50 protein-coding genes (1 of these 50 only partly in view) are annotated in these 57,671 nt (G+C 65.7%); 35 read left to right on the forward strand and 15 right to left on the reverse strand.

From position 1 onward, the window contains the following. Together G5S35_RS34295 and G5S35_RS34300 are read left to right on the forward strand one after the other, a co-directional pair. Nucleotides 1-4, forward strand: the end of a protein-coding gene (locus tag G5S35_RS34295; RefSeq protein WP_183040076.1) for a glycerol dehydrogenase. Its footprint begins 1,142 nt before the window's first position; 4 of the gene's 1,146 nt are visible here — the last part of the coding sequence; the start codon falls outside the window, past its left edge; its stop codon occupies nt 2-4. A gap of 23 nt (nt 5-27) precedes the next feature. Next, nucleotides 28-990, forward strand: a complete 963-nt coding sequence (locus tag G5S35_RS34300; protein WP_176081377.1) for a cyclase family protein — start codon at nt 28-30, stop codon at nt 988-990. A gap of 63 nt (nt 991-1,053) precedes the next feature. Here G5S35_RS34300 and G5S35_RS34305 read toward each other — a convergent pair whose 3' ends face one another. Further along, the gene (locus tag G5S35_RS34305; protein ID WP_183040077.1) at nt 1,054-1,986 is read right to left on the reverse strand and encodes a LysR family transcriptional regulator; all 933 of its coding nucleotides are present in this window, start codon (nt 1,984-1,986) and stop codon (nt 1,054-1,056) included. A gap of 99 nt (nt 1,987-2,085) precedes the next feature. Here G5S35_RS34305 and G5S35_RS34310 point away from each other — a divergent pair, with 99 nt between their 5' ends. Next, nucleotides 2,086-2,913 carry an SDR family oxidoreductase gene (locus G5S35_RS34310; RefSeq protein ID WP_183040078.1) on the forward strand — a complete coding sequence of 276 codons (828 nt, stop codon included), beginning with the start codon at nt 2,086-2,088 and terminating at the stop codon, nt 2,911-2,913. 63 nt (nt 2,914-2,976) lie between these two features. Here G5S35_RS34310 and G5S35_RS34315 read toward each other — a convergent pair whose 3' ends face one another. Further along, a complete protein-coding gene (locus G5S35_RS34315; protein ID WP_202035032.1) occupies nt 2,977-3,645 on the reverse strand; it encodes a type 1 glutamine amidotransferase domain-containing protein in 669 nt (222 codons plus the stop codon). 34 nt (nt 3,646-3,679) lie between these two features. Then, nucleotides 3,680-4,849 (reverse strand): alkene reductase, encoded by a 1,170-nt coding sequence (locus G5S35_RS34320; RefSeq protein WP_183040080.1) that lies wholly within the window; start codon nt 4,847-4,849, stop codon nt 3,680-3,682. Nucleotides 4,850-4,979: 130 nt separating this feature from the next. On the opposite strand from G5S35_RS34320, the gene G5S35_RS34325 reads away from it, so the two are divergent. From G5S35_RS34325 to G5S35_RS34410, 18 genes are all read left to right on the forward strand, one after another. After that, nucleotides 4,980-5,882: a LysR family transcriptional regulator gene (locus G5S35_RS34325; protein WP_183040081.1), complete on the forward strand. Its 903-nt coding sequence runs from the start codon at nt 4,980-4,982 to the stop codon at nt 5,880-5,882. Nucleotides 5,883-5,950: 68 nt separating this feature from the next. After that, entirely contained in the window at nt 5,951-6,706 is a 756-nt protein-coding gene (locus tag G5S35_RS34330) for a DeoR/GlpR family DNA-binding transcription regulator (RefSeq protein ID WP_183040082.1), read from the forward strand. A 751-nt stretch (nt 6,707-7,457) separates the two neighbouring features. After that, nucleotides 7,458-8,165, forward strand: a complete 708-nt coding sequence (locus tag G5S35_RS34335) for an energy transducer TonB (protein WP_065063890.1) — start codon at nt 7,458-7,460, stop codon at nt 8,163-8,165. Nucleotides 8,166-8,239: 74 nt separating this feature from the next. Beyond that, nucleotides 8,240-9,160: a MotA/TolQ/ExbB proton channel family protein gene (locus tag G5S35_RS34340; protein ID WP_065063892.1), complete on the forward strand. Its 921-nt coding sequence runs from the start codon at nt 8,240-8,242 to the stop codon at nt 9,158-9,160. 21 nt (nt 9,161-9,181) lie between these two features. After that, complete coding sequence (locus G5S35_RS34345) at nt 9,182-9,607, forward strand: ExbD/TolR family protein (protein ID WP_065063895.1); 426 nt, start codon at nt 9,182-9,184, stop codon at nt 9,605-9,607. 63 nt (nt 9,608-9,670) lie between these two features. Beyond that, nucleotides 9,671-10,102: an ExbD/TolR family protein gene (locus tag G5S35_RS34350; RefSeq protein ID WP_065063897.1), complete on the forward strand. Its 432-nt coding sequence runs from the start codon at nt 9,671-9,673 to the stop codon at nt 10,100-10,102. An 8-nt stretch (nt 10,103-10,110) separates the two neighbouring features. Beyond that, entirely contained in the window at nt 10,111-11,322 is a 1,212-nt protein-coding gene (locus G5S35_RS34355) for a tetratricopeptide repeat protein (RefSeq protein ID WP_183040083.1), read from the forward strand. A 260-nt stretch (nt 11,323-11,582) separates the two neighbouring features. Beyond that, nucleotides 11,583-12,158 carry a helix-turn-helix domain-containing protein gene (locus G5S35_RS34360; RefSeq protein WP_065063901.1) on the forward strand — a complete coding sequence of 192 codons (576 nt, stop codon included), beginning with the start codon at nt 11,583-11,585 and terminating at the stop codon, nt 12,156-12,158. A 363-nt stretch (nt 12,159-12,521) separates the two neighbouring features. Further along, nucleotides 12,522-15,233, forward strand: a complete 2,712-nt coding sequence (locus G5S35_RS34365) for a TonB-dependent receptor (protein ID WP_065063902.1) — start codon at nt 12,522-12,524, stop codon at nt 15,231-15,233. Between the two features lie 132 nt (nt 15,234-15,365). Then, a complete protein-coding gene (locus tag G5S35_RS34370; RefSeq protein ID WP_183040084.1) occupies nt 15,366-17,264 on the forward strand; it encodes an extracellular solute-binding protein in 1,899 nt (632 codons plus the stop codon). Nucleotides 17,265-17,272: 8 nt separating this feature from the next. Continuing rightward, nucleotides 17,273-18,328, forward strand: coding sequence for a microcin C ABC transporter permease YejB (locus G5S35_RS34375; protein WP_065063906.1), 1,056 nt, complete (start codon nt 17,273-17,275; stop codon nt 18,326-18,328). After that, nucleotides 18,282-19,394, forward strand: a complete 1,113-nt coding sequence (locus tag G5S35_RS34380) for an ABC transporter permease (RefSeq protein WP_183040085.1) — start codon at nt 18,282-18,284, stop codon at nt 19,392-19,394. The genes G5S35_RS34375 and G5S35_RS34380 overlap by 47 nt, the downstream gene beginning before the upstream one ends. Then, a complete protein-coding gene (locus G5S35_RS34385) occupies nt 19,394-21,037 on the forward strand; it encodes an ABC transporter ATP-binding protein (RefSeq protein WP_074983382.1) in 1,644 nt (547 codons plus the stop codon). The genes G5S35_RS34380 and G5S35_RS34385 overlap by 1 nt, the downstream gene beginning before the upstream one ends. Then, nucleotides 21,034-22,470, forward strand: a complete 1,437-nt coding sequence (locus G5S35_RS34390; protein WP_110327091.1) for a TldD/PmbA family protein — start codon at nt 21,034-21,036, stop codon at nt 22,468-22,470. Before G5S35_RS34385 ends, G5S35_RS34390 begins: the two co-directional genes overlap by 4 nt. After that, the gene (locus G5S35_RS34395; RefSeq protein ID WP_110327090.1) at nt 22,470-23,861 is read left to right on the forward strand and encodes a TldD/PmbA family protein; all 1,392 of its coding nucleotides are present in this window, start codon (nt 22,470-22,472) and stop codon (nt 23,859-23,861) included. The genes G5S35_RS34390 and G5S35_RS34395 overlap by 1 nt, the downstream gene beginning before the upstream one ends. 114 nt (nt 23,862-23,975) lie before the next feature. After that, the gene (locus tag G5S35_RS34400; RefSeq protein ID WP_065063914.1) at nt 23,976-24,524 is read left to right on the forward strand and encodes a GNAT family N-acetyltransferase; all 549 of its coding nucleotides are present in this window, start codon (nt 23,976-23,978) and stop codon (nt 24,522-24,524) included. Next, a complete protein-coding gene (locus tag G5S35_RS34405) occupies nt 24,521-25,102 on the forward strand; it encodes a GNAT family N-acetyltransferase (RefSeq protein ID WP_065063916.1) in 582 nt (193 codons plus the stop codon). The genes G5S35_RS34400 and G5S35_RS34405 overlap by 4 nt, the downstream gene beginning before the upstream one ends. Nucleotides 25,103-25,163: 61 nt before the next feature. Beyond that, on the forward strand, nt 25,164-28,295 hold the full coding sequence (locus G5S35_RS34410; protein ID WP_183040086.1) for a multidrug efflux RND transporter permease subunit: 3,132 nt from the start codon (nt 25,164-25,166) through the stop codon (nt 28,293-28,295). Between the two features lie 76 nt (nt 28,296-28,371). Here G5S35_RS34410 and G5S35_RS34415 read toward each other — a convergent pair whose 3' ends face one another. After that, nucleotides 28,372-28,944, reverse strand: a complete 573-nt coding sequence (locus G5S35_RS34415) for a cupin domain-containing protein (protein WP_065063920.1) — start codon at nt 28,942-28,944, stop codon at nt 28,372-28,374. A 988-nt stretch (nt 28,945-29,932) separates the two neighbouring features. Here G5S35_RS34415 and G5S35_RS34420 point away from each other — a divergent pair. Beyond that, nucleotides 29,933-30,835 (forward strand): hypothetical protein, encoded by a 903-nt coding sequence (locus tag G5S35_RS34420; RefSeq protein WP_080180250.1) that lies wholly within the window; start codon nt 29,933-29,935, stop codon nt 30,833-30,835. A gap of 15 nt (nt 30,836-30,850) precedes the next feature. Here the strand turns inward: G5S35_RS34420 and G5S35_RS34425 are convergent, their stop codons facing one another. The 3 genes from G5S35_RS34425 to ilvD form a co-directional block, all read right to left on the reverse strand. Continuing rightward, entirely contained in the window at nt 30,851-31,735 is an 885-nt protein-coding gene (locus tag G5S35_RS34425; protein ID WP_183040087.1) for a helix-turn-helix domain-containing protein, read from the reverse strand. 37 nt (nt 31,736-31,772) lie between these two features. Further along, nucleotides 31,773-32,330, reverse strand: a complete 558-nt coding sequence (locus G5S35_RS34430; RefSeq protein ID WP_074983219.1) for a carboxymuconolactone decarboxylase family protein — start codon at nt 32,328-32,330, stop codon at nt 31,773-31,775. Nucleotides 32,331-32,642: 312 nt separating this feature from the next. Continuing rightward, a complete protein-coding gene (ilvD, locus tag G5S35_RS34435) occupies nt 32,643-34,502 on the reverse strand; it encodes a dihydroxy-acid dehydratase (RefSeq protein WP_065063926.1) in 1,860 nt (619 codons plus the stop codon). 371 nt (nt 34,503-34,873) lie between these two features. On the opposite strand from ilvD, the gene G5S35_RS34440 reads away from it, so the two are divergent. The 5 genes from G5S35_RS34440 to G5S35_RS34460 all read left to right on the forward strand — a co-directional run bounded on the left by G5S35_RS34440 (nt 34,874) and on the right by G5S35_RS34460 (nt 39,162). Then, complete coding sequence (locus G5S35_RS34440) at nt 34,874-36,091, forward strand: SfnB family sulfur acquisition oxidoreductase (RefSeq protein WP_074983218.1); 1,218 nt, start codon at nt 34,874-34,876, stop codon at nt 36,089-36,091. A 301-nt stretch (nt 36,092-36,392) separates the two neighbouring features. Beyond that, the gene (locus G5S35_RS34445) at nt 36,393-36,806 is read left to right on the forward strand and encodes a hypothetical protein (protein ID WP_183040088.1); all 414 of its coding nucleotides are present in this window, start codon (nt 36,393-36,395) and stop codon (nt 36,804-36,806) included. A gap of 446 nt (nt 36,807-37,252) precedes the next feature. Beyond that, the gene (locus G5S35_RS34450) at nt 37,253-37,939 is read left to right on the forward strand and encodes a PAAR domain-containing protein (RefSeq protein ID WP_221224679.1); all 687 of its coding nucleotides are present in this window, start codon (nt 37,253-37,255) and stop codon (nt 37,937-37,939) included. Between the two features lie 272 nt (nt 37,940-38,211). Further along, nucleotides 38,212-38,505, forward strand: coding sequence for a hypothetical protein (locus tag G5S35_RS34455; protein ID WP_183040089.1), 294 nt, complete (start codon nt 38,212-38,214; stop codon nt 38,503-38,505). 39 nt (nt 38,506-38,544) lie between these two features. Beyond that, entirely contained in the window at nt 38,545-39,162 is a 618-nt protein-coding gene (locus G5S35_RS34460; protein WP_183040090.1) for a type VI secretion system amidase effector protein Tae4, read from the forward strand. 618 nt (nt 39,163-39,780) lie between these two features. On the opposite strand, the gene G5S35_RS34465 is transcribed toward G5S35_RS34460, so the two are convergent. The 3 genes from G5S35_RS34465 to G5S35_RS34475 form a co-directional block, all read right to left on the reverse strand. Continuing rightward, complete coding sequence (locus tag G5S35_RS34465) at nt 39,781-41,256, reverse strand: APC family permease (protein ID WP_183040091.1); 1,476 nt, start codon at nt 41,254-41,256, stop codon at nt 39,781-39,783. An 89-nt stretch (nt 41,257-41,345) separates the two neighbouring features. Continuing rightward, nucleotides 41,346-42,779 carry an LLM class flavin-dependent oxidoreductase gene (locus G5S35_RS34470; RefSeq protein WP_183040092.1) on the reverse strand — a complete coding sequence of 478 codons (1,434 nt, stop codon included), beginning with the start codon at nt 42,777-42,779 and terminating at the stop codon, nt 41,346-41,348. A gap of 5 nt (nt 42,780-42,784) precedes the next feature. Continuing rightward, entirely contained in the window at nt 42,785-44,026 is a 1,242-nt protein-coding gene (locus G5S35_RS34475; protein WP_183040674.1) for an acyl-CoA dehydrogenase family protein, read from the reverse strand. Between the two features lie 317 nt (nt 44,027-44,343). On the opposite strand from G5S35_RS34475, the gene G5S35_RS34480 reads away from it, so the two are divergent. From G5S35_RS34480 to G5S35_RS34515, 8 genes are all read left to right on the forward strand, one after another. Then, nucleotides 44,344-45,903 (forward strand): sugar ABC transporter ATP-binding protein, encoded by a 1,560-nt coding sequence (locus tag G5S35_RS34480; RefSeq protein ID WP_183040093.1) that lies wholly within the window; start codon nt 44,344-44,346, stop codon nt 45,901-45,903. 13 nt (nt 45,904-45,916) lie between these two features. Beyond that, nucleotides 45,917-47,005, forward strand: coding sequence for an ABC transporter permease (locus G5S35_RS34485; RefSeq protein ID WP_065063934.1), 1,089 nt, complete (start codon nt 45,917-45,919; stop codon nt 47,003-47,005). 63 nt (nt 47,006-47,068) lie between these two features. Beyond that, nucleotides 47,069-48,130 (forward strand): substrate-binding domain-containing protein, encoded by a 1,062-nt coding sequence (locus G5S35_RS34490; protein WP_065063936.1) that lies wholly within the window; start codon nt 47,069-47,071, stop codon nt 48,128-48,130. A gap of 189 nt (nt 48,131-48,319) precedes the next feature. Then, complete coding sequence (locus G5S35_RS34495) at nt 48,320-49,411, forward strand: aliphatic sulfonate ABC transporter substrate-binding protein (protein WP_183040094.1); 1,092 nt, start codon at nt 48,320-48,322, stop codon at nt 49,409-49,411. A 15-nt stretch (nt 49,412-49,426) separates the two neighbouring features. Continuing rightward, nucleotides 49,427-50,350: an ABC transporter permease gene (locus G5S35_RS34500; protein WP_183040095.1), complete on the forward strand. Its 924-nt coding sequence runs from the start codon at nt 49,427-49,429 to the stop codon at nt 50,348-50,350. Continuing rightward, entirely contained in the window at nt 50,347-51,114 is a 768-nt protein-coding gene (locus tag G5S35_RS34505) for an ABC transporter ATP-binding protein (RefSeq protein ID WP_183040096.1), read from the forward strand. The genes G5S35_RS34500 and G5S35_RS34505 overlap by 4 nt, the downstream gene beginning before the upstream one ends. Nucleotides 51,115-51,262: 148 nt before the next feature. Next, entirely contained in the window at nt 51,263-52,081 is an 819-nt protein-coding gene (locus G5S35_RS34510; protein WP_183040097.1) for a YkgJ family cysteine cluster protein, read from the forward strand. Nucleotides 52,082-52,717: 636 nt separating this feature from the next. Further along, a complete protein-coding gene (locus G5S35_RS34515) occupies nt 52,718-53,881 on the forward strand; it encodes an aromatic ring-hydroxylating dioxygenase subunit alpha (RefSeq protein ID WP_183040098.1) in 1,164 nt (387 codons plus the stop codon). Nucleotides 53,882-53,974: 93 nt separating this feature from the next. On the opposite strand, the gene G5S35_RS34520 is transcribed toward G5S35_RS34515, so the two are convergent. The 5 genes from G5S35_RS34520 to G5S35_RS34540 form a co-directional block, all read right to left on the reverse strand. Then, nucleotides 53,975-54,460 carry a PRC-barrel domain-containing protein gene (locus G5S35_RS34520; RefSeq protein WP_237181802.1) on the reverse strand — a complete coding sequence of 162 codons (486 nt, stop codon included), beginning with the start codon at nt 54,458-54,460 and terminating at the stop codon, nt 53,975-53,977. 160 nt (nt 54,461-54,620) lie between these two features. Beyond that, nucleotides 54,621-54,797, reverse strand: coding sequence for a hypothetical protein (locus G5S35_RS34525; protein ID WP_181440967.1), 177 nt, complete (start codon nt 54,795-54,797; stop codon nt 54,621-54,623). A 91-nt stretch (nt 54,798-54,888) separates the two neighbouring features. Next, nucleotides 54,889-55,830, reverse strand: a complete 942-nt coding sequence (gene motB, locus G5S35_RS34530; protein WP_065063947.1) for a flagellar motor protein MotB — start codon at nt 55,828-55,830, stop codon at nt 54,889-54,891. 42 nt (nt 55,831-55,872) lie between these two features. Then, a complete protein-coding gene (gene motA / locus G5S35_RS34535; RefSeq protein ID WP_074983204.1) occupies nt 55,873-56,742 on the reverse strand; it encodes a flagellar motor stator protein MotA in 870 nt (289 codons plus the stop codon). A gap of 67 nt (nt 56,743-56,809) precedes the next feature. Further along, the gene (locus G5S35_RS34540; protein WP_183040099.1) at nt 56,810-57,613 is read right to left on the reverse strand and encodes a putative bifunctional diguanylate cyclase/phosphodiesterase; all 804 of its coding nucleotides are present in this window, start codon (nt 57,611-57,613) and stop codon (nt 56,810-56,812) included. Nucleotides 57,614-57,671 lie beyond the last annotated feature (58 nt).

A 57,671-nucleotide genomic window follows, 5' to 3' on the forward strand; every position in this document is an offset into this window, starting at 1 on the left:
ATGACACTCACACGGAAGGAGACATCGATGGAAGCCAGAAACGTACCGCATGTGAGCGAACTGCTCGCGAATTCGCCGAAAAACTGGGGCAAATGGGGTCCCGAGGACGAGGTCGGCTCGCTGAACTACCTGACCGCCGAGCAGATCCTGAAGGGCATCGCCACGGTGCGTCAGGGCAAGACCTTCACGCTGCAGGTGCGCATGGGCGACCCGGACGGCGATCCGGTCTGGCCGGGCCGCCAGGGCGCGAAGCGGATGAGCGTGATGGATCGCGGCCACTACAACTGCGGCAAGGGGCCGGTTTTCCCGGGCTCGTATCAATACGCCGACGACGTGATGTTCATGTATCTGCAAGGCTCCACGCAGTACGACGCGCTCGGGCACGTCTGGTACGACGATCAGATCTGGAACGGCTACGACGCGGATACGACGATCGGCGGCCTCGCCAAAGCCAGCGTCTGCCCGATTGGCGAGCGCGGGGTGGTGGGGCGCGGCGTGCTGATCGACATCGCGCGCCATCGCGGCAAGGACGTGCTCGATCCGGGTGAGACTTTCACGCATCGCGATCTGCTCGACGCGGCGCAAGCGCAGGGCGTGACGATCGAGAAGCGCGATATTCTCGTGATCCGCACCGGCTGGATCGGCTCGTTCTACAAGCGCGACCGCGCGGAGTTCTACGCGAATTTCAAGGAGCCGGGCTTGACTTATAGCCCGGAACTCGTGCAGTGGTTTCAGGACATGGAGATTCCGAACCTCGTGACCGACACGATCGCGAACGAAGTGACGACCGATCCGGTCTCGGGCGTCGATCTGCCGCTGCACAACGCGCTGATGCGCAATCTGGGCATCGCGCTGACCGAGATCGCGCAACTCGACGCGCTCGCCGACGATTGCGCGCAGGACGGCCAGTACGCGTTCCTGTACACGGCGGCGCCGCTGAAGGTCGTGGGCGGCACGGGCGCGCCGGTCAATCCGATCGTGATCAAGTAGGCGCGCGTTCTTGCGTTGCGTTGCGTGGTGTTCGTGCGGCCCGCGTGGGCCGCGCGACGCCGCTCATCGTGCGCCGCTTTCTTCCCGCTCCGCCCGCACCACCTCGATCAACGCCCGCAACCCCGCGGGAATATGCCGGTTGCCCGGAAAGTACAGAAACAACCCAGGTATCGCCGGACACCAGTCTTCGAGCACGGCCACGAGCCGCTTGCGCGCCAGCGCGTCGCGCGCGTAAGGCTCCGGCACGTAAGCGATGCCGAGCCCGTCGAGCGCGGCTTCCACCATCAGCGTGTTGCTGTCGAGCGTGAGCGCGCCGGGCGGATCGATCGCGACCGCCTCGCCATGTCGCGCGAATTCCCAGCGATAACGCCGCCCGCCCGGCAGCCGCTGGCGGATGCAGCGATGCGCCTGCAAATCGCCGGGCAGCGCCGGACGCCCATGCTTGCGCAGATAGCGCGGCGAGGCCACGGCGAGAAAGCGCAGATCGTCGCTGATGCGCACGGCGATCATGTCCTTGTGCACGGCCTCGCCGAGCCGCACGCCCGCATCGAAACCCTCCGCGACGATATCGACGAAACGTCCCTCGGACACCAGATCCAGCTCCATCTGCGGATACTGTGCGAGAAAGCGCGGCACGACGGTTTGCAGCAGATGGCGGATCGCGCCGTCGCTGCCGTTGATGCGCAGCGAGCCGCGCAGCGCCTCGTCGTCGCGCGCCACGTCGTCGAGCGCGTGATCGAGTTCGCTGAGCACGGGTCGCAGGCGGCCGAGCAGCCGCTCGCCCGCTTCGGTCAGCGAGACGCTGCGCGTGGTCCGGTGCAGCAATCGCACGGACAGCGTGTTTTCGAGCCCGCGCATCGCGTGGCTCAGCGCCGAGCGCGACACACCGAGTTCGCCCGCCGCCTGCACGAAACTGCGCCGCGCGGCGACCGTCATGAACGCCTGGAGATCGGCGAGCGTCGGCTTGCCAGGCGGTTTGCTGGTGGACTTGCGCATTGGTGAATTTTCCTCAACACGAGATGCCGATTGGCGGGGCTTCTGCGACGAATCATACCGCTCTAGCATGAAGCCAACATTCATCGACGGAGCGCAAACATGACGAAGAACTGGCTGATTACCGGCGCGTCGAGCGGCCTTGGGCGGGGCATGACGGAGCGTCTGCTGGCGCGCGGCGACGCCGTGGTCGCGACGCTGCGCAAGCCCGGCGCACTCGACGATCTGCGCGAGCGATATGGTGAGCGTCTGCACGTTGTCGAACTCGATCTGACGCGACTCGACACGCTGCGCACCGCGGTGGCGCACGCGTTCGCGGCGCTGCCGCGCATCGACGTGGTGGTGAGCAACGCGGGTTACGGCCTGTTCGGCGCGGCGGAGGAACTCGACGACGCACGCATCGAGCAGCAGATCGCGACCAATCTGACCGGCTCGATGCAGTTGATTCGCGCGGCCGTCCCGCGTCTGCGCGAGCAGGGCGGCGGGCGCATCGTGCAGGTGTCGTCGGAGGGCGGTCGCATCGCCTATCCGGCGTTCAGCGCGTATCACGCGACCAAGTGGGGCATCGAGGGTTTCGTCGAAGCGGTCGCGCAGGAAGTGGCGCCGTTCGGTATCGACTTCGTGATCGTGGAGCCGGGCGCGACGCGCACGAATTTCGGCGCGGGCCTCGATCGCACGCAGCCGATGCGCGTCTACGACGCCACGCCGGTGGGCGAGATTCGCCGCGCGCTCGACGCGGGCTATTTCGAATTCGCCGATGCGGCGAAGACCGTCGACGCCATGATCGCGTCGATCGACAGCGCGTCGCCGCCTTTGCGTCTCGCGCTCGGGCGCTCGGCGTACGAATCGATTCGCGCGTCGCTGATCCGGCAGCTCGAAGCGCTGGAAGCGCAGAAGGAGATCGCGCTATCGGTGATGGAGAAAGCGTGAACGGCGAGCGTTGGCGCTCGCCGTTCATTTCACGTTGATACGCTTGCGCGTGGATGCGCCCGCTTACTTGAGCAGATCGCGGATCGCTTCGCCCACGCCGGTCGCCGATTGCGGATTCTGGCCGGTCACGAGCTTGCCGTCGACGGCCACCGTGCGCGTCCATTCCGCGCCCGGCTGCATCTGCGCGCCGCGCTGCGCGAGCGTGCTGGAAAGCAGGAACGGCACGACCTGCGTGAGGCCGACGGCTTCTTCCTCGGCATCGGTGAACGCGGCGACCTTGCGGCCCGCGACGAGGTAGCGGCCGTCGCTGAGCGTCACGTTGACCATCGCGGCGGGACCGTGGCAGACCGCGCCCACCACGCCGCCCGCTTCCCACACGGCGCGCGTTTTATCGTTGACGGCCGCGCTGGTCGGGAAGTCCCACATCGCGCCGTGGCCGCCCGCGAAAAAGATCGCGGAAAGCGTGCTCGGGTCGACATCGGCGAGCGCTTTCGACTGCGCGATCGCGGCGCGAAAACGGGCGTCGTTCCAGTAGCGCGCGTTCACGGGATCGTCGAGATCGAGGCCGTCGACGGGCGGCTCGCCGCCCTGGATCGAGGCGAATTCGACCGGAATGCCGGCGGCTTCGAGGACGGCGAGCGGATGCGTGACTTCCGACAGATAGAAGCCCGTGGGATCTCCACCTTCGCCCTTGCTGCCGTGGCTGGTCATGACGATAAGAACCGGTTTCATGTCGATGCTCTCAAGAATGTGAGTGTGGGGAAAATCAGGCCGTGACGTCGTGCGCGGCTTCATTGGCGCTGTCGTGCGCGGCGTCGCCCGTGTAATGCGGATAGTCGGTGTAGCCGTGCGCGTCGCCGCCGTAGTAGGTGCTCGCATCGACCTTCGCGATCGCCCAGCCGTGGCGGAAGCGCTCGACCAGATCCGGATTCGCGATATACGGTGCGCCGAACGCGGCGAGGTCGATCGTGCCGCTGGCGAGCAGCGCACTGGCCTTCTGGAAATCGAGGCCGCCCGCGAGGATCAGCGTGGCGCCGGTTGTGCCGCGCGTTTCGCTGCGATACGCGGCGCGGAAGCGTTCGAGAAAACCGGCGGGCATGGCGGGCGCGCCGCGGCTGGCCTGATCCATGATGTGCACGTAGGCGATGCCGCGCGCGCCGAGTTCGCGGGCGAGATAGAGGAATGTGTCTGCTTCGCCGTCGAAGTCGCCGAGTTCGTGCAGTCGGCCAAACGGCGAGAGCCGGATGCCGACGCGCTCGCGCCCGATGCGCGCAATGCAGGCGTCCACCACGGCGAGCGCGAAGCGCGCGCGGTTTTCCACCGTGTCGCCGCCGTAGGCGTCCGTGCGGTCGTTGACCGCGCCGTTGATGAACTGCTCGACCAGATAGCCGTTCGCGCCGTGAATTTCGACGCCGTCGAAACCGGCGTCCACGGCATTCTGCGCGGCGTTCGCGAAGTCCTCGATCACGCGCGCGATTTCGTCGAGCGTGAGCGCGTGCGGCTTGCTCGCGGTTACGAAGGCGGGCTGGCCGTGCTCGTCGTAACCGAACGCGGAACTCTTCGCGGCCTGCGCGGTGGTCGAGCTGACCGGCGCCGCGCCGCCCGGTTGCAGCGAGACGTGGCTCATGCGGCCCACGTGCCAGATCTGCGTGAAGATCGTGCCGCCGAGGTCGTGCACCGCATCGGTCACGTCGCGCCACGCGGCCACCTGCGTGTCGTTCCAGATGCCGGGGCAATCGACGAAACCATTGCCTTCGGGGCTGATCGGCGTGCCTTCCGTGACGATCAGGCCCGCACTCGCGCGCTGCGCGTAGTAGCGCACGGTGGCGGCGTTGGGCACGTTGCGGGGCGCGCGGGCGCGCGTCATCGGCGCCATCACCACGCGGTTGCGGAGCGGGCGGCCTGCGAGATCGTAGGCATCGAAAAGTGTCGTCATGGTGCTGGCTGTCCTTGGCTGCGGCGTGCGCGCGTCTTCGAAACAACCATTGTGAGCGCCGTGGATTCCTTTTCCTAGCTGGTGCAATGGAATATCATTTGTGAACTAAATTCTGGAATCAAACGTTCACATGGACAGTCGAAGCGGCGAAATGCGGGTGTTCACGCGCGTGGTCGAAACCGGCAGTTTTTCGGCGGCGGGCAAGACGCTGGAGCTCACGCCTTCGGCGGTCAGCAAGGTGATCAGCCGCCTCGAAGAACGGCTCGGCGTGCTGCTGTTTCAGCGCTCCACGCGGCATCTCGCGGTGACCAACGAAGGGCGGCTGTTCTACGACAGCTGCGTGCGCATTCTCGACGACATCGACGAAGCCGAGCACGGCATCGCCGAGGGCATCACGGCGCCGCACGGCGCGCTGCGCATCAACGTGTCGATTCCGATGGGCACGCATTACATCGTGCCGCTGATGCCGCTGTTTACCGCGCGCTATCCCGGCATTCGCGTCGATCTCTCGTTGACGGACGCGGTGGTGGATCTACAGCGCGAACGCGTCGACGTGGCCGTGCGCACGGGGCCGTTGTCGGATGCGAATTTTCATGCGCGCAAGCTCGGGTCGACGGGACGCGCGGTGGTGGCCGCGCCGCGTTATCTCGAAGCGCACGGCGTGCCGCAAGCGCCCGAAGATCTCGCGGGCCATCGCTGTTTCAACTTCAACTTTCGCCGCGCGATGGACGAATGGCCGTTTCGCATCGACGGGCGCGTGTTTCACTTTCCCGTGCGCGGCGACATCCTCACGAACAACGGCGCGACGATGCGCCAGATGACGCTCGAAGGTCTCGGCATCAGCCGTCTGGGCCTCTTTCATATCAAGGACGATCTCGCGTCGGGACGCCTCGTCGAACTGCTGCTCGACTACAACCCGGGCGACATCGAGGACATCCACGTGATCTTCAGCAATCAGCGTCATATGACGGCGCGCGTGCGCGTGTTCATCGACTTCCTCGTGGAGACGCTGAGTCCCAGACTGGAAGCTTGAGTTGCAGACGTGAAGCACCGCGTGCTACCGTGCACGTTCGTGAAATTACAAGAAAATTCGTGCAAATCATGCTGACGAGTCAACGCAAGAAAGCGATTCTCGACGCACTCGAACGCGACGGCCAGGTGCTGGCGGGCGCGCTGAGCGTGGAGTTCGGCGTGTCCGAGGACACGGTGCGGCGCGACCTGCGCGAACTGGCCGCCGAAGGGCGCTTGCAGCGCGTGCATGGCGGCGCGTTGCCCGCTTCGCCGGCCGTTGCGCCGCTTGCGCAGCGTCAGGATATGGATGTGGCCGCGAAGCAGCGCGTCGCGCGCAAGGCCGCCGCGATGGTCGAGCCGGGGCAGGTCGTGATCGTCGATGGCGGGACCACGTCGGCGCTGCTGGTGCAGTGCCTCGCGCCCGATCTGCAGGCGACCGTGGTCACGCACAGTCCGAGCGTGGCCGTGGCGCTGGCGGCGCATCCGTCGATCGACGTCGTGCTGATCGGCGGCAAGCTCTACAAGCATTCGCTCGTGGCAGTGGGCGCGGCGGCCGTCGAGGCCATGTCGCACATACACGCCGATCTCTACTTCATGGGCGTGACGGGCGTGCATGCGAAGGCGGGGCTGAGCACCGGCGACTTCGAAGAGGCCTACGTCAAGCGCGCGCTGGCGCAGCGCGCGGCGGAAACGGTCGTGCTGGCGTGCGCGTCGAAGCTCAACACGGCGTCGCCGTATCGCATCGGCGAACTCGATCTGGCGCAGACGCTCATCGTCGACGCGGGCGCGGATGCGCGGCTCGTGAAGCCGATCGAAAAGGCGGGCTTGACGGTGGTGAAGGCGTAACGTGTGTTTCGAGCCTGAAAACGGGCTCGAAACGTTCTATCAGGATGCCGAAGTAAATTGGAGTGACGGCCGAACGTCGTAAAGTCATCCTGATTAATTGGCGCGAATTCAACGCCAGTCGAATAACCCTTCGTGTTGCGAAATAAGCGAGAAAATCACCGGTTTCACACCGGCAATGGGCATTTAATTACAAATGCGTTACATATTTCGCTTTTACACGCCGAAATCCTTTTAATGCACCAATATGTGGCGTTTTAAAGCCATCGCACCAGTTTGATTCATTTCGCTTAAATTGAAATACAAAAGAAATGTTCATTCTGCTATTTGTAAGATATCGCATTTCCTGCATTTAAATTTAAAGCGGGTCAATATCCAGGACGCGCTCCGGGCGGGATTTGTGGCGATTTAGAATGATTTTTCTAATTTCGGTAATCTCCCATCAAAAAAAGTTTACTGAGCTTTTTTTACTTGCTATCGTTCAGTCCGCCACACGCGTTACTGAACTTCGACACACGTTTGTCACCGCGCCATGCGTGAGGATGCTGTCGAAGCGCCGGAAATGACGCGATGCCGCAGACCGCTTCCGTGCCAGCGCATGAATCGGGTTTCCCACAACGGATCCCGATGCCATGCATGCCATTCGGACTGCGAAAGAAACACCTGACTTGATGCAACGCCCGCGCCGGATCGGCGCCGGCGTTGCTGCACAGCGGAAAGTGGGCGCAAGACGCCCGAGGGAGCGAAGGTGGTGATGAAAGGGGAAGTCGGTTTGCAATCGGCGGGCGCCGCGCTGCAACGGCCCGCGCGGCCTCGCGAGTTCGGCCGCAAGCAGCAGAACCCGGTGCGCCGTTTTGGCGGCATCGCGATCGTCCTGTTGCTGCACATCGTGCTGATCTACGCGTTGATCAACGGTCTCGCGACCAAGGTCGTGCAGGTCATTCAGCATCCCATCGAAACGAAGATCATCGAGCCGGTGAAGCCGCCGCCTCCGCCGCCGCTGCCGACCGTGCAGCTGCCGCCGCCGAAGTTCACGCCGCCGCCGCCGCCGTTCGTGCCGCCGCCCGAGGTGCCGGTGCAGGCGCCGCCGCAGGCCACCATCACGCACGCGGCCACGCCGGTGCAGAGCGCGCCCGTGACGGCGCCGCCCGCGCCGCCGGCTCCGGTAACGGCGCCGGCCAAGCCGGTGAGCCACGAGGTGGGCGTGGTGTGCCCGAACTCGGACCAGATCCGTTCGTCGATCAAGTATCCGCAGGAAGCGCAGGAAAACAACGTGACGGGCGATGTGCTGATCGAGTTCGTCGTCGACGCGCAAGGCCATATCACGAACGAGCGCGTGGCGAAGTCCGCCGACGACGACAGCCTCGATCGTGCGGCATTCAACGCGGTGAAGCAGTTCAATTGCATTTCGCAGGGGCAGCCGGTCCGCGTGCAGGTGCCGTTCTCGTTCAACCTCAACTGAGGCGCGGGCGGCAGCATTCGGGTGGCGATTCATTAGTCACGATTCACAAGTTCAACGATTGAACTGGAGCAGGCATGAAGAAGCGTTCTTTCGCCGCACTGGCGGCCAGCATGTTGTTCGCCGTAGCCACGGTCGACACCTTTGTTGCACCTACGCTCGCCAATGCGCAAGCAAGCGACACGAGCGCCACGGCTTCGGCCGGCGCAACCGCAAGCGCGCCGGCCACGGCCGCCACGGCGCCCGCGCCGGTCCCGGCAGCGGACCAGCCGCCGCCGCCGCCCGCCACGTCCGAGACCGTGAGCAACCCGTATGGCCTCGGCGCGCTGTGGAAGAACGGCGACTTCGTCGCGCGCTTCGTGCTGCTGCTGCTCGTGATCATGTCGATGGGCAGCTGGTACATCATGATCACCAAGTTCATCGAGCAGGCTCGTGCGAACCGCCGCGCGAAGGTCGCCGACGACCAGCTCTGGAACGCGCCCACGCTCGCCGACGGCGCGAAGCAGCTCGAAGAAACCTCGCCGTTCCGCTTCATCGCCGAAACGGCCATCGAAGCGGGCGAGCATCACGACGAAGCGCTGCTCGAAGCGGTCGACCGCAACACGTGGATCGACGTCTCGGTCGAGCGCGCCATCACCAACGTCTCGAACCGCCTGCAGGACGGCCTCGCCTTCCTCGGCACGGTCGGATCCACGGCGCCGTTCGTCGGCCTGTTCGGCACGGTCTGGGGCATCTATCACGCGCTGACCGCCATCGGCATCGCGGGCCAGGCGTCGATCGACAAGGTCGCGGGTCCGGTGGGCGAAGCGCTGATCATGACGGCCATCGGCCTCGCGGTCGCGGTGCCGGCAGTGCTCGGCTACAACTTCCTCGTGCGTCGTAACAAGGCCGTGATGGAGCGCGTGCGCGCCTTCGGCGCCCAGTTGCACGCAGTCCTGCTCGCCGGCGGCAAGCGTGGCGCGCGCGCCGCGTCGCGCGCCGTCGCGATGGCCGAATAATCCCGTCGAACGAGGTACGCCATGGCCATGAGCGTGGGGCAGGAGGACGGCGACGACGAAGTCATCTCCGCCATCAATACGACGCCGCTCGTCGACGTGATGCTGGTCTTGCTGATCATCTTCCTGATCACGATTCCGGTGGTGACGCATACCGTGCCTGTGCAGCTGCCCAAGCAAACGGTGCAGCCGCTGCAGACCACGCCGAAGAGCGTCGAGATCGCCATCAATCGCGACGGCAACTTCTTCTGGAACGAGTCGCTCGTCGACGCGCCCACGCTGCTCGAACGCCTGAAAACGGCCTCGCAGCAGACGCCGCAGCCGGAAGTGCACGTGCGCGGCGATCAGGGCACGCGTTACGAGTTCATCGGCCGGGTGCTCACGTCGTGCGAGCGCGCGGGTATCGCGAAGGTGTCGTTCATCACGGAGCCGCCCGCACGCGGCGGTTGAGCGCGATGAGCGGGTTCCATCCGCCGGTTTGAGGGCGGGGGTTTCATTGAGCAGGGGAAAGTCATGGGTATGAACGTGGGGTCGGGCGGTGGCGGCGGCGAGCCGGAAGTGATGGTGGACATCAACACCACGCCGCTCATCGACGTGATGCTGGTGCTGCTGATCATGCTGATCATCACCATTCCGATCCAGATGCATTCGATCAAGATGAATCTGCCGGTGGGCAATCCGCCGCCGCCCGCCACGCAGCCGCAGATCGTGCAGATCGACATCGACTTCGACGGCACCACGACGTGGAACGGCCAGCCCGTGCCCACCGAGGCGGACCTCGAATCGCGGCTCGCGCAGGCGGCCGCGCAGCCCGATCAGCCGGAGATTCATGTGCGGCCGAACCGGCTCGTGCCGTATCGCGACGTGGCGGCCGTGATGGCCGCGGCGCAGCGCGAAGGCGCGACGAAGATCGGCCTGATCGGCAACGAACAGTACATGCAGTGAGGAACGACGTGGCGCGTATTTCCCGACGATTCAGACAGGCCGTGCTGGCCGCCGCGCTGGGCGGCGCCGGCGTGTTCGGCGCGGCGCCGTTCGCGATGCAGGCCGCGCAGGCCGCGCCGACCTTGCGTCCCGAAGTGGCGAAGCCGCTCAACGACGCGCAGACGCTTTATCGCGCGCACCGCTACAGCGAGGCGCTCGCGAAGATCGCTCAGGCGGCCGCGGTGCCCAACCGCACCGACTACGAGACCTTGATGGTCGAAGAGATGCGCGGCGCGGCAGCGGCGGCGGCGGGCGACAACGCCACCGCCGAGCGTGCGTACGAAACGCTGCTCGCGGGCGGCCAGGTGAAGGGCGAGGACGAGCAGCGCACGGCGGCCGCGCTCGCCGGGCTGTATTTCCAGCAGAAGGATTACGCGAAGGCGATCCGCACCGCGCAGCGCTATCAGAAGGCGGGCGGCACCGATCCGCAGATGCAGACGCTGCTGATCGAGGCGTATTACCTCTCGGGCGACAACGCGGGCGCGCTCGCGTTGCTGCGTTCGAGCGTCGATGCGCAGGTGCGCGCCGGTCACGCGCCCGAAGAAGCGCAGTTGCAGCTGCTCGGCACCGTCGCGCAGAAGGCCAACGATCAGGCGGCTTATCGCGGCGCGCTCGAAAAGCTCGTGGCGTATCACCCGAAACCCGCTTACTGGGACGACCTGATTCACGCCATCCGCGCGAAGCCCGGTTATCTCTCCGCGCTCGATGTCGACGTGTACCGGCTGCGTCGCGCCGCCGGTTCGTTGTCGGACGCGAACGATTACATGGAGTTCACGCAGCTCGCGATCATGGCCGGGTCGACGGCGGAAGGCAAGCAGGTCGTCGATCAGGGCTTCACGAGCGGCGTGCTCGGCCACGACGCGCAGGCGGACCGCGAGCGTCGGCTGCAGGCGCTTGCCGCCAAACGTGCGAGCGCGCCCGCCGATCCGCAGAATCCGCTCTCGCCGTTCGATCTGGGCTTCAATCAGGTGTTCGCGGGTCAGCAGCAGGCCGGCTTCGCGGCGATGGACGCGGCGCTCGCCAAGGGCGTCGATCATCCGGATATGGCGCGTCTGCGGCTTGGCGAGGCGTACTACTTCGCGGGCCAGAAGGCGCGCGCGGTAACGGCCTTCAAGGCGGTCAAGGGCAATGACGGTTCAGCCGATCTCGCCCAGCTCTGGCTGCTGATTGCGGCGAAGTAATCGCGATAGCGGCGCGGTGAGGTAATCGCGCTGTTATCTCGTTGTTATATCGTCGTTATGGCGATGTAATTGCATCACCGTAATTGGGCGCGATCCGCACCAATTGCAGGCGCTTTACGCAGTACGTTTCTCTCGTTGTGCGTTCAAACCGTTCGAAATAAAAAGCGGCTCGTTTTTTGGGGCGAGCCGATGGAGGTGTCGCGCCATAAAAAGAGGTTCGATCTAATCAAACAAATTTTGACGCGTTATTTTGTCTTGCTATGGTTTCGCCACTTGACGAGAAGGCATACGTTGCAGCAACCACCGGCCGCCGCATTCGCGCCCTGCGTCAGCGCCTCAGGCGCACGTTGCAGGAGACCGCGGAGCTGGCGGGAATATCCAAGCCTTATCTCTCGCAGGTGGAACGCGGGCGCGCCACGCCGTCATTGCGCTCGTTGATCGGCATCGCGCGGGCGCTGGGCGTCACCTTGCAGTACTTCATCGAAACACCGGCGGAAGAGCAGGTCGTGCGCCGCGCCGAGCGCCTGAAGTTTTTTGGTTTCACCGGGTCGGCGAATCAGTATGGCCGGCTGACGTCGACGGGCGGCGACCGCAAGCTCGACGCGCAGCTCGTGAAGATGCCGGCCGGCGCACAACGTTTCGACGTCGTTGCGCAGGCAACGGAAGAGTTCCTGTATGTCATGAGCGGCGAAGTGTCGCTTACGCTGGAAGATACGACGTTCGTGCTGCGCGCGGGCGACACCGCACATTTCGAATCGGCGGTGCCGCACGCGTGGGCCAATCCCTCGGATACGGAAAGCGTATTCGTCTGGGTGGGGACGCCGAAGCTGATTTGAGAAACGCCGTTGCAACAGAAAAAATCGCTTCACGGCAATACAGAAATATTAGTAGTCCAAATGTAATGTGAAGACTTCACCCGCGCGGCGCGCAAGCATAAACAGGGGTTGCCGCGCGGGACAGAAGGCGTCCGCAACGAAAGACGTAGTGCTGTGATTGCGTGGCGCACATGCTTTGAAAGCCGTTAGCAGTCCGATTTCAAAAGGGGTTTGGGTGAATCGCCGCGCCGGATGCAACCGCGCCGTCGGGGCGATTCGCACAATGGGCGCGACGCGACAGCGTCGTCAATCGACGGCGGGGTTCACAAGACCTCGCCCCGCGTGACGCAAGTGGGCGTGACTGACGAGTGAGAAGGGGAAAAAGTGAAACAGAGGGTTTTGGCGCTAGCCATCAAAAGGATAATCTGGGCTGAAGTCGCACTATCGGCGGCCATCGCGGCGCCGGCATTCGCACAAAGCCAGCCTGCCGCCACGAGCGGCGCGACCGCCGCCGCGGCGGCCACGGGTGCGTCCGACGCTGCGGCGTCGACGGCGCCCTCGGCTTCGTCGTCGACGACGACCAAGGCGAACGGCGACAACGTCGCGCAGCTCAAGAAGTTCGAGGTGACCGGCTCGCTGATCCGCCAGTCCGACAAGACCGGCTATCAGGCGGTGCAGACGATCACGCCGCAGCAGATCCAGAATTCGGGCGCGACGAGCGTCTCGGACTACATGCGCACGATCTCGGCGAACTCCGCGAACAGCTGGGGCGAGTCGAACGACGACAGCTTCGCGGCCGGCGGCGCCGGTATCGCACTGCGCGGCCTGAGCGAGAAGTACACGCTCGTGCTCGTGGACGGTCAGCGTGTCGCGCCGTACGGCTTCGCCGTGAACGGCACCGACACCTTCTTCGACCTTAACGCCATTCCCCTGAACGCCGTCGACCGCATCGAAGTGGTCAAGACCGGCGCCGTGTCGCAATACGGTTCGGACGCTATCGCGGGCGTCGTGAACATCATCACGAAGCACGACTTCCAGGGCCTGCAGCTCGACGGCAGCTACGGCGGCGCCACGCAAGGCGGCGCGGGCACGACCAAGTTCGGCATTCTCGGCGGCTTCGGCAATCTCACGAGCGACCGCTTCAACGTGACTGCTACGGCGAGCTACTACAAGTCGAATGGCTTCACGCTCGCCGACCGCGACACCACCGAAAACCAGGACTTCAGCAACAAGGGCTTCGGCGGCTCGGTCCTCTCGCCGTCGTACTGGCTGAACCCGACCTCGGGCCTCGCGGAAGCCGTCGGTCCCTGCGGCGGCGTGGTCCAGCCGTACGGCAGCAACATCATCGCGTCGAACACGGGCGCGGCCTCGGGCGGCACGGTGTGCGGGCGCAACACGGCCGAATCGGGCTCGATCGATCCGTGGACCGAGCGCTGGAACGCCAAGGTTCACGCGGACTTCAAGGTCAACGACAACACCACGGCCTGGGCTGACCTCTGGGAAAGCAACATCAAGACGGTCACCAACGACTTCACGTCGTACCTTGGCAACAAGACGGTCTACGACCCGGCCACCGGCACGCTCTCCGCATGGCAGGCCGTGGTGCCGGCCAGCAACAAGTACAACCCGTACGGCACCGACGCAACGATCTTCACGTGGCTGCCGAACACGGTCTCCGATACCACCGAAGCGAACTTCTACCGCGCGGCGATGGGGATCAAGGGCAACTTCTCGGTCTCGAAGGAAGACTGGGATTGGGCGTTGTCGTACGGCCACTCGCAGAGCACGGTCACGAACACCACGACGGGCCAGTTGAGCGTGGCGGGCGTGGAGAACATGCTCGCGAACGGCACCTACGACTTCGCGAATCCGTCGGCGACGCCTAACGGCCTGAACGGCGTGTTCACCGACACCAACAACATCGCGGTGTCGAAGCTCGACGTGGTGGACGCCACGCTGTCCACGCCGAACCTGTTCCACATCCCGACCGGCGACGTGGGTCTCGGCCTCGGCAGCCAGTTCACGCACCAGAGCGAGCGTATCAACCAGGGCGCGAACACGATGGACGGCTCGGTGCTGAGCCCGGCGCTGCAGACCGTCGACGGCGAGCGCAACGTCGCGGCCGTGTACTACCAGGTCGACGTGCCGCTCTGGCAGCACATCCTGACCTTCAGCCAGTCGGGCCGCTACGACCATTACAGCGACTTCGGCGGCGCGTTCTCGCCGCGCTTCGCACTGCGCTTCCAGCCGATCCAGCAGTTCACGATGTACGGTTCGTACAACCGCGGCTTCCGTGCGCCGAGCTTCGTCGAGAACACCAACTCGACCAGCACGGGCATCTCGCCGGTCGGTCCGAATGGCGCGGATGAAACCGTCGTCACGACCGGCAACACGAAGCTGCAGCCGGAACGCACGAAGAACTACAACATCGGCTTCCAGCTCTCGCCGGCCCGCGGCACCGATGTGGGCTTCGACTTCTACAAGATTCACGTGGATAACGCGATCGGCGCGGTGGTCGACCCGAGCAAGACGGTCTACAACTCGGACGGCTCGATTGCCTACATGGTCGAGCCGTACCAGAACCTCGGTTCGTTCGACACGTCGGGCTTCGAAACCACCTTCAGCCAGTCGATCAACACGCAGATCGGGCGCTTCACGCTGTCGGCGGACTGGGCCTACGTCTGGCACTTCAAGATGGACGGCATCGGCGGCAGCACCGGTACGATCGACGGCGCGGGCAACGACTCGACGCTCGCACAGCCGTTCGGCGGCTCGTTCCCGCGCTGGAAGGGCACCACGGATCTGTCGTGGAACTGGCACAAGTGGAATGCGACGCTCGACTGGCAGTACGTCGGCCCGTATTCGGATGCGCTGGGCTACAACTACTCGACGGGCTCGTACAGCCAGTTCAACCTGAACGTCGCGTACTCGGGCTTCAAGCACTGGACCATCTACGGCGGCATCAACAACATCTTCAACAAGGCGCCGCCGTACGATCCGCTCTGGCTCGGTTCGATCGACCAGACCGGTTACGACCAGTCGCTGTACAACTACGTGGGCCGTTACCTGCAGATCGGCGCAACGTACAAGTTCTAAACGCAGTGGGCTAGCAGCAAGGGCCGGGCAACCGGCCCTGTCCTCACGAAGGACGCATCAAGGCCGCGGCGCGCGCATCACCTGCGCGCGCCGCGTGCCGCAACGCAAACCATGCGGACAGAAAGACCGAAGATGAGACTGACGAAGTGTGCGCGCGTCGTGGCGGCAGCCCGCGCAGCGCTTGCAGCATGCACGCTGGGGGCGGCGTTCGCCGGCGCCGCGCAGGCGGCCACGGCCATCGCGCAGTACGACTCGCCCAAATACCCGGCCAACTTCACGCATTTCGATTACGCCGATCCCGACGCGCCCACCGACGGCACGCTGAGCTTCCAGAATTTCGATCAGGCGCAGAGCTACGACTCGCTCAATCCCTTTCTCGTGCGCGGCTCGCCCGCACCGGACATCAAGAACCTGATGTTCGACACCCTCATGCAGCGCAGCTGGGACGAACTCGCCTCCGAGTATCCGCTGATCGCGCAGAGCGTGGACGTCGCGCCCGACCTCACGTCGGCGACCTTCCATATCGACCCGCGCGCGCGCTTCTCGAACGGCGACCCGATCACGGCCGCCGACGTCAAGTATTCGTTCGACACGCTCACGAGCCCGCAGGCCTCGCCGCTGTTCAACGCGCAGTTCGAAGTGGTTCGCGACGTCGTGGTGATCGACGCGCATACGGTGCGCTTCGATTTTCGCCGCGCCGAACGCGACGCGCCGCTGATCGCGGGCGACCTGCCGGTGTTCTCGCCGAAATGGGCGAAGAAGGCCGACGGCACGACCATCGCGTTCAACCAGCTCTCGAACGTGCCGCCGATCGCGAGCGGCGCGTATCTGATCGAGTCGCGCAAGAACGACAAGCAGATCATCTACCGCCGCAATCCCGACTACTGGGCCGCCGATCTGCCGACGCGGCGCGGCATGTACCGCTTCCAGCGCATCGTCTTCAATCTGTATCTCGACCTGTATACGCAGCTCGAAGCGTTCAAGGCCGGCGACGCCGACGTGCACGTGGAGTACAGCGCCACGCAATGGGCGCGCAAATACGTGGGCAAGAATTTCCGCAACGGCATGCTCGAAAAACGCGATTTCGCGACGAGTCCCGCGCAGTTCCAGGGCATGCTGATCAACACGCGCAAGGACCGCTTCAAGGACGTGCGCGTGCGTCATGCGCTTTCGCTCGCGTTCGATTACGACTGGATGAACCGCATGATGTTCTACGGTCAGTACACGCGCCTGAAGAGCTATTTCGACGTGAGTCCGTTCGCGGCCACGGGCCTGCCGTCGCCGCAGGAACTCGCGCTGCTGGAGCCGTATCGCGCGGGTCTGCCGCCCGAGGTGTTCGGCCCGATGATGCAGTTGCCGAACACGCTGCCGCCCAATTCGCTGCGCGGCAATCTGCGCGAGGCGCGCGATCTGCTCGCGCAGGCGGGCTGGCACTATCGCGACGGCGCGCTGCGCAACGCGGCCGGCGAGCCCATGACCGTCGAGATCATCGACGACGAGCCGGGCATGGACCGTCTGATCCTGCCGTACACGCAGGCGCTCGGCATGCTCGGCATCCAGGCGCATCTGCGCGAGATCGACAGCGCGCTGTATCAGAAGCGTATCGACAATTTCGATTACGACATGACCACCTACATCTACGCGCCCACCACGATTCCGGGCGCGGAACTGGTGCGCCGCTTCGGCAGCGCGGCGGCCAGCCAGGTGGGATCGGAAAACTATCCGGGCGTGCGCATGAAAGTGGTCGACAAACTCATCGACGCCGTGCAGAAAGCCAACACGCTCGCCGATCTGGAAACGGCCACGCATGCGCTCGACCGCGTGCTGATGAACGAATACTTCCTCGTGCCCGAATACTACGCGCCGAACGAGCGTATCGCCTTCAAGACCACGATCGGCCGGCCGGCCATTTCGCCGCTGACCTACGTGCCGGAAGAGTGGGCCATCGACTACTGGTACCGCAAACCCGGCGCGCCCGATCCCGCGCGCGCGGGCGGCGCTTCGTCCACCCACACCGCCGCCGTGCAGTAAGGAGCCGCATGTACGCCTATATTCTCAGACGTCTTTTGCTGATGGTGCCGACGCTCATCGGCGTGGTCACGGTCACGTTCATCGTCACGCAGTTCGTGCCGGGCGGTCCGGTCGAACAGGTGCTCACGCAGTTGCGTCACGGCAGCGGCGCGCGCGGCGGCGAAGTGGGCGCGGGCGGCGGCGGGTATCACGGCAGCCAGGGCGTGGACCCGCAGCAGATCGAGCAGATCAAGAAGCAGTTCGGCTTCGATAAACCGCCGCTCACGCGCTACGTGATGATGCTCAAGGACTACGCCACCTTCGATCTCGGCCAGTCGTACTATCAGCACGCGAGCGTGTGGCAGGTGATTCGCGAGAAGCTGCCGGTGTCGATCTCGCTCGGCTTGTGGACCGTGATCCTCACGTATCTGATCTCGGTGCCGCTCGGCATTGCGAAAGCCGTGCGCAACGGCTCGCGCTTCGACACCGTCACGAGCGTGCTGGTGCTCGCGGGCTACGCGATTCCCGGCTTCGTGCTCGGCGTGCTGCTGCTGATGATGTTCGGCGGCGGCACCTTCTGGCAGGTGTTTCCGATGCGCGGCCTCACCTCCGACAACTTCGACGACCTCAGCGCGATCGGCAAGGTGCTCGATTATCTGTGGCACATGGTGCTGCCGGTCACGGCTTCGGTGGTGGGCAACTTCGCGATCGTCACGATCCTCACGAAGAACACCTTCCTCGAAGAAATCGGCCGCCAGTACGTGCTGACCGCGCGCGCGAAGGGCGCGCCCGAGCGCGACGTGCTCTGGAAGCACGTGCTGCGCAACGCGGCGATTCCGCTCGTCACCGGTCTGCCCGCCGCATTCGTGGGCGCCTTTCTCAACGGCAACCTGCTGATCGAAACGCTCTTTTCGCTCGATGGCATGGGGCAGCTTTCGTACGACTCGGTGATCCGCCGCGATTACCCCGTCGTGCTCGGCTCGCTCTTTCTGTTCACGCTGATCGCCCTCGTCACCAAACTCATTGCCGATGTCTGCTATGTCCTCGTCGACCCCCGCATCCAGTTCCACCGGCTGGACCGCTGATTCCGCCACGCTCGCGCACGCGCAGCCGGTTTCGCCGTGGCGTCGCACGTGGCTGCGTTTTCGCTCGCAGCGGCTCGGTTACTGGAGCCTCGTGATCTTCATGGTGCTGTTCGTCGTCAGCCTGTTCGGCGAAGTGCTCTCGAACGACCGGCCGCTCGTGGTGCGCTATGACGGGCACTACTTTTTCCCGATCGTGAAGGATTATCCGGAGACCTTGTTCGGCGGCGATTTTCCCGCGCAGACCAATTATCTGGATCCGTACATTCGCTCGAAGCTGACCTCGCACGGCAATTTCGCGGTCTATCCGCCGAATCCGTACCGCTACGACACGATCGACTATTTCGCGGCACGTCCGTATCCGGCGCCGCCGTCGTCGAGCAACTGGCTCGGCACCGACCAGTTCGGCCGCGACGTGGTCGCGCGCCTGCTGTACGGCTTCCGCCTCTCGGTGCTGATGGCGTTCGCGCTCACGGTCTCGGGTGTGCTGCTCGGCGTGCTCACGGGCGCGGTGCAAGGCTTCTACGGCGGCCGCACTGACCTGATCGGCCAGCGCCTGATCGAGATCTGGAGTTCGATGCCCGATCTTTATCTGCTGATCATCTTCGCGTCGATCTTCGAGCCCACGCTGTGGCTGCTGTTCATCCTGCTGTCGATGTTCGGCTGGCTCGTGCTGTCCGATTACGTGCGCGCCGAATTCCTGCGCAACCGCTCGCTCGACTACGTGAAGGCCGCGCGCACGATGGGCCTCACGAACTGGCAGATCATGTGGCGTCACGTGCTGCCGAACAGTCTCACGCCGGTCATCACTTTTCTGCCGTTCCGCATGAGCGCGGCGATTCTCTCGCTCACGAGTCTCGACTTCCTCGGCCTCGGCGTGCCGCCGCCGATGCCGAGCCTCGGCGAGTTGCTGCAGGAAGGCAAGAACAATCTCGACGCGTGGTGGATTTCGATTTCGGCGTTCGCGGCGCTGGTCATCACGCTGCTGCTGCTGACCTTCATGGGCGACGCGCTGCGCAATGCGCTCGACACGCGCGCACGCGGCTCGGCATTCGGCGGAGGCAAATGATGAGCGCACCGTTGCTGGATATTCAGGACTTTTCGGTGCGCTTCGGCGACAAGCTCGCCGTGCGCGATCTGAGCCTGTCGATCGCGCGCGGCGAACGCGTCGCGCTGGTCGGCGAATCGGGCTCGGGCAAGAGCGTGACGGCGCTGTCGATCCTCGGCCTCGTCGCGCAGGCGGAACTCGGCGGGCGCATGCTGCTCGACGGCGTCGATCTGCTGCAACAGAGCGAGCGCCAGATGCGCGGCATTCGCGGCGGCGACATCGCCATGGTGTTTCAGGAGCCGATGACCGCGCTCAATCCGCTCTTCACGATCGGCAAGCAGATCGCGGAAAGCCTGCGCCTGCACGAAGGTCTGCGACCGAACGCGGCGCGCGCGCGCGGCATCGAGCTGCTGCGCCGCACCGGCATTCCCGAGCCGGAGCGCCGCATCGACAGCTTTCCGCACCAGCTTTCGGGCGGCCAGCGTCAGCGCGCGATGATCGCGATGGCGCTCGCGTGCCGTCCGCGTCTGCTGCTCGCCGACGAACCGACCACGGCGCTCGACGTGACGGTGCGCCAGCAGATCGTCGATCTGCTGCTCGAATTGCAGGAGCAGGAAGCAGCCGCGCGCGGCATGGCCGTGCTGCTGATCACGCACGATCTGAATCTCGTGCGCCGCTTCGCGCAGCGCGTGGCGGTGATGGAAAAGGGCGTGCTGGTGGAAACCAACACGACCGAGGCGCTGTTCTCGAATCCGCAGCATCCGTACACGCAGCGTCTGCTCGACAGCGAGCCGTCGCGAGCGGTGCAGCCGGTCGCGCCCGACGCGCCCGTGATTCTCGACGTGAAAGATCTGGCCGTCGATTACCGCACGGCGGGCAAGGGCTGGCGCTCGCTGTTCGGCGGCGACGCGTTTCGCGCCGTGCACGAAGCGAGTCTCACGCTGCGGCGCGGTGAAACGCTCGGCGTGGTCGGCGAATCGGGATCGGGCAAGTCCACGCTCGCCTCGACGGTGTTAGGCTTGCAGGGCGCGGCGGAGGGCGAGATCCGTATCGACGGGCAACCGCTCGCGGCGCTGCGCGGCGCGGGCGAGCGCCTGTCGCTCTACAAGCGCATGCAGGTCGTATTTCAGGATCCTTTCGGTTCGCTCTCGCCGCGCATGACGATCGAGCAGATCGTCGGCGAAGGGCTCACGGTGCATCAGCCGCAACTGAAGGGCGAGGCGAAGCGCCGCCGCATCGGCGGGCTGCTGGAGGAAGTCGGGCTGCCGGCCGAGTCGATGCTGCGTTATCCGCACGAATTCTCGGGCGGCCAGCGTCAACGCATCGCGATTGCGCGCGCGCTCGCGGTCGAACCCGAGATGATCGTGCTCGACGAACCGACCAGCGCGCTTGACGTTTCCATCCAGAAACAGGTGCTGGCGTTGCTCACGGACCTGCAAAAGCGGTATCGTCTGAGCTATCTGTTCATCACGCACGATCTCGCGGTGATGCGCGCGATGGCGCATCGCGTGATCGTGATGAAAGCGGGGCGCATCGTGGAGCAGGGCGACACGCTCGCGGTGCTCGACGCGCCCACGCACCCCTATACGCAGTCGTTGCTCGCGGCATCGATGCTGGCGAATCCGGCATCGGCCTCCGCCGCGCTCAAGGAGAACATTGCATGATCGATGAAAGCTGGACGTTGGCCGTACGCGGACTGCGCAGTTCGGCCGATTTCTGGTCGGTGCGTTTCGTGGACGAACGCAAGGACGATCACGTCGTGCGCAACGACGTGGCGCTGCCGCTGCGCATCGCGCGCGAGCGCGGCGCGATGGTGACGGCCTGGGCCGGCGCGGGCGCGGGTTACGCGGCCACGGCGGACCTCACGGCGAGCGGTCTGCAACGCGCGCTGGAGATTGCCACGGCGCGCGCGCAGGCGAGCGCGGCGCACGCGCTGATCGACCATCGCGAGGTCGCGCGGCCCGCGCAAAGCGGTGAGTATGTCTCGCCGAACGCGCAGGCGGCGCTGCCGTCGCGACGCGAATGGCTCGACCGCCTCGCGCACGAATGCGCGGCGGCGAAGCTCGATGCGCGCATCGTCGAGCGCCAGGCGGGCATGGAAGTCACGCAGTGCGACCAGCTCTATCTGACGAGCGACGGCGTGCGCATCGAACAGCGTTTCCGCTTTCTGATGCCGGCGCTGTCCGTGGTCGCGCACGACGACGGCGACACCCAGGAGCGCACGCTCGGCGGCCACTACGGCTTGCTCGCGCAGGGCGGCATGGAAATTCTCGCGCGCTACGGTTTCGACGGCGCGGGCGCGCGCGTCGCGAACGAGGCGCTGCAACTGCTCGCCGCGCCGAACTGCCCCACGGGCAAGCGCGACCTGCTGCTGATGCCCGACCAGATGATGCTGCAGATTCACGAGTCGATCGGCCATCCGCTCGAACTCGACCGCATTCTCGGCGACGAACGCAATTTCGCGGGCTGGAGCTTCGTGAAGCCGGAGATGTTCGGCAGCTATCAGTACGGCTCCGAACTGCTCAACGTGACCTTCGACCCGGACACGCGCGAGGAAGCCGCCGCCTATGCCTTTGACGACGACGGCAGCGCGGCCAGCAAGGAATATCTGATTCGTGCGGGCATGCTGGAGCGTCCGCTCGGCGGCGCGCTCTCGCAGCAGCGCGCGGGCCTGCCCGGCGTGGCGAACTCGCGTGCGGCGAACTGGAACCGGCCGCCGATCGACCGCATGGCGAACCTCAATATCGAGCCGGGCGACCAGTCGCTCGACGCGCTGATCGCGGGCGTCGAGCACGGCATTCTGATGAGCACGAACACGTCCTGGTCGATCGACGATCATCGCAACAAGTTCCAGTTCGGCTGCGAGTTCGGGCAACTGATCGAAAACGGCAAGCTCACGGAGATCGTCAAGCGGCCGAGCTATCGCGGCATTTCCGCGAGCTTCTGGCGCAGCCTCGCGGCAGTGGGCGACGCGTCCACGCGCGCGGTCTACGGCACGCCGATGTGCGGCAAGGGCGAGCCCGCGCAGGTCATTCGCGTGGGCCACGCTTCGCCGGCCTGCGTGTTTTCCAACGTCGAAGTGTTCGGAGCCGCCTGATGACCGATTTGCTTTTTGCAGGCTCGGCTGCCGCCGCTGCTGCCACGCGTGCGCCGGGCGCCTCGATCGACTGGCACGCGCATTTCGCGATGCTTGCCGACGCCATCGAGCGCCAGCGCCAGCCCGGTGAAACCGTGCTGAGCGCGTTCGCGGGCGAGCAGTCCGATTTCATCCGCTTCAATGCGGGCAAGGTGCGCCAGAGCGGCCAGGTGGAGCAGGGGCGTCTGACGCTGCGGCTCGTGCACGGCGCGCGTCAGGCCTATTCCACGCTCGACCTGAGCGGCGACGCGAACGCCGACGTGCGCCACACGGCCGAGGCGCTCGCGGCGCTGCGCGAAAGTCTGCTCGACGCCCCGGACGATCCGCACGTGCTGTTCGACACCACCTCGTGGTCGCGCAGCACGCGCCGCAACGGCAAGCTGCCGCAACCGCAGGCGCTCGTCGAACGGGTCGCGCAATGCGCGCAGGGACTCGATTTCGTGGGCTTCTACGCGGGCGGCACGCTCTCGCGCGGCTTCGCCTCCACGGCGGGCAGCCGCGGCTGGTACGAAGTGGAGAACTTCAATTTCAGCTGGTCGCTGTATCAGCCGAACGGGCGCGCGATCAAGACGCGCTATGCGGGCGACAACTGGGACGACGCCGTGTTCGCGGCCAAGGTGAGCGAAGCGGCCGCGCGTCTGCCGGTGCTGCTGCGCGCGCCGCGCGTGCTCACGCCGGGCGGCTATCGCGCGTGGCTCGCGCCGGCGGCGCTGTCCGAGTTCGTGCAGTCGATGGCGTGGGGCGGCTTTTCGGCGCGCGCCCAGGCGGCATCGACGAGTCCGCTCTACAAGCTCAACACGGGCGCGGTCGCATTCGATTCGCGCGTGGCGTTGACCGAGTCGCTCGAACTCGGCATCTCGCCCGCCTTCAACGACGACGGCTATCTGCGCGCGAGCGTGCCGCTGATCGAGGGCGGCCGTGGCGTGGGCCAGTTGACGAGCGCCCGTTCGGCGCGCGAGTACGGACTCGAACCGAACGGCGCGCTGCCGCAGGAAATGGCCACGACGGTGTCGATGGCGACCGGCGACCTCGCGCCCGAAGACGTGCTCGCGCGTCTGGGCACCGGGCTCTACATCGGCAATCTCTGGTACGTGAACTTCTCGGACCGCATGAATTGCCGCCTGACCGGTATGACGCGTTTCGCGACCTTCTGGGTGGAAGACGGCGAGATCGTCGCGCCCGTCGACGCCATGCGTTTCGACGACAGCCTCTACGGCCTGCTCGGCGAACGCCTGGAAGCGCTGGGCGCGCAGTCCGAACTGCTGCTCTCCGATTCCACCTGGGGACAGCGCGCGACCGGCGGGGTGCAACTGCCGGGCGCGCTCGTGAAGTCGTTCGAACTGGTGTTGTAGCGCGCAGGGTTGGAAGCGGCGCGCACGAGGGCGCGCCGCAGAAAGCAGCGAGGCAGCGAAACTGGAAAGCGCAGTACGGAAGTGCAGCAAACGTAAAACAACAAGGATGCACAGATGTCGAATAACGCAAATCCGCAGACGGGCGGGCCGCTCGTGCTGCGCGGCATAAGAGAGCGAGACGCGGAGCAGTTGCACGCGCTCATTTACGCGCCTTCGATGGCGCACGGCGATCCGCAAACGCCGTTTCGCACGCTGGAATCCACGCGCGAATGGATCGCGAAGCGCACGCCGCAACTGATCATGATCGGCGCATGGATGGGCGAGGAACTGGTCGGCGAAGGCCAGGTGCAGGTCGGCCGCATGCGCCGGGCGCACGTCGCGGAAATCGGCGTGGGCGTGCACGGCGACTGGCAGCGGCGCGGCGTCGGCTCGCGGCTCATGGCCGAGATGCTCGATCTCGCCGACAACTGGCTCGGCCTGCGCCGCCTCGAACTCAAGGTGTTCGTCGACAACGAGGGCGCCATCGCGCTCTATCGCAAGTTCGGCTTCGAGATCGAAGGGCGGCTGCGCGGCAACATGCTGCGCGACGGCGCGTACATCGATTCGTTTCTGATGGGGCGTCTGCGTGCGCCGCTTCCCTACATCGACAGCGAGGCATCATGAATCTTCCTCACGATGCGGCGGCGCAACGCGCCGCGTTCGCGAAGGCGCTGCGCGTGCGCGCCGCCGAACCCGACGACAGCGAAGCGATGGCCGCGCTCATGAACCTGCCGGGCGTGCGTCCGGGCACGCTCTCGCACGGCTATCGCACGGGCGAGGCGGTGCGCGCGTGGCTGGCGACCCAGAAGGCCGACTCGATGATGATCGTCGCCGAATACGAAGGGCAGATCGTCGGGCAGTCGGAACTTCGCGCGTACGACGGGCGGCGCTCGCATTGCGGCTCGATCGGCATTTCGGTGCACGACGCGTATCATGGGCGCGGGGTGGGCTCGCTGCTGCTCGCGGGGCTGCTCGACGCCGCCGACAACGCGTTCGGGCTGCGCCGCGTCGAGTTGCAGGTGTTCGCGAACAATACGCGCGCGCTCGCGCTCTATCGCAAGTTCGGCTTCGTGGTGGAAGCGCGCGCACGCGGCGACGCGATCCTCGACGGCGCGCTGCACGACGTGCTGCACATGGCGCGGCTCGTCGAAGCACCGGTGTTCGCGCCGCCGGTCGTCACGGACGGTCCGCAAGCGCCCTGAGCCCGCGCGGCCCCTTGGGCCATCCAAAGCCCCTTCAGCCTATTCAGCCAGGACGCCTCGCGTGCCCTTCTTCTTTATCGACCGGCCGGTCTTCGCGTGGGTGATCGCGCTCGCCGTCATGGTGGCGGGCGCGCTCGCCATCACGCAGTTGCCCATCGCGCAGTACCCGCGTCTCTCGCCGCCGCGCATCGTGATCGTCGCGCAGTATCCGGGCGCGTCGGCGCAAACCGTGGATGACAACGTCGCGAGCATCATCGAGGAAAGCCTCGATGGCGCGGACGGCATGCTCTACTACGAAACCAGCAGCGACGGTCTCGGCAATCTGGAGATCGACGTGACCTTCGCGCCCGCCACGAATCCCGACATCGCGCTCGTGGACGTGCAGAACCGCATCAAGCAGATCGAGGCGCGTCTGCCGCAGGCAGTGGTGCAGCAGGGCGTGAACGTGGTGAAGGCGTCCAACACGTTCCTGATGCTGGTGGCGCTCACCTCGACGGATGGCTCGCGCGACTCCGCGCAACTCGCCGACTATCTGAACCGCTACGTGCTGCGCGAACTCAAGCGCGCGCCCGGCGTGGGCTCGGCCGAGCTGTGGGATTCCGACGAGGCGATGCGCATCTGGCTCGATCCGTACCGGCTGCGCGAATACGGGCTCGCGGCGAGCGACGTGACCACGGCGATTACCGCGCAGAACGCGCCCGTGACGGCGGGCACGATCGGCGACGCGCCGTTCGCGGCAGGCCAGCAGACCAATGCGTCGGTCGATGTGAAGGGGCAACTGGACACGCCCGAGCAGTTCGGCGAGATCGTGCTCAAGGCGAAAACCGACGGCTCGATCGTGCGTCTGCGCGACATCGCGCGCGTGGAAATCGGCCGCAGCGATTACTCGTTTTTCTCGCGCCTGAATGGACGGCCCGCCGCGACGGTCGGCATCCAGCTCGGCCCGCGCGGCAACGCGCTCGAAACCTCGGACGCGATCCGCGCGCGCCTTGCCGAACTCTCGAAGCGCATGCCGCCCGGCATCGCCGTGGAGATTCCGTTCGACAGCGCGCATTTCGTGCGCGTGGCGATCCGCGAAGTGGTCATCACGCTGCTCGAAGCCATCGTGCTGGTGTTCTGCGTGATGTGGCTGTTCCTGCGCGATCTGCGCGCGACGCTCGTGCCCACGGTCGTGATTCCGGTCACGCTGATGGGCGCGTTTCTCACGCTCTACCTGGGCGGCATGTCGATCAATGTGTTCACGCTGTTCGGCCTCGTGCTCGCGATCGGCATTCTCGTCGACGACGCCATCGTGGTGGTGGAAAGCGTGCACCGTGCGATGCACGAAGAAGGCTTGCCGCCGCGCGAAGCCACGCGCCGCGCGATGTCGCGCATCGGCGGGGCGATCGTCGGCGTGACGGCGGTGCTCACGGCCGTGTTCGTGCCGATGGCGTTCTTCACCGGCAACGTGGGCGGCATCTATCGTCAGTTCGCCGTGTCGATGATTGCGTCGATGCTGGTGTCGTCGTTCATGGCGCTGTCGCTCACGCCCGCATTGTGCGCGAGCATGCTCAGGAAACCGAAGCATATCGAAGCGCACGGCACGTCGCGGGTGGCGCGCGTGTCGCGCGGCTATCGCGGCATCGTGATCAAGCTGCTGCGCCGCAGCCGCCGCGTGCTCGCGATCTACGCCGTGCTGCTCGCCGCGGGCGCGTGGCTCTACTGGCAGATGCCCGAAGGCTTTTTGCCCGCTGAGGACGAAGGCCAGTTGCAGGTGATGATCCAGTTGCCGGCGGGCGCGAATCAGGCGCGCACGCTCGACGTGTTGCAGCACACGGAGCAGATTCTGCGCAGCGAAAGCGCGGTCGAAAACGTCACGGGCGTGGTCGGCTGGAGCTTCGCGGGCAGCGGCCAGAACGTGGGCATGGCCTTTGTCGATCTCAAGGACTGGGACCGCCGCTCGATCAGCGCGCAGGCGCTGCGCGACCGCCTCAACGAGAAATTCGCCACGATCCTGGACGGCGACGTCGAGGCGACCTTGCCGTCGCCGGTGCCGGGCATCGGCCACTCGGAGGGCTTCACGTTCCGGCTCGAAGATCGCGGCGGCGTCGGCATGGACGCGCTCAAGGCCGCGCGCGGACAGTTGATCGACGCGGCCACGAAAAGTCCCGTGCTGGCGGGCGTGCATTCGGAGGATCTGCCCGATGCGCCGCGCGTCGATCTCGACATCGATCGCGCCAAGGCCTACGCGTTCGGCGTGCCGTTCGACCGTATCGCCGATCTGCTGAGCACCACGTTCGGCTCGACCTACGTCGACGACTTTCCGGCGGGCGGACGCATGCGTCGCGTGATCGTGTCCGCCGATGCGAACGCGCGCATGGCCGACCGTCAGTTGCTCGATCTGCCGGTGCAGACCAGCACGGGCGCGACCGTGGCGCTGTCGTCGCTGGCGAGCACGCGCTGGACGCGCGGTCCGGTCATGCTCGCGCGCTACAACGGCTATCCGTCGCTCGACGTGAGCGGGCGCGAATCGCACGGCCACAGTTCGGGCGAGGCGATGGCGGAAATGGAGCGGCTCGCGCTCGATCTGCCCGAGGGCGTGGCCTACGAATGGACCGACACCGCGTTCGAGCAGATCGAAGCGGCGCGCGACACGCCGCTGCTGCTCGGGCTTTCGGTGCTCGCGGTGTTCATGGTGCTCGCGGCGCTTTACGAAAGCTGGATCACGCCGCTCGCGGTGCTGCTGGTCGTGCCGCTCGGCACGCTCGGCGCGGTCACGGCGATGCTGCTGCGCGGCCTGCCCAACGACATCTACTTCAAGGTGGGGCTCGTGACGGTGGTCGGGCTCACGGCGAAGAACGCGATCCTGATCGTGCAGGCCGCGAACGCGCGGCGCGAGCGCGGCATGCGGGTGGCGACGGCGGTGGTGGCGGGTTGCGCGGAACGTCTGCGTCCGATCGTGATGACCTCGGCGGCTTTCGTGCTCGGCGTGGTGCCGCTCGCGCTCTCGCACAGCGCGGGCGCGGAGAGCCGTCATTCGATCGGCACGGGCGTGCTCGGCGGCGTGCTGGCGGCGACGGCGCTCGGCCTCGTGTTCGCGCCGGTGCTCTATTGCGCGGTGGCCGCGCGCTCGCCGGTACGGCGCGCGCCCCGTTCGCGACGCGGACGCGGTGCGGCGCGTGGCGAAGCGGTGTTCGAGGAAAACGCGCAGTAAGGCGGCTGGTAAGACGCGATCATCGGGACGCATGAAGGTGCGCGAACCGGCGTGCACCCGCGCATGATCGACGCGCCTAGAACAGCCGCGGCGTGCCGACCCAGACCAGCACCGCTTCGTCGTCGCGCGCGTTGGTCCAGCTATGCGGCACCGTCGATTCGTAGTGCGCGCTGTCGCCCGCGCCGAGCACGAACGACTTCCCTTCGAGCGTGATGGTCACTTCGCCGCTGAGCACGTGGACGAATTCCTCGCCCGCGTGCGTGGTCACTTCACTGGGCCGCTCGCCCGGCGGCATGCGCACGAGAATGGCTTCGAGTTGGCGGCCGCCTGACTGATTCGACAGGCGTGCGAACAGATCGGCGGAATCCGCGAAGGCGAAGTACTGCAGATCTTTGCGGCGGCGCACGCAGCCTTCCTCGGTCGGCGTATCGACGAAATAGCTGACCGGCACGCCCAGCGCTTTCGCAATGCTCACGAGCGAAGTGATGGACGGGCTCGCGTGATCGCGTTCGACCTGCGAGAGAAAGGGTTTCGATAGCTGCGAGACGGTCGCGATGTCGTCCAGCGTGCGCCCCTGGCGCTGGCGCAGCGAGCGGATCTTGCTGCCGACGGAGACGACGTTCTGGGTTTCGACGGTTTTCGATGCCATGTTGGGGGCGAGTCGTTGGAATGGGTGCGAGAAGAGGCTTGCCGCTATGCCGGCGCGCTAGCGATAATGATTTGTCTGATGGATGCGAATGCCGGAGCATTCGATGTGGATTGTTGCGCGGAGTGTTGAAAAAACTGCGTATTCCGGCTGGATTTCCCCGCTGCGAATCAATTCGCTTCTCCATCGATTTCGTTCTAGTAAATGTGCGCGTGAAAACCCGCCGCCGCGCATTAGCGAAAATGGGCGATGTCGTGTGCATCGCATCACTTCACTGGTGTCCCAAGCATAACATCGCCATTTTTCTGAGGGTATCGGAGTTTGTTTCTTATTCTTTCCCTTACATGTGAGCGATGTAAGACGCGCGCCCCGAAACGCACGCTGAGCGCCACATTGCGCATTATTCGGCGCAGACTGAATTAGAAGGGCGCAGTGCGCGCATAAATCGGCGATTCAGGCGAGACGAAATCGCTTCTGAATGGCGCCCGGATTAGCATGAATTCCGCATGAATCTCGTCCGATTCCGCGCCTAATGCCCGCGACTGTGTTCCAGCGCACGTTGATCGGTAATTCGATGTGACGTCGCGGTCATATTCAGACTGATTTTTATTCTGCGCGATGCGGGTGCGACGGCGCGCAACGGCGATCGCTCGCGATCGCAACATGGGGCGTCATCCAGATCCGCCATCGTGGCCGAATCCGCCGATTGATCTTCACGGCGAAGCGGCGCATATTCGTTTCCACTTTCTCGCCCATCCTCCCTCGCGCATTCGCGCACCTGACGCAACGGTACGCCAATTGCGTGCCTTCGCCACTCGCCATCCGCCGCACCTGGCCTTCGGGCCGCGGCGGCCCTGAAAGCTTTCGAAGCCCTAGCACGTCCATGTTCAACGAACCAGGTCGAGGCGCCCCCGGTCCGAGACAGTGTCCCCACTGCGGAAACCGGCTGAATGCGCCATTAATATTTTGTCCCCATTGCGGCACGAATCAATTGTCCGGCGCGATGCGCGGTTCGGGCGCGGAGCCCGAGCGGCCGCGCGTGGCCGCGCAGCGTTTTCCGGCTGAACGCAGCGCGGTGCCGGCGGGTTTCGGCCGCGAACGCTATTACGCCGATTACGACGGCTATCGCGCGCACGGAGGGCACGGCTCGCACGGCGGCCACGCAGCGCACGGCGCGCGCCGCTCGCGTCTGCCGCTGTATGCGTTCGGTGCGGTCGCGCTCGTGGCGACGGCGCTGACCGGCTATGTGATTTCGCATCGCGACAGCGGGTCCGGTGCCGGCTCGGGTCCGATAATCGGGCAGACGGTGGAAGGCACAGTGTCGTCGCAGCAGAACGATGCGACGCCGTCTTCGAAGACCGTGGGCGCGATCCATGCCGCGCCGCCGACGGCGCCTGCGCATCGCGATCCGGTCTCGCCGCGCGCCGCGCCCGCGCTCGCCGCCGTTGCGCCCGGCGCGATCCAGAATGCCGCCGTGGACGCGCACGCAGCGGCCGGAAAAGCGGCGGCGCAGAACGGCGGCACGGCGACGCGTGGCGACGTCGCGCGCAATCTCGCGACGGCGCGCACGAGTCTCGACAAGAACCGTTTGTGGCCTGCGCGCCGCGCGATCATGAGCGCGCTCGCCGAGCAGCCGGGCAACGCCGACGCGCAGCAGATGAAAGCCGATCTGCTGGCGCGCGAGCAGGAGCGCGACGCCTTGCTCGGTTACGGCCGGCTCTGCGCGCGCGAGGGCAAATGGTCGTGCGCGTGGCAGAACGCGGGCCATGCGGTGACGATCGACGCGTCGAGCCAGGAAGCGAAACGCCTGCTCGCGCGCGCCATCGCGGCGCAAGGCGCGGGCACGGCGGGTCATATCGATGCGGGTTCGCCGGGACCGGACGACGATCAGTAAGCGCGAGGTAGCGCTTCAGTGCGCTTGCGCGTCGCTCGATTGACCGGAACGCGCCGCGTGTTGGGCGAAGAGCCGCGCGTGGCGCGCTTCCGTCGCTTCGTCCACGGGAAACAGACACTCGATGCGCAACTCCTGCGCGGCCACATGCTGCGGCGTGCCGAGCGTGCTCACCAGCGAGAAGTAGCGCAGCACCTCGCCCGCGTGTTTCAGCCCGATCGGCACCATCGGCAGATCCGGCGCGGCGAGGCGCGCGGGCGGGCTGTTCCAGTCGCGCGGCACGTCCGGATACGCGAGCAGTTCGTCGAGCAGCCGCTGCGTGCCGCCGTCGATCACGTGTCCCACGGCTTCGCGATGCACGCGTTGCAGCGGGCTGCGCGCGACGCGTTCCCAGTCGTCCACATGCGGGCGCAGGCCGTGCGGATCGAACATCAGATGCAGCATGTTGCGCGGCCCCGTGCGCGCGGCCATGTCGATGAAACAACCGAACAGGCGCGGCGCGGCGTCGTTCGTCATCAGCACGTTCCAGTGACGGTCCATGACGATGGCGGGAAACGGTTCGTGCTGGTGCAGCACGCGTTCGAGCGCGCGCGTCACGCCCTGCATGGCCTCGGCGTTCCACGGCGCTTCCGGATAGAGGGGCGCGTAGCCCGCCGCGAGCAGCAGGGCATTGCGTTCGCGCAGCGGCACGTCGAGCGTTTGCGCGAGCGTGAGCAGCGTGTCGCGGCCCGGCACGCTGCGCCCGCTTTCGATGAAGCTGATCTGCCGCTGCGAGATGCCCGCGTCGAGCGAGAGATCGAGCTGGCTCACGCCCCGTGCGTCGCGCCAGTAGCGCAGCAGTGCGCCGAGCGGCGTACCGGTGTCGCGCGGCGAGCCGGACGCATCGGGACGGGTGGCGTTCATCGTTTTCCCCAGAGTGAGACGAACGAATATAGCCGGTTCAGCGCGTATTCGTCCGCCAAATGAAGGCCTCGAATGGCGCTTCGAGCGGCGGCTGCGTGACGCTGCCGGTGTAGTTCGTGATCGTCGACGCGGCCACGACGGCGATGACTTCGAGCACCTGTTCCGCGCGGAATCCCGCATCGAAAAAACGCTGCTGATCGGCGTCGTCGATGCGGCCGCGACGCTCGATGAGCGTGCGCGCGAGTTGCGAAAGCGCGGCCAGGTTGTGGTCGGCGGGCAGCGCGCCGTCGCGCATGGCATCGACGTCGGCGCGCGTGACGCCGGCTTCCAGCGCGAGCGCCGAATGAAACGCGACAGCCCATTCGCAGGCGTTCGTGACCGCGTTGGTCAGCAGCAGCGTCTGGATTTGCAACTCGCTCAAACTGCTCGCATGCACGCGCTGAAACAGGCCGATGAAGGCGTTGATCAGCACGGGCGAAGCGGCCATCGTGGCGGCGATGTCAGGAATCCGACCGAATGCCTGCTGAAGTTGCGTGAGCGCGGGGCGCGAGGACTCGGGGGCGGTGTCGAGCGTGAGGACGGGATAACGAGACATGATGGCTCCTGGCTGTCGAGGTGTGGCAGCGCCATCCACCGTGGATGACGCGACAGCCCAAGCGTAATGGCGCGTGTGCGGCGGGCCAATGACATGCGATGTAATCGCTCGCGTCGTGAAGCCGCGTTTTGAGCGGTGTCGCCGAGTCTTGGCGCAGTGAGAAAGGGCCAGGCAACACCGGTTCGCGCATCCGTGTTGCACTCACGCCTGGCGCGCCGAGCGCAAGCGCAGATGCAAACCGACGCGCGAAAAAAAAGCCGCTCCGAAGAGCGGCTTTTTCATCAGCGAACGATCCACGAAGGATCGGCCAGCTTAGTCTTCGAGCTGCGAAAGGTCGCGCACGGCACCCTTGTCGGCGGACATCACGAGCTTGGCGTAGGCCTTGAGCGCGGCCGACACCTTGCGCGGACGCGGCAGCACCGGCTTCCAGCCCTTCGCGTTCTGCTCTTCGCGGCGGCGCGCGAGTTCCTCGTCGGACACCAGCACGTCGATCGTGCGGTTCGGAATGTCGATGCGGATCTTGTCGCCGTCGCGCACGAGGCCGATCGCGCCGCCCGCTGCCGCTTCCGGCGAGCAGTGGCCGATCGAGAGGCCCGAGGTGCCGCCCGAGAAGCGGCCGTCGGTCAGCAGCGCGCAGGCCTTGCCCAGACCCTTCGACTTGATGTAGCTGGTCGGGTAGAGCATTTCCTGCATGCCGGGGCCGCCCTTCGGGCCTTCGTAGCGCACGATCACCACGTCGCCGGCCTTGACCTTGTCGGCGAGGATGTTCGCGACCGCTTCGTCCTGCGATTCGGTCACGTGCGCCGTGCCTTCGAACACGAGGATGCTGTCGTCCACGCCCGCCGTCTTCACCACGCAGCCGTCGAGCGCGATGTTGCCGGTCAGCACGGCGAGGCCGCCTTCCTTCGAGAACGCGTGCTCGTACGAGCGGATGCAGCCTTCGGCGCGGTCGGTGTCGAGGCTCGGCCAGCGCGTGTTCTGGCTGAACGCGACCTGCGAGGGCACGCCCGCCGGACCCGCCATGTAGAACGTCTTCACGGCTGCGTCGTCGGTGCGCACGATGTCCCACTGGTCGAGCGCGTGCTTGAGCGAAGGCGCATGCACGGTCGGCACGTCGGTGTGCAGCTTGCCGGCGCGGTCGAGTTCGCCGAGGATCGCCATGATGCCGCCCGCGCGATGCACGTCTTCGATGTGGTACTTGTTCGTGTTCGGCGCAACCTTGCAGAGCTGCGGCACGATGCGCGAGAGGCGGTCGATGTCGCGCATCGTGAACTCGATGCCCGCTTCCTGCGCGATCGCCAGCAGGTGCAGGATCGTGTTGGTCGAGCCGCCCATGGCGATGTCGAGCGTCATGGCGTTCTCGAAGGCCTTGAAGCCCACCGAGCGCGGCAGCACGCGTTCGTCTTCCTCTTCGTAGTACTGGCGCGCCAGTTCGACGATGCGGTGACCTGCGCGCTTGAAGAGCTGTTCGCGGTCCGCGTGCGTGGCCACCACCGTGCCGTTGCCCGGCAGCGAGAGGCCCAGCGCTTCGGTCAGGCAGTTCATCGAGTTGGCCGTGAACATGCCCGAGCACGAACCGCAGGTCGGGCACGCCGAGCGCTCGACTTCAGCCACTTCGGCGTCGCTGTACTTGGTGTCGGCGGCGATCACCATCGCGTCGATCAGGTCCAGCTTCTTGACTTCGATGGCCTTCGTGACCGGGTTCGCGAGGCGCGTCTTGCCCGCTTCCATCGGGCCGCCCGACACGAAGATCACGGGGATGTTCAGGCGCATGGCGGCCATCAGCATGCCCGGGGTGATCTTGTCGCAGTTCGAGATGCAGACCATGGCGTCGGCGCAGTGCGCGTTGACCATGTACTCGACCGAGTCGGCGATGATGTCGCGGCTCGGCAGCGAGTAGAGCATGCCGTCGTGGCCCATCGCGATGCCGTCGTCGACCGCGATGGTGTTGAATTCCTTGGCGACGCCGCCGGCGGCCTCGATCTCGCGCGCGACGAGCTGGCCCAGATCCTTCAGGTGCACGTGGCCGGGCACGAACTGGGTGAACGAGTTGACCACCGCGATGATCGGCTTCTGGAAGTCTTCGTCTTTCATGCCGGTGGCGCGCCACAGGGAGCGCGCCCCCGCCATGTTGCGGCCGGCGGTGGAGGTTTTGGAACGGTATGCGGGCATCGTGGGTGCTATGAAAAGGTCGAAAAGGTCGCAGGAAAACAGCGGGCCACGGGAATAAAGGCCCTTCGCGCGCCCGTGCGGACAACCTTTTGAGCTGCGCTTTGGGCAAACTCAGCGATTATCCCACACCCGCAGCAGGGCCGCCCGGGCCGCCCGCCGGGGCGTTTTGCGGGGCCGCCGCCTGCTTTCCGGCGGATTTGTTCCTGATTTGCCGCCCGCTGGCCGCTCGTGCCGGAAAGCGGATTAGTCCCGCGCGGAATATCGATGTGCCAATCTCTCGGTTGGGCCGCGCCGGGCGCGCTGCTAGATTGGCTGCGCATGCCTTGCGTATGCCTTCCTTCAACGATCGATCTCATCACGCGGAGCCCTCCATGGCAGAGACCGGAGACCAGGCCGCGCGCACGACCGCGCGCGTTATCGCCGACGACAACGAAGCGCTCGACGCCGCGCGCGAACTGGCCGCGCGCCTCGCCGAAGGCGCCGCGCAGCGCGACCGCGAACGACGGTTGCCGCGCGAGGAAATCGAGTGGTATTCGCAGTCGGGCCTGTGGGGCATCACGGTGCCGAAGGCCTACGGCGGCGCGGGTGTTTCGTTCGTCACGCTGACCGAGGTCTTCAAGCTGATTTCGGCCGCCGATTCGTCGCTCGGACAGTTGCCGCAGAACCATTTCGGTCTCGTCGATGTGATCGCGCTCACGGGCACCGAGGAGCAAAAGCGCTTTTTCTTCGGCGAGGTGCTGGCGGGCAAGCGCTTCGGCAACGGTTTCTCCGAAAAAGGGACGAAACATGTGCTCGACCTGAAGACGCGCGTGCTGCGCGACGGCGACGACTACGTGGTCAACGGCACGAAGTTCTATTCGACGGGCGCGCTGTTCGCGCATTACGTGCCGGTGCTCGGCCTCGATGCGGACGGGCGCGGCTGGCTCGCGTGGATCCCGCAGGGCACGCCGGGCCTCGCGATCACCGACGACTGGTCCGGCTTCGGCCAGCGCACCACGGCGAGCGGCACGATCACGCTGGACAACGTCCGCGTGAGCGCCTCGCACGTGTTCCCGGCGCACCGCGTGTCCGATTTGCCGACGCTGAACGGCCCGGTTTCGCAGATCCTCCAGGCGGCGATCGACGCGGGCATCGCGCGCGCCGCCGTCGACGACACGCTGACCTTCGTGCGCGAGCGCGCGCGTCCGTGGGTCGACAGCGGCGTCGAACGCGCCAGCGAGGATCCGCTGACGCTGCGTGAAATCGGCCATCTGCATATTCAGCTGCATGCGGCCGAAGCGCTGCTGGAGCGCGCCGCGAGGCTGTTCGACGCGATCGCCGCGCAGGACGCGATCAGCGAGGACGACGTCGCGCGCGCCTCGGTCGCCGTGGGCGAGGCGAAGGTGCTGACCACCGAAGCCGCGCTGCTGGCGGGCGAAAAGCTGTTCGAGCTGTCGGGCACGCAGTCGACGCTGGCCGCGCACAACCTCGACCGCCACTGGCGCAACGCGCGCACGCACACGCTGCACGATCCGGTGCGCTGGAAGTATCACCTCGTCGGCAATTACTATCTGAACGGGAAAAAGCCCGCGCGGCATGCGTGGAATTGAGCGGCGCGTGGGAAGGATGAGCGCGCTGTAGTCAGGCGGACGTCAGGCCCGCGACAACGGCACACGCGGACGGCATGACCGTCGCGTGTGCCGTTTGCTTTTTTGGGCATTGGCGCCGCTCCGCCGCTGCCGCCGGATTGCCGGGTTTTCCCGGGACGGGCGGCCCAGGGCGATTTTCCGCCGTGGCGGTAGAATGGGGGCGCCCCAATATTGCCTGACGCCCCGTTTTCAGCGGCTGCGGCCGAGATCCGGCCCGCGCGATTGCCGTTGAAACCCGGCCGCCGGCGCCCATTTATTCGTCGTGAATTCGCGTATTCCTGACCCCCTCCCGCCTGCGTGGCCGTTTCCGCCGAGCCGCGATGTCTCTGGCCGAAGCTTCGGCCAGCTCGTCGCGCTGCGCTATCGCGGCGCGGACGTGTGGCTCTGGCGTTGCCGCTGCGGCGGCCACGTGAGCGCGCGGCTCGATGCGGTGGAAAGCGGCGAGACGCGCGATTGCGGCTGCCGCGAGCAGCGCCAGATCTGGCGCTCGCGCCCGGGTTCGCCGTCGCTGAAGGGCGGCGAGGTGTTCGGCCAGTTGACGACCGAGCGCTACGCGGGCGACGGCGTCTGGGTGTGCCGCTGCGAATGCGGCAACGAAGTCACGGTCAGCGCCGGACGCCTGCGTCTCGGTCAGGCGCGTTCTTGCGGACGCTGCACGGGTGCGTCGGCGGCTTGAGTTTTAGGCTGGCTTCACGCTGAACGCGTTGCCTGGCCTGATGCGTCCCATCCTTTCCCGTCAACGTGGCCGCAGACGCCACGTCCTCAAGCAAAACTCTGATCGAAGATTGATCGCCGCTTTTGTCGGCATGGCGTAAGTGCGTCGCGGATACGTGATTTCGCCCGTTCAAGACGGTGCTTTGTATTTTTTCTGCCGATCGGGTTTTAGTCCCCGAATTCATCGAATCGAATTCACGCGCAGTCGATGCGCGATTTGTCGAAGGTCAGGCGGCGTTTCGTTCGGAATGCCCCACGAATGGCCTGCCTGTGAATTCAGACGTTTCTGATTTCTCGCCGAAACAACCCGCCCGACGCTATCTCGTTCGGGAGGGATTTCCCTCCCGAATAGTTCGCCGGCCGCATCACCGGGCCAGTTGTCTTCGTCTAATTCGTGGAGAGATGGAAATGTCGGATCAGCAGAAACGTAAAGGTAAGTATCACGCAATCGCTACTATCGGCGCTCGTACCGAGCGCGGCGGATATGTCACGGACGCAACATCGGGCCTTGTTATCCGCAATCTTCGCGCCGCGCGAGTTGGCGATATCGTGACTTATGGCGATGGTAGTCAGGCAGTCGTTATCGACGGGGCCGGGGTGCTCGGCATTGACTGCGCAAAGCCTTACGCAGTTGTGGGTAGCAGCCTGAGCAATGGCGACAAGATCACCTCGACTCCCTGGGATGACGGAAAGTCGGGTTTCTTCGTTGAGGAAGGCAAGACCCACAGAGGTCTATTCGATCCGGCGTTTGTGCCCGCGCCGCATGAACCGGGCTTGCTCTTCGCCCTTGCTGGTTCAACTACGCGGCGCGGTGGCGTGTTGCGTGATCCAGGCCGGGAATGGAACGTCGATGGTCGGCGTACCAATGTCGGCGTGATTGGCGATGTGGTCCATTACGCGGACGGAACCACGGCGCGAATCGTAACGGGGCTTGCGCTCACCGAGAATCGCGCGCTTGGGCAATTTGCCTATGTGGGGAGCGTGCTGGATAACGGCGACATCATTACGGATAGCCCGGAACGCAACGGATCGGCATGGCTAGGCACATGGGGGATTGTCACCGAAGAACAATTGAAACGAGGGGAAACGGCATGAGACGGCCGTTTCTTGGTGTAGGCGACAGGGCCGGGGGCGCCGTCGTGCGCGAGGGATTGCCAGACGTTACCTGCTCGAACCCGCCCCCAGAAGTGAACATATCCACGCTCTACATGAAAACGTGGTGCAACGCCTGCAAACAAGAAGGTTACATCGCACCACGCGGGCCGCGTCACGAAGGAACCGGCTCGAACGGCCAGAGATGGGCGCTAAGTGGCGATGTCAATATTTGCGGTTGTTCTCCGCCGCCCGTGTTTCGCGCGGAGCGAAACATGGCGATGATTTTTACCGGGGGACATTCAACGACGCTCGACGCGCTTTCGCTCGCGGCAGTAGCAATTGGCGGCGCTTCGAGCAAGGCTTACGACGAACAAGTGCGCGCCGTAGGCGAACCGTCTGCGCTGATTGGCTATCCGTATTTCATCGAAACGCCATCGGGCGCGGTACGTAGCGGCTATGTCGATGCGAGCGGGCTATTACCGCGCGTGTTCACCGACGAAACCGGAGCCTATAACGTTTTTTGGGGCGATGAGGCGCTAGCAATGCAAGCCGAATATTCCGGGTAAGCGAGAAACAGGAAGCGCCAAGCCACGAAGGATGGAGCAATGCCGAACAAGAAAACCGTTGTACAGACGAACAGCACGCCAGGCTCGATAAAGGAAGTGCCGATAAAGGCTGTCACCTTTGCCGAACTCTGGGCGAATTATCCAAGCGGAAATCCCTACGATAACCCCGAATACGAGAATCAATGCGCGATTCGAATGAGCGTAACACTGCATCGTGTCGGAATCGGGATGAAGTCGTTTTCGCAAAAGCTGATTCGTCCAATGCACAGCGATACCATTGGGAGAATTCTGCTGGACGGGAAACCGACCGCGACGCGTGCCGATGAGATGGGGCAATGGCTCAAGCTACGGCCGTTCGCTGGGTTGCCGAAGCCGGAGGATATTACAGGTTCGGATTGGGAAAGTAAGGTTAAGGGCCGAACAGGTATTATTCAGTTCTCGCGGTACTGGACGCGCGGCAATGAAGGCGCAGCCGATGCGAGCGGCGGCCATATTGATTTATGGAATGGATCGCGATTGACGATTTCCGGTACCGAGGGATTGCTAAGCGTTTTCGGGCGCGGCATTGGAATCCAGAGCGCGCATATCCCGGGCACAACTAGAGGGTACTCGGATCTGCGAAACTCGAAGCAAATTCTTTTTTGGGAGATTAAGTGAGGCGCACTGGATTCGGCATGTTATTTTTCATCTTCGGCCTCTTGTCAACGTGGGCGTCATGTTTTGTAGGTAGTCGAATGACGTTCAGGTTGAATATATTCGAAAAGCTTCCTCTCGATAAAGGATGCCATGAAATTGACCGTTGCGCCGCTCCATGGTGGGCTATCGCTGGGTTTATTGCGTATGTGTTTGGCCCTTCGATCGTGTGTGGGATCGTTGGATTGCATGTTGGTGCTCGCAATTCATCGCTACTTAGAACGGCCGCAACACTTGCTGTACTCGTTACCCTTATTTCCTTGTTTTTTCTCTTCTCATATGCCACCGGGCCATGACGCCGCGTTGTGAATCATCCGATTGTCGCGGCATTTATCAAACCATCTACGCAGTTGTATCGCATTGATCGAGCTAGCATACGCCCCGCTTCGGCGGGGCTTTTTCATTGAGGCGCTTCGCTCGCGTGTTCGCTAACCCATTCAAGCGCGGTGCGGCGCACATCGAGACAGCACGGCAGCGGATGCCGTCCTGTCTCGAAGCCATGCAGCTATGTGCGCCTGATGCTATTGGCGCGGAGCGCCGAAAAAATCATCGCCCAGCGCCTCAATATCCCATCAACCGCTTTCAAGCCGCCGACACGCCGCGTGCATCGGCGAGCGTTGCGGCTGCTTCGCGCGGCGCATCCGCATCGGCGAATTCCGTTTCGATGTCGCGCAGCCGATGCGGCGCGAGCACCCGCAAGGCCAGAAACCACCCGAGTCCCGCCGCGAGCAGCGCGCCGAACACATAGGGCAGCACCGCATACACGCCCGGCGCGGCCGGATAGATGCTGCCGACGAACGGAATGCCGATCAGCACGATGGCCGCCGCGCTGATCGCCACATGGCGCGCCTTGAGTTCGCCGCGACGGCGCAGGAAGCAGGGCGCGGCGACCGCCACGATCACATAGGTCAGTAGAAAGCCGAACGTGGCGACCGTGCTCAGATAGCCGTAGGCATCGAACAGCGACGTGCCCGCGAACTGGAACGTCACCGCCACGATCAGCGACAGCACCACGAGCAGCGTGACCGCGACGTGCGGCGTGGCGTTGCCCGCGTGCGCGCGGCCCGTCGCGGCGTGCAGCAGGCCCTGGCGCGCGAAGGTGTAGAGCAGCCGCGCGGCGGCGTTGATCGACGAGAAGAACGCGGCGAAGAAACTCAGCGCCACGCCCGCGTCGATCAGCACGCCGAGTGCGCCCAGATGAATGCCGTGTGCGACTGCCGAAAGCGGCGCGCTTGCCTGGTCGAGCGGCGTGGCCGCGCCCTGGAACAGCGCGACGAGCCCGTACGAAGCGGCGAGAAACAGCGCCGCCGGGCCGAGAATGCTGACGATCACGGCGCGCGGAATCAGGCGGAACGGCTCGCGCGCTTCCGCGCCGAGCGCCGTCACGCTCTCGAAGCCCGTGAAGCTGAAAAAGGCGAGCACCATGCCGAGCCGCAACTGATCGGGCTTCACGGCGGTCAGCGCGAGCTGATGCGTATCGACCCAGCGATGCTGCGCGAACAGCGCCGCGACGATCACGAACAGGATCAGCGCCACGGTGCTCAACTCGATCCACAGCGTGGTGCGCGTCGAGAGCCGGATGTCGCGCCACGTGATGAACCACGCGCCCAGCGTCACGAACACGGTGATCCCAACCGTGACCGCGAGCCCCGCGCCCGAGGCCACGCCGATATCCTTGAACAGCACCACGATCTCGTTGACGGTGCCTTGCAGAATGCCCGCCGCGCCCACGCCATAGGCGATCAGCAGCGACCAGCCCGCGACCGCGCCCCAGATCGGGCCGAGACCGCGCGCGGCATAGGTGTAGAGCGCGCCGGGCGAGGCCGTGCGCTTGGCGAACTGCGTGATGCTCCAGGAGGCGAACAGCAGGCCCACGGTCGCGAACAGATAGGCGAGCCAGGTGCCGTTGCCCGCGGTGGCGAACACCGCCGGGATCAGGAGGCCCGCGCCGCCCGCCGCGCCGACGAGTCCAATCGATTGCGCAATTAATTCGGATAGCGAAAGATATCCGCGGCGCAAGGTGCCGTCGCGCGCCGACGTGGCCGCGAGTTCAGTCATGGGTGAGATCCGGTGTGTGGGGTGAATCGGAATGAGGCGCGCCCGGCGGGAATGGCGCGGGCGCGCCTGGTTTCGTGGATGCGGACAGGTCAGGCCGTGACTGCGTTCTGCACGCTGGCGTCGGCGGAGTTGGCAGACTGTTCGGCGGCTTCGCGCTTCACGCGCTCGATGTCGCGATACTGCGCGGCGGGATGATCGTCCGGCAGACGCGCCTGCGCGCCGAACAATTTCTCGCGCAGCGTGCCGGGCGCATAGGCGCGCGGATACACGCCGCGCCGCTGCAATTCCGGCACGAGATGTTCGACCACGTCCTCGAAGGTTTCGTGCGCGACGGCGTAGGCGAGATTGAAGCCGTCGACGTCGGTGGCCTCGACCCATTGCTGGAGAATGTCGGCGACCGTGGCTGGCGAGCCCACGAACACGGGGCCGAGTCCGCCCACGCCGCCCCAGCGTGCGAGTTCCTCGATGGTCCACGCCTTGTCGCCGCCCGCGAGATGCTCGACGGCGGACACGATCGCGTTGGTTTCCACGCGCTTGACGGTGTCGGTCGGCAGATACTGGCCGAAGTCGATGCCGGTCCAGCCCGACATGAACACGAGCGAGCCGTCGTACGACACATGCCGCTGATACGCCTCGAACTTCGCCTGCGCCTTGGCGTCGGTTTCGTCGACGATCACGGTCACGAGGTTGTAGATCAGCACCTGGCGCGGATCGCGGCCCGCGAGCGCGGCCTGGCGGCGCACGTCGGCCACGTAGTCGCGCAGCAGCGTCTGCGTGGGCGCGGCCACGAACACACATTCCGCGTGTTCGGCGGCGAAGCGCTTGCCGGGACCCGACGCGCCCGCCTGAAACAGCACCGGCGTGCGCTGCGGCGACGGCTCGCACAGGTGATAACCTGGGACTTCGAAGTATTTTCCCTTGTGCCCGATTTCGTGCACGCGCTCCGGATGCGTGAACACGCGGTTCTCGCGGTCGCGCACCACGGCGCCGTCTTCCCAGCTGCCTTCAAACAGCTTGTAGAGCACTTCGAGATATTCGGCTGCGACCGCATAACGGTCGTTGTGATCGCGCAGGCCGAGCTGGCCCACGTTCTTCGCGCCGCTTTCGAGGTACGACGTCACCACGTTCCAGGCGAGCCGCCCCTTGGTGTGATGATCGGCGGTGGACAGGCGGCGCGCGAATGTGTACGGATGCTCGAAACTCGTCGACGCCGTAATGCCGATGCCCAGATGCTCCGTCACCATCGCAATGGGCGCGGCGAGTTGCAGCGGATCGTTGACGGGAATCTGCGCGGCCTGATGCAGCGCGTGATAATTGCCGCCCTTGTAGACGTCGTAATAGCCGATCACATCGGCGATAAAGATCGCATCGAAAATGCCGCGCTCGAGAATCTTCGCGAGATCGGTCCAGTATTCGAGGTCCTTGTATTGCCACGAGCGGTCGCGCGGATGCGTCCACAGTCCCGGCGACTGGTGGCCCACGCAGTTCATTTCGAAGGCGTTCAGGCGGATGGTTTTACTCATGACGTTCACTTGCTCCCACGGCCCGGACCGTTGCCGATCTGCCAGACGAAGGGCGGCTCGGTGCCGTTGATGGCCCAGTCGCCGACGATGCGCGCCTTGTAGACGAGCGGATTGTGCGACGACACCGTGCGCGCATTGCGCCAGTGCCGGTCGAGCGCGAGGCGCGTGCTGGTGGCCGACGCGCCGAGCGCGTCGAACAGATGCGTGGCCGCGCGCAGCGCGAACTCCGACGCCGTGAGCTGGCTTTGCGCGGAGGCGATTTCGGCTTCGACATTGGCGGCGTGCTCGGCGGCGTCGTCGTCGCCGAAGCGCGCCTCGTAGGCGCGTTGCGCGGGCTCGGCGGCTTGCAGCGCGACGGCGCGCGCGCCATAGGCCCACGCAGCGATCTCGCCGACCACCTGCTGGATCTGCGCGTCCTCGCTCACGTGCGGCGCGTTGCCGTGGCTGTAGACGCGCTTGCGCGTGCGCACGAGTTCGGCGGCATCGCGCTGCACGGCTTCGGCGATGCCCGCGAGCGTCGCTACGTGAAAGAGCTGGTAGAACGCGGTCTGATACTTGAAGCGGCGCGCGAAGTCGATCACGTTGCGCGGCTCGACCACGGCGTCGTTGAAGCGCGTGGTGCCGCTGCCGGTGGTGGTCTGGCCGAAGCCGTCCCAGTCGTCCTCGCGCACCACGCCGGGTTGATGCGTGCTGACGGCGGCGATCACGTCGCTGCCGTCGGCTTCGCGCTGCGCGTAGACGTCGATCCAGTCGGCGTAGATCGTGCCCGTGCTGTAGTACTTCGCGCCGTTCACGACGAAGCGGCCGTCGCGTTGCGAAACTTTGGTCTGCACCTGGCCGACGGCTACTTCGCCGACTTCAGACCACGCGCTGCCCACGATCTGCCCGCTGGCGAAGCGGTCGAACCACGTGCGCTGATCGGCATCGGGCGGCACGTTGAGCCAGTCCTCGACGAAGGCGAAATGCGCGCGCAAGGCTTGCGGCAGATTCGAATCGGCGGCGGCGAGTTCGATCAGCAACTGGAACAGCTGCGGAATCGACGCGCCCGCGCCGCCGTCGCGCACGGGCAGGCGCACCGCGCCGAAACCGGCGTCCTTTAGCGCGGCGATGGCCTCGTGCGGCAGGATGCGTTCGCGGTCGCGTTCGGCCGCGCCGCGCGCGATCTCGGCGAAGATCGGGCGAAAGCGCGCGGCGAGCGTTTCATAGTCGGTGCCGGTGGAGAGCGTGGCGTCGTGAGGGTGCTGAATGGGAGCGGATCGCGGTGTCGTCATTGTGTGTTCCTCCGTGTTTCTCCATCGGGCCGCGGCCTCGAATGGCGTGAAGGGCCAGTATAGAAATGCGTGTCGCGGCGCTCCAATAACGGATTCTCGAATCGATATCGGCTGCGCGCATTTGTGCTGATTGCATCGCGTCATAACGGAGAAAAGCACGTAAAAACAGAGGTGGCGGCGTGCGTCCGCCTTATCGGCGCTGGGCGGATCAATATGAGCATCGCTTCGTTGGGCCGGCCTGCGCGTCTCGCTACGATGACGCCATCCCTTGCCCGCGAGACCGATACGACCGTATGTCCGCTCCCCGAATTTCCGCGCCGATTTTTTCCGCTCGCGCCATCGACAAGCGCTTCGGCGCGACCGTCGCGCTTTCGCATCTGGACTTTTCGATCGGCGCGGGCGAAGTGGTCGCGCTGATGGGCGCGAACGGCGCGGGCAAATCGACCTTCGTGAAGATCGTGAGCGGCGTGCAGGGCGCCGATGCGGGCGCGATGCAACTCGACGGCCGGCCTTACGCGCCGGCTTCGCCGCTCGCCGCGCGCAAGCTCGGCGTGGCGACCGTGCATCAATCGATCGCGGATGCCGTGGTGCCCACGTCGTCGATTGCCGACAATCTGCTGCTCGATGAACTGTGCGGCGGCGTGTCGGGCGGCGTTCAAAGTGGTGCTCGAAGTGATGTTAAGAGTGGCGGACGAAACTGGTGGGCGCCGCGTGGCGCGCGTCGTGCGCGCGCTCGCGAACTGGCCGCGCGCGTGGGTCTCGATGCCGATCTCGACGCGCCGCTCGGCACGCTCGCGCTCGCCGCGCAGCAACGCGTGGTGCTGGCGCGCGCGCTCGCGACACGGCCGCGTCTGCTGATCCTCGACGAGCCCACGGCGAGTCTCTCCGCCGCCGAGGCCGCGCGACTGCACGCGCTCGTCGATACACTGCGCGACGAAGGCGTGGCCGTGCTGCTGGTCTCGCATCGGCTGGCGGACTTGCGCCGACTCGCGACGCGCGTGGCGGTGTTGCGCGATGGCCGCGTCGTGGCGCAACAGCCCGCGCCCATCGACTTCGACGCGGCGCTGGAAACGATGATCGGCCGCCCGCTTCCGCCCGCCCGAATTGATTCGGATGTCGAAACAAATCACGCCAAGCCAATTCTTCAGTTGAATCAACTGCGCCTCACCGATCGCACCGCCGCCTTCGACCTCGACGTGCGCGATGGTGAAATCGTCGCTGTCGTCGGGCCGGTGGGCGCGGGCAAGTCGCGGCTCGCGCAGACGATCTTCGGCGCGTCGCGGGCCTTCGCGGGCGAGATGCGGCTCGACGGCGCGACGTGGCGTCCGCGCACGCCCGGCGACGCAATCCGCGCGGGCGTGTTTCTCGCTGGCGAAGACCGCTGGCGCACATCCTTGTTTCCCGACGCCGTGCCGTTCGCCTCGATTGCGGGCACGCTCGGCTTTCCGTTTTTGCCGCGCTGGAGCCGGGGCGTGTTCGTCTCGCGCGAGCGAGAACGGGCCGCCGCACGCGCGGCGATCGACGCGTTCGGGATTCGCTGTTCGGGCCCGGACGACCGTCTGCCGCGTCTTTCCGGCGGCAATCAGCAAAAGGTGCTGCTCGCGCGCTGGCACGCCGAACCCGCACGCGTGCTGCTGCTCGACGAGCCGTTTCAGGGCGTGGATGCGGGCGCGCGCGCCGATATCGCGGCCACGCTGCGCCGCGAAGCGCCAGGCCGTGCGACGCTCGTATTCGTGAGCGATCTCGAAGAAGCGCACGAGGTCGCCGACCGCATCGTGTACTTCGATCGGGGCGCGCTCGACCGGGGCGCACACGAAGCCCTGCACACCGCCGAAGCCATCGAATCGTCATAACATTCAAGCGACCATGAAAAGCGCCGCCACTCCGCTCGTCACCGATCCCTCCACTTCGCTCGCCGCGCCTGCTCATTCGGGCGCCTCGTCGTCAAGCGCGCCGCTATCGCGCCGCCTGCTCGTGCTGCTCGAACGCAGCGGCCTGCTGCTCGTGCTCGCCGCGATGGTCGTGCTGTTCACCGCGCGCGAACCCGCGTTCCTGAACGTGGCGAATCTCTTCAGCATCCTGCAGGCGGTGTCGATCGTCGCGCTGCTCGGCATTGGCGTAACGATCACGCTGGCCGCGGGCGGCTTCGATCTTTCCGTGGGCAGCGTGGCGGCATCCGCACAAATGGCTGCGAGCTATGTGCTGGTCGTGTGGCACGGCAACGCGTGGGAAGCCGCCGCCGCGTGCCTCGCGCTGGGCGTGGCGGCGGGGCTGTTCAACGGCGCGCTCATCACGCGGCTGCACGTGCCCGATCAACTCGCGACGCTCGGCACGCTGTTCCTGCTGGCGGGCCTGCAACTGATTCCGACGGGCGGACGCTCGCTCGCCACCGGCACGATCCTGCCCGACGGCACCGAAGCGAGCGGCACGTTCCCCGACGCCTTTCTCGCGCTCGGCCGCGCGCGCTTCTTCTTCGACGTGGTGCCCGCGCCCGTGCTGGTGCTCGCGGCGCTCACCGTGCTGGTCTCGGTCGTGATGGCGGCCACGCGCTGGGGCCGCGTGATCTACGCGATCGGCGGCAACGAAACGGCGGCGCGGCTCGCGGGTGCGCCTGCCGCGCGCTACCGCGTGGCGGCGTATGTGGCTTCGGGCGTGCTGGCTTCGCTGGGCGGCTTGCTGATCGCCGCACGCGTGGGACGCGGCGACGTCAGCGCGGGGCATTCGCTGTTGCTCGACGCCGTGGCGGCCTCGCTCGTCGGCTATGCGGTGTGGGGCGCGAAGCGGCCCAACGTGCCGGGGACGGTGATCGGCGCGGTGTTCGTGGGCGTGCTGCTCAACGGCCTGACGATGTTGAACGCACCGTACTACCTGCAGGACTGCATCAAGGGCGCGTTGCTGGTGGTGGCGCTGGCGTTCACCTTCAGCATCGGCCGAAAAAACGACGCGCGCGCCTGAAATTCGGGGTCTGCCAGGCGTCTTCCGACACATAGAAAAACCCTGAAAAACAAGAGGAGCAATATGAACAAGTCGATGTCCCGTACCGCGCGCTTCGCCATCGGCGCCATCGCGTTGAGCGCCGCCGCGCTGTTCGGCGCCGCATCCGCCGACGCCGCCACGCTCAAGGGCGCGCCGCCGCCGTTCGACAAAGGCGGCGTGAAGATCGCGCTCGTCAACTATCTCTCGGAAGGCGACTTCTTCCAGGCTTACGAGGCGGGCGCGCAGAAGCAGGCGAAGGCGCTCGGCATCGATCTGCGCATTTACGAAGGGCGTCAGGACGCGGCGCAGCAGCGCGACCAGATCCAGCAGGCGATCAATCTGGGCGTGTCGGCGATCATCGTCAATCATGGCTTGCCGGAGTCGCTCAAGGACGTGGTGCAGCAGGCGCTCGACAAGGGCATCAAGGTCGTGGCGTTCGACGTCGATCTCGCCAATCCGAAGATTCCGCAGATCGAGCAGAGCGATCACGATCTCGCGACGCTGCTGCTCGGTCAGGCCGTGAAGGACAACGGCAATGCGTTCTCGGCGGGCTATGTCTACGTGGCGGGATTCGCGCCGCTCGATCGCCGCGATGCCGTGTGGCAGGCGTTCAAGCAGGCGCATCCGGGCGTGCACGAGCAGGCGCGCTGGGGCACGGTCGACAATCCGATCGCGCAGTCGGTGGCGAATCAGGCGGCGGCGGCTTATCGTGCGCATCCGGACATTCGCGTGGTGATCGCGCCGTACGACGAGTTCGCGCGCGGCGCGAGCCTCGCCGCCGACGAAGCGAACGTCGCGAGCAAGCTGCGCATCTACAGCGCCGATATTTCGACCGCCGACATCGAGGCGATCCGCGCGCCGGGCAGCGCCTGGGTGGCGACGGCGGCGACCAATCCCGCCGTGGTGGGCGCGGTGTCGGTGCGCGCGGCGGCGCTCGACGTGGCGGGGCAGCCGCTCGCGCATCACATCGTCGTGAAGCCGACGCTCGTCACGCGCGACGACCTCGTGAAAAACGACATCCACACGATTGCCGAACTGGGCGTCAAATTCCCGGCGTTCCGCGTGAGCGACGCGGCCACGGCGGCGTGGATTCCGGTGGACTGAGCGCGCGGGTTTTCCGCGATTTTTTCGACGACTCTTCCCGCGGTCTTCCCGGCCGCGCGGATATTCCTTTCGCTGCTTACGATCTGAGCGATTGTTAGTTCGTTCTGGCGTCCGCGCTTCTTATGCTTGGCGAATTCTGGAGGCACACCACGTGCCTCCCCATGCAGCCAGACAAACAGGGGAAAGCCGATGCGAGACCACACGACCACCATCTTCACCGATTCGAAGCCGACCACGCGCGAATCCCAAAGCGGGCACAAACCGCTCTGGCGCCGTTTGACGACGACGCTGCGCGCCGTCACGGCGTTCGCGCCGCTGGCGCTGTTCGCCGCCACGGCCACGCCCGCACAGGCCGCGAGCGCCGCGCCCGCCGAACTCAAGCTCGATTACGCGTATTACTCGCCCGAAAGTCTCGTCATCAAGCGCAACGGCTGGCTCGAACAGGCGCTCGCGCCCGATCACACACAGGTGCGCTGGGTGCTGAGCCTCGGCAGCAATCGCGCGCTTGAATACCTGAATAGCGGGGCGGTCGATATCGGCTCGACCGCCGGTCTCGCAGCCGTGCTCGCGAAGGCCAACGGCAATCCGATCAGGACCGTCTATATCTTCTCGCGCCCCGAATGGACCGCGCTGGTCGTGCGCAAGGACTCGCCGATCAAGACGCTCGCCGATTTGAAGGGCAAGAAGATCGCCGCGACCAAAGGCACCGATCCCTATCTCTTCACGCTGCGTGCGCTGCACACGGCGGGCCTCACGCGCGACGACGTGGAGATCGTCAATCTCCAGCATCCCGATGGCCGCACAGCGCTCGTGAACGGTCAGGTCGACGCGTGGGCGGGGCTCGATCCGCACATGGCCGCCGCGCAGATCGACAACGGCGCGCGCCTGCTGTATCGCAACGTCGACTTCAATACGTGGGGGTTTTTGAACGTGCGCGACGATTTCCTCAAGCAGTATCCGGAGACCGTGGCGCGCGTACTCAAGGTGTATGAACGGGCGCGCGTGTGGATCGGCGAGCATCCGGACGAAGCGGCGCAGATCATCGCGGACGATTCCAAGGTGTCGCTCGCGGTCGCAAAGCTGCAACTGAGCCGCAACGATTTCAGCCAGCCGCAGCCGGGCGCGAAGCAGATCGAGGCGCTCGAAGCCGCCGCGCCGATTCTCACGCAGGAAAACCTCGTGAAACCGGGCACGAACCTGAATCAGGTGATCGAGTCGCTGATCGATACGCATGCGTCGGAGTCGGCGCTGGCGTCGGCGCAGCGTCAGTCGGCGCAATAGAAGGGGATCGCCGCGATGTCCATCGACGAGTTGAGCGCGCCCGCGCTTTCGCGGCCTGCCGCTGCGTCTGCTGTATCCAGCTTGCCCGCGACGCGCGAGCGGCAGGACGGCTTGCTTGACGACGCGTCTGCGCAAGCACCGTCTGCGCAGGCAAGCGAAACGGCCGCTGCGCCGCGTCGCTGGCGCATCGCGGGCGTGCTGCTGCCGTTCGCGTTTCTCGCGCTGATCGAGGCGCTTGTGCGCGGCGGCGTGCTGCCCGACAACCTCGTGCCCGCGCCCAGCGAAATCGCTCAGGCGCTCTGGCAACTGGGCGGCTCGCGGCTCGCGCTGCACATCGCCGCGAGCACGGCGCGCGTGGCGGTCGGTTTCGGCTGCGGCGCGGCGCTCGCCATCGCGGTGGGCGCGGCGATGGGCCTGAGCCGTCGGCTCGACGCGCTGCTCGACCCGAGTTTTCAGGCGCTGCGCGCGATTCCATCGCTCGCGTGGGTGCCCGTGCTGCTGCTGTGGATGGGCATCGACGAAGCGCCGAAGATCACGCTCGTCGCGATCGGCGCATTCTTTCCCGTGCATCTGAGCGTGGTGTCCGGCATCCGCAACGTCGACCGCAAACTCGTCGAACTCGGCGCGGTCTACCGGCTGCCGCCGTGGCGGCTGTTCACGCGCATCCTGCTGCCCGCCGCGTTGCCGCAGATCTTCACGGGCCTGCGCACGGGGCTCGCGGTGGCGTGGATGTTCGTGGTCGCCGCCGAACTGATCGCAGCCACGCGCGGCCTCGGCTATCTGCTCAGCGACGGCCGCGAAACCGGCCGTCCCGACATCGTGTTCGGCGCGATTCTGCTGCTCGGCCTGTTCGGCAAGCTCACGGACAGCGCGATGCGTCTGCTTGAAACCCGCGTGCTCGCGTGGCGCGACACCGTCCACGAAGGAGCGCGCGCATGAACGCCCCGGCTTTGCTCGATCTCGACATCCGCAGTAAACGTTATGGCGCGCGGCCGATTCTCGACGCGCTGCGACTCACGCTCGCGCCCGGCGAAGTGGTCGCGCTGCTCGGCCCGAGCGGTTGCGGCAAGAGCACGCTGCTGCGCATCGCGGCGGGGCTCGATCGCGATTACACGGGCGCGGTCTCGCTCAATGGCGAGGCGTTGCGCGCACCGTCGCCGCTCGCGGGCGTGATCTTCCAGGAGCCGCGCCTGCTGCCGTGGCTGCGCGTGGCGGACAATGTCTGCTTTCCGGATCGGGCTCGCGGCGCGGCGGCGGCCCGCGCGGCGGCGCTGCTCGAAGAAGTGGGCCTGCACGCCGACGACGGCGCGCGCTGGCCCAAGCATCTCTCGGGCGGCATGGCGCAGCGTGTGGCGATCGCGCGCGGCCTCTACACGCAGCCGCGTCTGCTGCTGCTCGACGAACCGTTCAGCGCCGTCGACGCGATGACGCGCATGCGTTTGCAAGACCTGTTGCTGACGCTCGTGCAGGCGCACGACATGGCGGCGCTCGTGGTCACGCACGATCTCGACGAGGCGCTGTATCTCGCCGACCGCGTCGTGCTGCTGGAACCGGCGAAGGGCGCGGCCACGCGCGCGACGAGTCACGTCTACGCCGTGACGCAACCGCGCGCGCAGCGCCGCGAGCAGGGCGCGGACCGCGCGTTGCGCGCGCGTCTGCTCGAACGTCTGGAGGCATCGATGAAGGCGCCGCTCGCCGCTTGAGGCGATCCGGATCGACATCGACATAGCAACCGCCGTGACGCGCTTACAGCCTTTCGTAAGGCGCACGCGCTAGGATGGGCTGCCTGGGTGCGGGCGAGCGCGACGTTTCTCGTTGCGCGGGCCGCGCCGGTCCCCGCAGTCAATCACGATGTCTACCCACTTTTCCTGCACGATGTGTGGCCACTGTTGCCACGATCTGCGCATTCCTCTGAGTCTGGCCGAGGCGCGCGTCTGGTTGCGCGACGGCGGCGACGTGCAGCTCTTCTGCGAAGCGCTGCCGTGGCTCGACGAACCGCCCGCCGACGATGGCTATGCCGCGTACAAACGCGCGCGCTCGTTCGCGGCGATGAGCGGCACGCTGCCCGTGCGTATCGTGCCGATGGTGGTGGCCGCTTTCGACGGCCCGTGTCCGAACCTGCTGCCCGATCTGCGCTGCGGCGCTTACGATCACCGGCCGCGCGTGTGCCGCATCTATCCCGCCGAAGTGAATCCGTTCGTGCCGTTCGCACCGTCCGCGAAGGGCTGTCCGCCGCCAGCGTGGGAGTCGCGCTATCCGGTATTCGAAATCGGGGGACGTTATGTCGATGAGACGGTGCAGGCCGATATCGCGCTGCGCCGCCATTCGGATGTGGCCGACGTGCCGGCCAAGCGCGCACTCTGCGACGAACTCGGCGTGCGCATGGCGGCGCTCGGCAACGAGGGTTTCGTGATCGTCAAGCCGGGCAGCGAAGCGATGGATGCGGCGATTGCCGCCGCGCTCGACGCCGCGAATGCGTCGATGCAAAACGCGGCGCAGAACACGCTTCAAGCGGCCGACGCATTCGAACCCGGCGTCTCATGGACGCTGATATCGAACCGCCAGGCCACGCGCGATGCGCTCGCTTGCGTCGACGCGCTGAGCGCGCCGCCCGCAGCGTTGCCGGTGCCCCAGCACTACCTGGGGTTTCATCCCGCGAGCGAAGCGTGAATGTGTCGAGCGTGTCGAACGTGGCGCAGCTAAAGCGCCGCGTGCGCCGCGCTCAACACCACACCACGCGATCGTAGTCCACCGTGCGGCGATAGATGTTCTTGCCGCGCCAGCTCGAAAATTCCATATAGGCACATTCGAGCACCAGGATCCAGTTAGTCACGCCCATTGCCATTCCCCATTGTTGGTTTGAATGCAAGGCCAGTCTAGGGGCGAGCCCCTCTCGACGAAGCGCCGAGCAAAACCGGTTTGTCCGGTCAGTTCGGGCATTCATGCCGGGTGCCGCGCCGCCCCGGCTTCTTGACTGCATGTTGCGCCGCAACTCCGGTACCTGAAAAGGTCCGCGCGCGAAGCTGTTGCGCTTTGCACACAGCGCGCGCCGTCGATTGAATTGTGGGGATGTCGCGCGAGTGTGGATGCTGCATGCGCAGGGTCGCGCTTTCATACGCGGCGTTCCGTGCGCTGGCCGACGTAATTCGGCGAAGTCCGGCGGCATGAACGCACCGGCTGCGTGGCACGCGGCATGCAATCGTCGCAGCGGTTAGACTGCCGCTGTGACGCGCTGGCCCTTTTTTCGGCGGCGCGTCCGCAACGCAACATCGATCCCGTTTTCACGCTGAAAAAATTGCCGATCCCATGCTGAAAAATCTTTGGTACGTCGTGGCTGCGTCGACCGATCTGCGCCACGCGTTGCTGCCGGTCACGCTGCTCGGCCATCGCTTCGTTGCGTTTCGCGACACCGAAGGCCGGGCGCGTCTGCTCTCCGATATCTGCGTGCATCGCGGCGCGTCGCTCGCGGCGGGCCAGCGCGTGAACGGCGAGGTGCAATGCCCGTATCACGGCTGGCGTTATGGCGGCGACGGCGTCTGCACGCATATTCCGGCGCAGCCGCAGGCGCGCATTCCGGCGCGGGCGCGTGTCGACGGTTATCCGGTCGTCGAGCGTCACGGCTGGATCTGGGCCTTTCTCGGCGATCTGCCCGAAGCCGAACGCCCGCCGCTGCCGCCGCTCGCCTGGGCCGACGACGCCAACGTGCGCGTGATTCACGGCACCTTCGACTGGGACGCGAACTGGGAGCGCATCGTCGAGAACGGCCTCGATTTCGCGCACGCGCCGTTCGTGCACGGCACCTCGTTCGGCGCGCCGGATCGGCCCGAGATCGACGCGTTCGAAGTGAGCGCGCCCGATGCGTGGAGCGGCCACGCGAAGCTCGTGATGCAGCGGCCCGTGCGGCGCGGCTTGCTGCGCCGTCAAGCGACCGGCGAGCACGTGGAAGTCGTCACGCAAACGGGTTTTCATCTGAGCGGGCCGTGCGCGACGCTCGAACTGCAGCTGGGGAACGGCTGGCGAATTGATATCGTGTCGGCGCATGTGCCGGTGGATGCGCTGCATACGCGCACGTACTGGATGATGGGGCGCACGTTTCTGAAGACGCCGTTGCTCGACGCGCGGTTTCGCGCGCGCAATCTGCGTATTTTCAACGAGGATCACGCGGTGTTGCGGCGCGTGCGTCCCGAGTGCGTGCCGGATGGCTGGCAGAGCGAGGTGTCGGTGAAATCGGATGCCTTGCAGATCGCGTTCCGGCAGCGCGTGCGCGCGCTCGAACAGCGCGGCTGGCTTGCGGCGCCGTCGGGTTCCGGCGATGCGGCGAGCGAAGTGGAAAACAGACTGGAGAACAAGCGCGCGATCAACGTGATCGCTTGTCCCGCGCGGCGCGATGTGTCGACGTGGGCGCTCGACGGGGCACTGACGCCTGTCATACCCATTGCGTCAGTTTCAGACGCGAACGCAGCAAACTAACTCACGCAATCAATCAGCAACATCACGCGCGAGCGCATCGAAAAACAGCGCCCGCGCGTGAACGAACCGAATGCACTACGTCATCAGACGCGATCAGTGATGCCCGATGTCGTCGCGCGGCGGCACCACGGGTTCGACGCCTTCCCAGTACGGCTCGCTGCCGTAATAGGCGTGCACGGTGCTGCCCCACTTGGCGTCGGCCATCGCGGGCCAGTGATCCTTGTCGAAGCCCGGCGCGTTACGCACGCGTTCGGACGACACATTGAGCAGGAAACACTTGCGGCTCGTATCGAGCGTGAGCGCGCCCCACGGAATGGCGAGCAGCTTGTCGCCGATACCGAGAAAACCACCGCTTGAAAGCACTGCATAGGCGACGCGTCCGCCTTGCACGTCGAGCATGATCTCCTTGATCTTGCCGATTTCTTCGCCATCCGAACTGAGTACGCGATTGCTGTCGAGCGTGCTGGCGGCCATGATGTCGGGGCCGGGACCGGCGGCCGTTTCGTTGCCCTTGCCGACGATGCGCGCGCCCTGGCTGCCTTGGCTCGTGGGCATATTGCTGGGGGTGAAGGTGGGCATGATCGCCTCCTGTGAAGGACTACGTTGAGTTCGGCCGGCGCGTTCGCGATGCTGCGTGACGCCGCCGGCCGTCGTACCTTCACTAGAGCAATGCCCGTGCCGCGGATTGCGCGGTTTTCTCAGCGCCGCGCTCGCTTCAGGGCAGGATTGAGCACCTCGTTCAACTCACCGACGGCTCGCCTTCGCCCGGATGCTTGCCGGGGCGATCGGCGGGCGACTGCTTGCGGTCGCGGTCGTCGCGCTCGGGCATCTTGCTGTGCGCGTTGTCGTTGTGCTGGGCGGGCGCGGGGTGGCGCGGATCGTCGGGTTGCGGATTACGCGGATCGGTTGCAGTCATGGTGTCGCTCCCATCGAAGTGGACGCTTTCGCAGCGCAAAGTCCGCGCCCGCCGCGCGCGCTCACACTCACACTCACACCGCGCTCGCCCGCTACGACGCCGTCCCCGCTTTTTGCCCCGCCACGTTGTAGCGGTGCGCATCTTCGAAGAACGCGCGCTCGGCGGCCTGATTCATCACGAGGATGCTGATGCGGCGGTTCAGCGGACTGTCCGTGCTGCCTTTGTCGAGCGGCAGCACGTCGGCGAGTCCGCGCACCTGCAGCAGACGGTCCTCGGCCAGATGACCGGCCACCAGCGCGCGCCGCGCCGCGTTCGCGCGTTCGCTCGACAACTCCCAGTTCGAGTAGCCCGCGAGGCCGCCCGAATACGGGACCGAATCGGTATGGCCCGCGATCGACACGCCGCTTGCCGTGTCGTTGAGCGCGCTGCCGATCTCGACGAGGATCGCGTACGCGTAGTCTTCGAGCTTCGCGCTGCCGGTGGCGAACATCGGGCGCTTGAGCGAATCGACGAGTTCGATGCGCAGCCCTTCGTCGGTGATCGTGACGCGGATCTGGTCCTTGAATGCGCTCAGCGCGGGCTTTTGCTCGATCAGTGCCGAGAGTTTCGCCTTCAGTTGCTGAAGACGCGCCTTGTCGGCGGCGTCGGCGGGCGCGAGCGCCACCGGCACCGCGCGCGTCTGTGGCGGCTGGGCTTTCGCGCCGCCCACGGCGGGCAGCTTGTTCGACAAATCGTGGCCACCGCCGTTGATGACGCTCGGGCTCGGATTGGCCGAATTCGGCTTGCCGCCGAGCATGCTCGACAGCGGCGTGTTGAAGTACTTTTCGATGCCGTCGCGGTCGTACTGCGAAGTGGAGCCGAGCAGCCACATCAGCAGGAAGAAGGCCATCATCGCCGTTACGAAGTCGGCATAGGCGATCTTCCACGCGCCGCCGTGATGCGCGTCGTGGGCGCCGCCTTTCTTCACGCGGCGTATCACGGGCGCGGGTTTGCTGCTCTCGCTGTCTTGCGCGGCGCGCTGTCTTTGCGACATGTCGTGTTCTCCCCGGTGTTGCGGTGTCTCTGTGCGCCGCGCTTACGCGGGCTTCGGCGTCTTGGTGGCGCGCACGGTTTCGTCGAGTTCCTTGAAGCTCGGACGGTCGGCGGTGAACAGCACCTTGCGGCCGAATTCCACGGCCACCGGCGGCGCATAGCCCGCGAGCGAGGCGAGCAGCACGGCCTTCACGCACTGAAACGGCTTGGTGGCGGCGCGGCCCTTGGCGTTGAGCAGATCGGCGATCGGGCCCACGAAACCGTAGGCCAGCAGAATGCCGAGGAAGGTACCCACGAGCGCGCCCGCGATCATCTCGCCGAGCACGGCGGGCGGCTGGCCGACCGAACCCATCGTGTGCACGACGCCCATCACGGCGGCCACGATGCCGAAGGCGGGCAGGCCGTCCGCCATCTTCTGGATCGCGTTGGGCGCGACCGAGACTTCGGCGTGGTGCGTGTCGAGTTCCTCGTCCATCAGGTCCTGCATTTCCATCGGGTTCACGTTGCCGCCCGACATCATGCGCAGATAGTCGACGATGAAATCGAGCAGATGATGATCGGCCAGCACGCGCGCGTACTTCTGGAAAATCGGGCTGTTCTCGGGCGCTTCGATATCCGCTTCGAGCGCCATCATCCCTTCCTTGCGGGCCTTTTGCAGCAGTTCGTAGAGCAGGGCGATCAGTTCGAGATACTGCGCCTTGGTATAGCCGCCGCCCTTGAAACAGGTGGGCAGCGCCTTGATGGTCTTGCCGAGCGTGGACTTGGGGTTGCTCACCACGAACGCACCCATCGCCGCGCCGAAAATACACAGGAGTTCGAACGGTTGCACGAGCGCGGGCAAATGGCCGCCCACGCCGACGAAGCTCCCGATCACCGATCCGAGGACCACGATCCAGCCGATTGCGACAAACATGATGTTTCCCTTGCTTCCTTGAGTGTTGAAACGGACCCGACGGCCGCGCGCGACGCCTGCGCAACGTCTACGCGGCGTCTTGCGCGAGCGCGTTGGCGCGGTCCACGTTAAGCAGCGCGTCGATGTCCCGCGCGGCCATTGCCTTGCCGAAGTAATAGCCCTGTGCGTACTCGCAGCCCTTCAGACGCAGCATGCGCGCGAGTTCCTGGGTTTCGACGCCCTCGGCCACGGTGGCCATGCCGAGATTCGAGGCCAGCGCGACGATGGCGTCGACGATCTTCGCGCTTTCGCTGCACGTCGCCATCGAGAGCACGAACGAGCGGTCGATTTTGAGCTTGTCGAAATGCAGTTCGTGCAGATGCTGCAGGCTCGAATAACCGGTGCCGAAGTCGTCGAGCGACATGCTCAGCCCCGCGCCGCGAAATTGCGCGAGCACGGCGCGCGCGATATCGAAGTCGCACATCAGCGCCGACTCGGTGATTTCGATCTCCAGACGCTCGGGCGGAAAGCCTTCGTCGGCGAGAATCGGCAGCAGCAGCGACACCAGTTGTTCGTCCTTGAACTGCGCGGGCGAGATGTTGAAAGCGAGACGATAGCGCTCGGGCCAGCGCAGCGCGTCGCGGCAGGCGCGGCGCAGGATCGCCGCCATGAACACGGGCGCGATGCCCATTTGCTCGATCAAGGGGACGAACAGATCGGGCGGCACCCAGCCGCGTTCGGCGTGATGCCAGCGCGCGAGAATTTCGAAGCCGGCGGTCTGGCCGTCGGCGAGACGCACGAGCGGCTGATAGTACGGACGGATCTCGCCGCCCGCGAGCGCGCGGCGTACGTCCGATTCGAGCGTGGCCTGCTCGCGCAGTTCGTCGTCCATCTTTTGCTCGAAGAAACGGTACGTGCCTTTTGCCTTCGCATTTGGCGCGGTACATGGC

Origin of the sequence: Paraburkholderia tropica (assembly GCF_014171495.1) — a bacterium.
In the GTDB taxonomy this organism is placed as follows: domain Bacteria; phylum Pseudomonadota; class Gammaproteobacteria; order Burkholderiales; family Burkholderiaceae; genus Paraburkholderia; species Paraburkholderia tropica.

Bases quoted from the DNA above. Each gene is read 5' to 3' on its own strand.
- G5S35_RS34300 (WP_176081377.1), top strand. From the start codon at position 28: ATGGAAGCCAGAAACGTACCGCATGTGAGCGAACTGCTCGCGAATTCG.
- G5S35_RS34305 (WP_183040077.1), bottom strand. From the start codon at position 1,986: ATGCGCAAGTCCACCAGCAAACCGCCTGGCAAGCCGACGCTCGCCGAT.
- G5S35_RS34310 (WP_183040078.1), top strand. From the start codon at position 2,086: ATGACGAAGAACTGGCTGATTACCGGCGCGTCGAGCGGCCTTGGGCGG.
- G5S35_RS34315 (WP_202035032.1), bottom strand. From the start codon at position 3,645: ATGAAACCGGTTCTTATCGTCATGACCAGCCACGGCAGCAAGGGCGAA.
- G5S35_RS34320 (WP_183040080.1), bottom strand. From the start codon at position 4,849: ATGACGACACTTTTCGATGCCTACGATCTCGCAGGCCGCCCGCTCCGC.
- G5S35_RS34325 (WP_183040081.1), top strand. From the start codon at position 4,980: ATGGACAGTCGAAGCGGCGAAATGCGGGTGTTCACGCGCGTGGTCGAA.
- G5S35_RS34330 (WP_183040082.1), top strand. From the start codon at position 5,951: ATGCTGACGAGTCAACGCAAGAAAGCGATTCTCGACGCACTCGAACGC.
- G5S35_RS34335 (WP_065063890.1), top strand. From the start codon at position 7,458: ATGAAAGGGGAAGTCGGTTTGCAATCGGCGGGCGCCGCGCTGCAACGG.
- G5S35_RS34340 (WP_065063892.1), top strand. From the start codon at position 8,240: ATGAAGAAGCGTTCTTTCGCCGCACTGGCGGCCAGCATGTTGTTCGCC.
- G5S35_RS34345 (WP_065063895.1), top strand. From the start codon at position 9,182: ATGGCCATGAGCGTGGGGCAGGAGGACGGCGACGACGAAGTCATCTCC.
- G5S35_RS34350 (WP_065063897.1), top strand. From the start codon at position 9,671: ATGGGTATGAACGTGGGGTCGGGCGGTGGCGGCGGCGAGCCGGAAGTG.
- G5S35_RS34360 (WP_065063901.1), top strand. From the start codon at position 11,583: ATGGTTTCGCCACTTGACGAGAAGGCATACGTTGCAGCAACCACCGGC.
- G5S35_RS34370 (WP_183040084.1), top strand. From the start codon at position 15,366: ATGAGACTGACGAAGTGTGCGCGCGTCGTGGCGGCAGCCCGCGCAGCG.
- G5S35_RS34375 (WP_065063906.1), top strand. From the start codon at position 17,273: ATGTACGCCTATATTCTCAGACGTCTTTTGCTGATGGTGCCGACGCTC.
- G5S35_RS34380 (WP_183040085.1), top strand. From the start codon at position 18,282: ATGTCCTCGTCGACCCCCGCATCCAGTTCCACCGGCTGGACCGCTGAT.
- G5S35_RS34385 (WP_074983382.1), top strand. From the start codon at position 19,394: ATGAGCGCACCGTTGCTGGATATTCAGGACTTTTCGGTGCGCTTCGGC.
- G5S35_RS34390 (WP_110327091.1), top strand. From the start codon at position 21,034: ATGATCGATGAAAGCTGGACGTTGGCCGTACGCGGACTGCGCAGTTCG.
- G5S35_RS34395 (WP_110327090.1), top strand. From the start codon at position 22,470: ATGACCGATTTGCTTTTTGCAGGCTCGGCTGCCGCCGCTGCTGCCACG.
- G5S35_RS34400 (WP_065063914.1), top strand. From the start codon at position 23,976: ATGTCGAATAACGCAAATCCGCAGACGGGCGGGCCGCTCGTGCTGCGC.
- G5S35_RS34405 (WP_065063916.1), top strand. From the start codon at position 24,521: ATGAATCTTCCTCACGATGCGGCGGCGCAACGCGCCGCGTTCGCGAAG.
- G5S35_RS34415 (WP_065063920.1), bottom strand. From the start codon at position 28,944: ATGGCATCGAAAACCGTCGAAACCCAGAACGTCGTCTCCGTCGGCAGC.
- G5S35_RS34425 (WP_183040087.1), bottom strand. From the start codon at position 31,735: ATGAACGCCACCCGTCCCGATGCGTCCGGCTCGCCGCGCGACACCGGT.
- G5S35_RS34430 (WP_074983219.1), bottom strand. From the start codon at position 32,330: ATGTCTCGTTATCCCGTCCTCACGCTCGACACCGCCCCCGAGTCCTCG.
- ilvD (WP_065063926.1), bottom strand. From the start codon at position 34,502: ATGCCCGCATACCGTTCCAAAACCTCCACCGCCGGCCGCAACATGGCG.
- G5S35_RS34440 (WP_074983218.1), top strand. From the start codon at position 34,874: ATGGCAGAGACCGGAGACCAGGCCGCGCGCACGACCGCGCGCGTTATC.
- G5S35_RS34450 (WP_221224679.1), top strand. From the start codon at position 37,253: ATGTCGGATCAGCAGAAACGTAAAGGTAAGTATCACGCAATCGCTACT.
- G5S35_RS34455 (WP_183040089.1), top strand. From the start codon at position 38,212: ATGGCGATGATTTTTACCGGGGGACATTCAACGACGCTCGACGCGCTT.
- G5S35_RS34460 (WP_183040090.1), top strand. From the start codon at position 38,545: ATGCCGAACAAGAAAACCGTTGTACAGACGAACAGCACGCCAGGCTCG.
- G5S35_RS34465 (WP_183040091.1), bottom strand. From the start codon at position 41,256: ATGACTGAACTCGCGGCCACGTCGGCGCGCGACGGCACCTTGCGCCGC.
- G5S35_RS34470 (WP_183040092.1), bottom strand. From the start codon at position 42,779: ATGAGTAAAACCATCCGCCTGAACGCCTTCGAAATGAACTGCGTGGGC.
- G5S35_RS34480 (WP_183040093.1), top strand. From the start codon at position 44,344: ATGTCCGCTCCCCGAATTTCCGCGCCGATTTTTTCCGCTCGCGCCATC.
- G5S35_RS34485 (WP_065063934.1), top strand. From the start codon at position 45,917: ATGAAAAGCGCCGCCACTCCGCTCGTCACCGATCCCTCCACTTCGCTC.
- G5S35_RS34490 (WP_065063936.1), top strand. From the start codon at position 47,069: ATGAACAAGTCGATGTCCCGTACCGCGCGCTTCGCCATCGGCGCCATC.
- G5S35_RS34495 (WP_183040094.1), top strand. From the start codon at position 48,320: ATGCGAGACCACACGACCACCATCTTCACCGATTCGAAGCCGACCACG.
- G5S35_RS34500 (WP_183040095.1), top strand. From the start codon at position 49,427: ATGTCCATCGACGAGTTGAGCGCGCCCGCGCTTTCGCGGCCTGCCGCT.
- G5S35_RS34505 (WP_183040096.1), top strand. From the start codon at position 50,347: ATGAACGCCCCGGCTTTGCTCGATCTCGACATCCGCAGTAAACGTTAT.
- G5S35_RS34510 (WP_183040097.1), top strand. From the start codon at position 51,263: ATGTCTACCCACTTTTCCTGCACGATGTGTGGCCACTGTTGCCACGAT.
- G5S35_RS34515 (WP_183040098.1), top strand. From the start codon at position 52,718: ATGCTGAAAAATCTTTGGTACGTCGTGGCTGCGTCGACCGATCTGCGC.
- G5S35_RS34520 (WP_237181802.1), bottom strand. From the start codon at position 54,460: ATGCCCACCTTCACCCCCAGCAATATGCCCACGAGCCAAGGCAGCCAG.
- G5S35_RS34525 (WP_181440967.1), bottom strand. From the start codon at position 54,797: ATGACTGCAACCGATCCGCGTAATCCGCAACCCGACGATCCGCGCCAC.
- motB (WP_065063947.1), bottom strand. From the start codon at position 55,830: ATGTCGCAAAGACAGCGCGCCGCGCAAGACAGCGAGAGCAGCAAACCC.
- motA (WP_074983204.1), bottom strand. From the start codon at position 56,742: ATGTTTGTCGCAATCGGCTGGATCGTGGTCCTCGGATCGGTGATCGGG.
- G5S35_RS34540 (WP_183040099.1), bottom strand. From the start codon at position 57,613: ATGGACGACGAACTGCGCGAGCAGGCCACGCTCGAATCGGACGTACGC.